Below are 54,964 nucleotides of genomic sequence, written 5' to 3' on the forward strand. Positions count from 1 at the left end.
GACGGGGTGAGTGCGGTGGGCAACGCCGTCCGGGTGGTACGGGCCGCGGTGGTCGCCTCTGCGTGCAACTCCAAGGCGGTGTCACGGCGGCCGGCGATGGCGGCGGTGTACGCGCCGGTCTCCAGCAGCATCGCGTAGGCCGCGCCGTACCCAGAGCTGGCCAGGCCGGCATCGGAATGCAGTTTGCCTGCGGTGTCCACGACCAGATGCTGGGCCTTGTCAGGCTGCTCGAACCGGCGCAGCACGACCGCACCCATCTGAGCGGCTTCGGCCTCCACCAGCAGGTTCCCGGACGCGCGGGCAGCCGAGAGTGCCTGGTCAGACAGACCAGTGGCCAGTCCGTCCTCGCCCAGCCGCAGCGCCAGCCAGGTGGCGTGCCGGTAGGCGGTGGCCATCAGCGCGTCCACTTCGCCACGTTGTTCGGCGTCCACGGCGGCGCGCGTAGCCTGCGCGTGGCGGATTACCTGCGGCAGGCCAGCGGCCAACTGGGAGTACCGGCAGGCCAGGTAGTCGGCTTGTATGCGGTCGACCAGGCGACGCAGCTCGTCGACGGTCACGGGTCCGGTTGTCGTGGACTGGGCGTGGGCGTCGGGCAGGCCGAGCAACGCGGCCCCGGCGACACCGAGCACCCCGGCCAGCAGTTCTCGACGCAGCACGTCATCACCGCCATTCAGAGGGTCTGCTGGCCCTACGGTAGCGAGTCCCAGTCGCTGAGGGTGGATGCCGTAGCGGTCGGCCAGCCGCCGCAACGTGTCGGTGTCCACCGGACGGCCGCGTTCGATGCGGGACAGCGCCGAGCCGGAGTAGCCCAGCAGCTTGCCAGCTTGCGCCAAGGTGAGGCGGCGCCTCTGGCGCTCGGCGCGCAGGACGTCCCCAGGGGATGGATCCGACATCTCCGTGATCCTCACGTGTCCCGCCTGTACTCCACCAGACCCAATTGGGTCAAGAGGCTGCCCGGAATCGGCACACCGTGCGCACGCAGCGCACACAAGCTCCCGATTCGACCTGAACGGTCGTTAGCTGGCTCCAGCGGACATGGCGTCCAGCGGACCAGGTGGAACGGAGCATCCCGCATGAGCCTCCGGGCGAAGCGAGCAGCGCGGTTGCCGCTGGTGCTGGCGCACGACGACCAGGTCGTCGGCCGTCTCCCTGCAACCGGACGCCGGACGTGTCTTCGAACGTCTGCCGTGCTGGCCGTGCGGACACCGGTCAGCACGGCAGGACCCCACCGATCACGACTGCGAGGACGTCATGTGGGTCGCCACCGCGCTCACGCTGCTGGGCCTGTTGCTGCTGGCGCTGGCCGCCGGGGCCAGCTTGATCTACGGGTTGCGTGCCTGGCGGAACCACCGGCGGCTGACCCGGCGCCGCACCGCGGATGTTCAAACGCATGTGGCGGAGCTGCGCTGCCGCACCGGCTCTGGGAAGCAGGACCACGACTCGCTGCCGTCACCCTGCCAGCCTGAAGAAGGAGGTGATCAGCGCGAGCGATCTCCACGCGGCGACCGGACCGACGACGAAGTCCAAGGCGGCCGACATCGAGCGGTGAGGCCACCGTTCGAAGGTCGTGTCCGTATCGCCGGTCATGTCCTGCACAACGCCGACACCCGACGTCTCCCCCGCATTCCACCTTCCGCCGGCGAGGGCTGATCTACCCGAAACCTCGACATCGCTCATGGCGACACCAATCACCACCAGGTTGCTGCACCACCGTGCCGCCTTCCCGAATGGCCTCTGCTGCCAACCGCAAGATCACGCTTGCGATGCGCGTGTAACGAACTAAGGAGACCAACGTGACAACTGCTCTTCAGGACGCCCCGGTGGGCGCCTTCGACCTGGACGTGCGGATCGAGACCGAACAGGTGGGGGTCGAAGACGCGGCGTGCGCGACCGACGACGGCTGCGGGCACACCTGCGAGCTTTCCGCCTGCCACTCACAGCGGTGATCTGACGACGACGAGCGACGTGGGGCCGGGTGCGAAGCCTGGCCCCATGCCGGGAGGAGGACGTAGACATGTGCGCTGACAAGGGTTTCGTCCACTACCAACACCACGGGACCGGGTTGCTCCGGGCAACGGCTGAAGTCATCGACATCCGCCGTTGGCCGGATCCTGACGACGAGCAGGACTGTCGTTCGTGGTTGGTCGAAGCCTGGCCCCTTCCCGGAATCGCCCCGGCGATCCGGCACGCCAGCCCCGTCCTTGCCACCCGCGTGGAGACGATCCTGTCGGGCGACGCGGTGGCAGCACGGGACGTCCGACGCGCCACCCTGTCCGTCGTCCGGTACGTGTTGCGCGCTCGTGGCCGACCGACCCCGTTCGGCACCTTCGCCGGCGTGAGCACGCTGGCCGTGGGAACCTCGACAGACGCTCGCTGGGGTACGGGTCATCGTCCTGTCGTGCGTGCGGAGACGCGCTGGCTCCACCGGGTCGTGCAACGCCTGGAGGACTGTGCTGAGCTGGTGGCGCGGCTGGATGTCACCCTCAACGACGCGGCGGAACTGCGCGCCGGACGGTGGGAACTGCCCGGCCCGCGCAAGGTCAGCGTCCGAGCGACATCCGCGGTGGCGATGGTTCGGGACGAGGCCGCCGTGCCAATCGGTTTCGGTGTCCTCTCGGACAAGCTGGCCCACGCCTTCCCGGAGGCCGGGGACGCCTCGGCGATGCTGATGTCCCTCCTGCGAAACGGTCTCCTGTTGACCTCGCTGCGCGCCACGGGCACGGTCACCAACCCGCTGGCGTTCCTGGTCGAACGTCTGCGGGACGCGGGTGCCGACTCGTTGCCCATCGCCCCCTTGGCGGAGGAACTGAACCGGATTCACCGCGCGATCACCGAGCACAACCACACTCCAAGCGAGCAGGCCCGCGTTGACCTGGCTTCGCGGATGCGTGAGGTCGCGGACTCGGTGCGCGTGCCGCTATCGGTCGATCTCCGGCTCGACGCTCACGTGCAGCTCCCGCAACAGGTGGTCCGGGAGATGCAGCGCGCCGCCGGCGTGCTGGCACGGCTGACCCGTGAAACCACCGGCAGCCGCGAGTGGCGAGAGTGGTTCGCCGCGTTCTGCGAGCGCTACGGCACCGGCACGCTCGTACCACTGCGGATGGTCATGGATCGAGACGGCGGAATCGGCCTGCCCCGCGGCTATCCGGGCAGCCCGCGGCTGGCCCACCGGCATGTGGTCTCGGCACGTGACGAGCTGCTGCTGGCTTTGGCTGCCGAGGCGACCGCCCTCGGACAGCGAGAGGTCGAGCTGGACGAAGCGCTGGCGGAGAAGCTGGCTGCCGCCAGCGGTGAGCGGGGGACACCTCCGCCGCACGTCGACCTCGGTGCGCGCATCCACGCCGCCAATGCCGCCGCTCTGGACCGTGGCGAGTTCACGCTGACGGTGTCGCCCGGACGGGCCGCCGGGACGCTCACCTCACGGTTCACCACTCTGGTGCCGGAGGCGGGGCTGGCAGCGATCTTCGCCGCGTTGCCGACCACGACCGCCGGCGCGGCGCCGGTGCAACTGTCGTTCTCCCCGATCTACCCGGCTGCGGAGAACGTGTGCCGGGTGCCCGCGTACCTGCCGGACGTCGTGTCGATCGGCGAGCACGTCCCTGATGGGGCGATCCGCGTTGACGACCTCGCGGTCACCGCAACGCACCGACGCCTGCACTTGGTGGACCTTTCTCGTCGCCGCGTCGTCGAACCGCAGGTGCTGCACGCCCTGGCACCCAAGCAGCAACCGGCGATGGCACGGCTGGTCGGCGAGCTGACCCGCGCACTGGACGTTGGCTGGATCGGGTTCGACTGGGGCGCGGCCGACGCGCTGCCCTTCCGGCCGCGAGTGCGCTACGGGCGGGCCATCCTGTCGGCGGCCCGGTGGCGGCTTGTGCAGACCGATCTGCCGATGAATCCGGCTGAGTGGGATCAAGCCCTGCACTCCTGGCGGACGACGTGGCGCTGCCCGGCACGGGTCGAGCTGCGCGACTTCGACCAGTTGCTGCCGCTGGATTTCGACGTGTCCGCACATCGAAAGATCCTCTACCGGCACCTGCGCAAGCACTCCGAGGCCGTGCTGCTGGAAGCAGCCGACCCGGATGCGGACGGGTGGCTTTCCGGTCATCCGCACACCGTGGTGCTGCCGCTGACCTCCTTGCGGGTGCCTGAGCCCGCTCCGGCCGTCGAGGTGCTGCCGATCCTGACCCGCGAACACGGCCACCTGCCCGGCTCGTCCTGGCTGTACGCCAAGCTCTACCTCTCCGCGAGCCGGATGGATCACCTGCTCGTCCACGAGTTGCCCGCGCTGCTGGCCGCGCTCGGCGACCGCGCGTGCTGGTTCGTCCGCTACCCGCAGGCCCGGGAAGGGGAGGAACCCGATCAACTGCGGCTGCGGGTCCGCGCGCACGGCGACAAGCCAGGTGACACCGACCGGATACTGATCGCGGTCACCTCATGGGGTGACCGACTTCGCGCCGAAGGGCTGATCGGACGACTGGCGTTCGACACCTACTTCCCCGAGGTCGGCCGCTACATCGCCATAAAAGAGGCGGAGGACGTCTTCACCGCAGACTCCCACCTGGTGCTCGCCCAACTCGCTCACCTGACTGCCGACGCCGTCGCCCCCGCCGTGCTCACCGGGTTGTCAATGTTCGACGTGGCCGCTGCGTTCCTCGGCGGCCCTGCCGCCGCCGCGGACTGGTTGAGCACCCAGGCCACTCCCGCTGCTCCCGACCGCGCTGAGGTCAACGAGGTCACGCGGTTGGTCCGCGACGGATGGCAGCCCGGCATTCCCGGATGGTCCGCCGTCTCCGAGGCTCACCGACAACGCGCCGACGCACTCGCCCGGTACCGCCGAGCACTGCCCGACGGCGTGGACATCGACCGCGTGCTGCACTCACTGCTGCACATGCACCACAACCGCGCGCTGGGCGTGAACCGTGACCGCGAGGCGATCTGTCTGCGGTTGGCGCGGCAGGCCGCCGCAGCCTGGCGAACCACCCAAGACATCGCATGACAGTACAAAGACGCGGACAGGTCCACGACGTCAAGAGCGCCCGATGGGCGCAGTCACTGGCCGACGGTGCGGCGGGCACGGCACTGCTGCACTTGGAGCTGGGCGAGGACGCTGAGGAGTGGCTGACGGCGATGGTCGCCGAACCGGTGCTGGCGCACCCGCACCAGGCCACGCTGTTCGACGGCGCACCGGCTGTGGCGTTCACCCTCGCCGCAACCACCCACCACCGTGCGCTGGCCGCAGTGAACGAGCATGTCGAGGCGGTCATCCGCGCCCGCTTGGACGCCGCTCACCGCCGGATCGACTCCGGCGAGCTGCCCGCCAAGCGGGAGTTCGACCTCGTCTCCGGGCTGACCGGCCTCGGCGCGTACCTCCTGCGTCGCCACGGCAGCACGGAGCGGCATGGTGCGCAGTTGGCGGACGTGCTCGTCTACCTGGTGCGTCTGACCGAACCACGCCCCGATGGCCTGCCGGGCTGGTGGGCCACCAGCGGGCCAACCGGTCCCGGCCCCGACTGGGCGGGCGGACACGGCAACCTCGGCGTCGCGCACGGCATCGCCGGACCGTTGACGCTCCTGGCGCTGGCGATGCGGCGCGGGGTTGTCGTACCCGGTCACGCCGAGGCGGTGGACCGCATCTGCCGCTGGCTGGACCACTGGCGTCGCGGGAGCGGGCACCGGTTGTGGTGGCCCGGAGCGATCACTCGAACCGAACACCTCACCGGTGCCCTACGATCGGCTGGCCCGCACCGCCCGTCTTGGTGTTACGGCACCCCCGGCATCACCCGCGCACAACAACTGGCCGCACTCGCCCTCGGCGACATCCGCCGGCAGCGCTTCGCCCAGCGGGCACTGGCCTGGTGCCTGACTGACGAAGCCCAATTAGCCCAGCTCAGCGATGTGTCGCTGTGCCACGGGTGGGCCGGGGTGCTGCACACTGCCTGGCGGGTGGGAGAGCACGATGAACAGGTGCGCGCCCACGTTCCGCGGCTCGCCGAGCGGCTGACAGAGCACCTGCTCCACCACCCGCCGCCTCCGCACGGGCTGCTGAACGGGGAAGCCGGTGTCCGGCTGGCACAGCGTGCCGCGACCACCGACACGACGCCCATCACGCGATGGGACGCCTGCCTGCTGCTGGACGGTTGACCATGACCGCTGAACGACGAAAGGAACCGATGGACTCCGACACCGCCACCGACCCGACGGCCGAGACCGCCGCCTCACCCGAGGCGTTGCGCGCTGAGATGGTCGAGAAGGTCCGCAAGGCCGGGTATGCCCAGCGCGAGGAGGTGGAGCGGGTCCTGCGGGACACGCCCCGCCACGAGTTCGTGCCCGAGGCCGGCCTGAAGTCCGCCTACAACCCGTGGCAGGCGGTGATCACCCACCGCTTCGAGGACGGCCGCTCGCTGTCCTGCGCATCGGCGCCGTTCGTGGTCGCCATGATGCTCGACCAGCTCGACGTCCAGCCGGGCAATCGAGTCCTGGAGATCGGCGCCGGAACCGGCTACAACGCAAGCCTGCTCGCCCGGTTGACCGGCCGCGCCGACCTGGTGACCACCATCGATATCGACCCGGATGTCACCGCGCAAGCCTCACGCAACCTGACCACCGCAGGTCACGCCGACGTCCACGTGATCACCGGTGATGGCGGGCTCGGCTACGCCGACCACGCGCCTTATGATCGCCTCATCGCCACCGTCTCGCCTTGGGACATCCCCGCCGCCTGGTGGCAGCAGCTCGCCCCCGGCGCACGGCTGGTCGCGCCGCTGCGCTGGCGCGGCCAGGCACGCAGCGTCGGCTTCACCTACACCGACGGTCGGCTGGTCTCCGACTCGATCTACCTGTGCGGCTTCGTGTACCTGGTCAACGCCGACGAGGGCGAACTCAGCGGCCCGATCACCGCCGACGAGACGGTCAAGCTCCACTGGGACCGGGACCAAGCCATTGACCTGGACGCACTGCGCGGAGTGCTCGACCAGCCGCGCACCACCGCCTGGTCGGGCGTCACCATCGCCGGCGACGAGTCGCACGACGGGATCTGGCTCCGCCTTACTGTTACCGACCAGCGCGTCTGCCGGATCGACGCCCACTCCGACGTCGCGCCCGAGGTGTGCGACCCGATCCAGGCGTTCCGGTCCCCGGCGCTGGTCGACGGCGACTCCCTGGCCTACCTCACGTCCCGCCGCCAGACCAACGGCGACGAGGTGCGGTGGGAGCTGGGCGCGATCGGCCACGGCCCGGCCGCCGCCGAGTTGACCGAGCACCTGTGCGACGAGATCCGAGCCTGGACGCCCGAGCGCGATCGACGGAAGCCCACCCTGATCGTCTACCCCGTCGACATGCCGGACAGCGAGCTGGCTGGCCCTGCCATCGACAAAACCCACAGCAGGTTCGTGCTCACCTACGACGACGTGTCCGGCTGACCTCAAGACCGCGCTGTGCGGACTGAGGGGCGGAGGTCCATACCCCAGCCAGGTCTGCACAGCCCGCGTTGAGGCTGGTCCGTTGACTGGAGACGTCGGTTCGGGTCGGCACAGGACTCCACACCCTGTGCCGACCCGCTCGACGTCCGACAAAGGTTCAGGGCTGGGCAGCGCGGAGCACCGGTTCTGGTCCGGCGCTCCGCGCGGTTCAGCGTGTGCGTCTGATAGTCGGGTCTGGTTGCGGGTGCTGTGGTCGTCGCGCCAAGGGCGGGGATAGTGATGATGGTTTGTGCACCGGCTCTGGTTGAAATGACAGCGGCTCCGGGCGGCCGGTTGGTGGGTGTCGTTTGGCCAGGTAGGCGCTGTAGTTGTTCATCCTGGCCGCTGCGCGGGTGGCGGCGGTGGCTTGTGCTTGCTGGCGGCTCAGCTGTCGCCACGCGGCGATCTGGACCAGCAGTGCGATAAGCGCGAGGACGAGGGCCGCGGCGAGCAGGCCGGTACTGTTGCGTTTGGAGAGGATGCCCGCCCTGAACAGGTCGCGTGCGGTGGTGCGTAGCGCTGCCGCGACCTCGGTCTGCCAGACAGGCTGGCCCCTGCGCGGTGCTGTGGCGGCCCGCTCGTAGACGACGACCACCTCGGCCAGGGCACCCGGTTCAGGGCCACCGAGTGCCCTGGCGACCGCGACGAGCATATCCGCCGTGGCGTGGGCGACGTCGTCACCGCCGCTGCCGTCGGAGACATCGCCCGCGATGACGCGGCCGGTGAGGTGGCGCCGGGCATTGTCGACGGCCTGCGTCGCTCTGGTGAGCAACTCCTCGGGAGCGCGGCGCACTTCCGCCTGCTCCTGGGCTGGTTGTCGTGTGCTGGTCCACCTGGCGGTCAGCTTCGGAGCGGACAGGTCATGGGCGAGACTGCTGCCGCTGAACCAGATCCGGCCGTCGGCAGATGCTTTCTCCCACTCCGCGCGCAACGCCACGCGGTAAGCGGTCAGTTGCCTGTCCGAGCCCCAGCGTGGCTGCACCGCCACCTGAAGGTCACGCTCCAGCAGCGCGATGAACTCCCGCGCCGAGGATGCCTCGACGGCTGCGGTACGGACCTTCGTGCGCAGCAGGTCCCGGTTGGTGTCCGCTCGCCGGTAGCGGGTGGCCTTCTCGACTTCGGCACGTGTCGACCGTATCGGCGCCGTCTGGTTCGCCGGCGAGGTCCGGGTCAGGTCGAGGCGCTGCTCCACCTCCAGGCACCACTGCCGCCAGCGCGGCCAGTTGCGGTAGGTGTCGGCGATGGTGCCGTCACCGCGGACGAGGTTGATGGCGACGTGGACGTGGTCGTTGCCGTCCTTGCTCGGGCCGTGGTGCACCGCGACCCACCGGCACCCGGCCCTGCCGTCGTCGGTCGGGCCGAAGCCCATCCGGTCGACGGCCTCCTCCACCAGCTCGCGCCAACGGGCATCACCGAGCGCGCCGTCCTGGCTGGGGATGGACAGCACCAGGTGGTAGACGTGACCGCCTTCCAGGTCCACCTCGTGCCCGGTCCTCGGCGCGTCGATTTCCCGAGCGAGGCGGGCCAGCCAGCCGCGGTGGTGCTCGGCGAACGCGCCGCCCTCCAGCCACTCCGGATCCCAGGCCGCGACCAGGTGCGGGTCGGTGTGCTCGTTGCTCTTGCCGGGACCGAACAGGTAGCGCAGCAGACCGTAGGTGTCCTTGCCGTACTTGCCCTTCGCCGGAGCCTTGGCGATCACAGCTCGCGCTCACGTGAGGAGTCGGCCGGGTCGATCGCCGCGAGCACGGCCCGGTGCTGCTCCAGGGTCGCGGTGAAGTAGGCCAGCGCGGCGGGTAGCTCCGGTGGTAGATCGCCGGTGCTGTTGGCGACGGTGGCCATCTGGTTGAGGTTGGTGCCGATGCGAATGAGCCGGGTCTCGACGGTGTCGAGTCGTTCAGCCCACCAGCGCTGCTCGCGCAGGCTCCAGCCGGTGGTCGAGTCGCGCAGCGCGGACTCCACCAGGTAGCGCGGGATCGACAGGCCCGCGACCGCCGCACGTGCGACGAGAGCTGCGTAGGTCGTGACCGTGGTGCGGACGTGGATGCTGACGGGCGAGCCGCCCGTCACGCGACGCTGCCGCCGCGTCTTCCGTTGCGTCATCAGTTCCCCCGATGAGTAGCCGGGCGTGCCCCCTGCACGCCCGGGACGTCAACCGCAGCGCTCGGCTGCGGCATCGGGATCCGGTAACCGGATCCCTAACTTGCTGACCGCTGGTGGGGGTGGCTCCCCAAACCGCCCCCACCAGCGGTCAGGGCTTCCGCGGCGACGAAGAAACGAAGCAATTCGTCGCTCAACCGGCCGCTAGGACTCGGCACGCCGGTACCGCATCGATGGCCGTCCGCGCTCCCCGGAGTGCCGGAATTCGGTGTACTCGCCGGTGGCCATCACCTCGTGGAGCAGCTCGTCGAGCACCTGTTTGGTGAGGTTGCGCCCGAACAACGCGGACACTTCGCCGCGCCCAAGTCCGGCCTCGCCCACACCGTCCAGAGCCCGGCGCAAGGTGTCGACTCTCGGGTTGCGCAGCGTCCGGTCGAGGACGAACTTGGCCGTTCCGATCGAGTAGCGCACCAGCGCGGCAGCCGCCTTGAGGTCCTTCACGTCGACCTGGTCGCGGTCGTCCAGGACCGCGTACAGGGCGGCGATGCGGCGGCAGTACGGCAATGCTCGACGGGCGAACTCGGTCCAGGCGCCCTCCTCGTCGTCAGCACAGCCCAGCTCGTCGTACAGCTCCTCGTTCCACAACCGGCGGGCTTCCTCGTCCAGGCCGACTTCCCCGTGACGCGCTGCTCGCTCGACTGCTTCGCGCAGCCGGGCACCCAGCTCCGACAGGACCTCGGGTGCAATCCCCTCCGGCAACGGGAGCCGCTTGGAGCGCTCGACGTAGACGGGGAGGAAGCGGTTGAAGGTGCCGCCGGCCATCTCAGTCTGGGCCAGCCTGAGGCGGAACTCACGGGGCGTGACGTGGCCGATGATGACCACGTGCGAGGACGAGGCACGCAGCGCGAGGCGGTTCATCACGGCCAGAGCCTTGCCCGACCAGCCTTCGCGCAGCACCGCTCCGACGGTGTTGCCCTCTCGCTTGGCGCGGGCCATGACGGAGCCGAATTCGGCTTCGAGGATCCTCAGCCGCTTGTCCTCGGTGCCGCCCGGGTCGTTCTCGTCGCGCGGGTCGCGGATGCGTTCGATCAGCCCTTCACCGGAGGACAGGCCACTCACGAATAGGTGGCCGACCTCGGGCACGGCGGCCCAGGTGAGCCGGTCCGCGGTCTCCGTGGCATCACCCTTGCGTCCCGCACCGGTGCGGCCGAACAGCAGCGGCCAGACGATCAGTGGATGCCGGGTGTTGCCGATCTGGACGTGTGGACCGGTGCCTATGACGGCACTGACGTTGGCCATCAGCGACACCAACACGCCGATCGGGTCCGCCTCGGTCGTCGGGTCGGCGGCCATCACCAGCTCACCGAGCACCCCGCGGAAGACCGTCGGGTCCACTGCGGGAGGAGCGGGTGGCAATTCGTTCGTTTTATTCGTCTCTTCGTAGGACTCCCCAGAGTGCGTCACGTACGACCGTCCTCGTGGTCGATCGATGGCCGGTTCGCGCGTTCAGCAGCGGGTGCGCTCCCGTTGAGGATCGCCGCGATCCGAGCACGCTGGCTGGCGGTGAACGGCGGCGCAGCGCGAACGATGCGCTCGACGTACGCTTCCAAGCCCGCCTCGGTGGCTGCCTGGGATTCCGTTAGCGCACGCCGTGTCCGGCACTGCCTGCCGCCCGGGTTGGTGAGCTTGCGGCGATCTGTCATCGCGCCTCACCGCCCTCACGCCGCGCAGTGGCGTAGGCGTCGAGGTCGGCGACGGCGATCCGCACAGCCCGTCCGATCCGGACGTGCGCGAGCGCGCCGGACCTGATGGCGCGGCGAATCGTCACCTCGGACACGGACAGGCGCCCTGCCGCGTCCCCCACGGACAGGTAGGCGGGTTCTATGTTCTTGTCTGCCACGGTGTGGCCCTTCCGATGCGGGAAGGCCACGACGGGCTACGTGGTCAAAGCGCTCCCCCAAGCGTGCACAGCCCGACGTGGCCCTCGCTGCACGACAGCGGCGAGGGACCAACGGCGGCCCGGCGCGCGAGCTACACGGGGCTCAGCGAGAACAAGGCGGCCTGGTGGATGCTGCGTTCGAGGCGGCGGTGCGTTCGAGGCCGGCCACGTCAGAAGGTGCGGCACGAGCCGCGGGCCGAAGATCAAGAGCAGGAGGGCGCGGAGTGCTGTCGGGTACTTCCGGGCGCCCAACGCAGCCCAGAAGAGTAGCAGTCTGATCAGCTGGATGACCGCTTCGGCGTCACTGATCACCTTCTCCTGCTGGGCTCGTGAGGAGCCCGGGTAGTACGAGACGGTGATGCCGAGATCCTGTGGCGTGGCCGTGGTCAACGCCTTGCCGGTCAATACGAACAGGTCTTCCTGCACCGTGTACGGCAGATCGTCCGCTCGTCGCAGCAACCTCAGTCGCTTCGCATGTCCCGCCGTGATCCGCGCCCGGATCCGGTCGTCGCGCTCGACGAATGCCTCGAACCCGGCCGCCAGTCCCTGCGGCCATCCCTCGTCGGGAGGCTCGGCCTGCGTGAGGCGAAGCGCGCGAAGACTATTGACCGCGCGCCTGATCTCACCGACCGAATAGGAATCCGGTACAGCGGACGACGGCACGGCCAACCGTTGCGGCGGTCGTTCCTCTACGATCCTGGTGTTGTCACCAGCCCCCATGAGACCACGTTAGACCACGTTAGACCACACAGGGCAGACAGTCGAACGACTCACAGTCGGTACTGAGACAACTACATTGCGATGTCACAAAAACGTCAGGTAAGTTTTAACAAAAAAGCGGTCTTCCTCGCGGTTAGAAATCAAACGAAGGATCAATAAAACCTTCGCAAGAATTGACACACCTATAACAACGTAAAATTCCCTCGCTTGAATCGAGATCAAGCACTGCCCCTAGCGCCTCTACATCCAGCGAGATGCGCGTGGGTCGCGCTAGCGGGTCGCGCGGGCGGGACACCATGCTTACTTCCTCGAGGTCAATATCGCCATGGATCGCCACCGGATTGACCTCGACAGACTGTCCCGGAACATGCGAACAATCAGTCCAGCCGCAACAATTACACCTCCCCTGGTCGTCCCTAGCGGCGATCATCTCATATTTCTGTCCGATCAAATGAGGACAGTCGTCAATATCCTCGAAGCAGATTGAACAAAGGCGTCGACTTGTGTAGCCAGGCGAGAATCCCCAGCGGTGATGCATCAGAGTTGCGGGGCATTCATCCCAGTAGACTCCGTCGTACATCCGAATCCAGCAGCCGAAGATACCACCGACAAATTCACCGACTGCGTGCGCATGCTGATGAGCGATATCAGCAAGAGGATGATCTTCGAGAAAATTGTACGCGGAAACAGCCGCATCGAGGGCGTTCCGCGCGGCTGACTCAGCAGCTCGATACTGCGCCTGGTAACCAGAGTTGCCGATGCCGTAGGCAGTCTCACGCCGGTGCGTGAGCAAATCTTCACTAGTACGCCACACCTGTTGCCGGCGACGCGCATCTTTTATTCCATCATCGAAAGCCTGCGTCCTCCACATGCCGTGCGATCGTGAGAAGACCCGCAGATCCCAAGCCAACGACAGTCCCGCAATGCGCAGACTAAGACCATACTGTCGGAATGATTTCCTAAGGTAGGTTATTCCTTCGTGCTCGAGGTAGGCCGCTCGGCGCGACCCAGCGGCAGGAGCGATAGGCACACCTGTCCGGGCCACCAACCCGCCAACCAACAGCCCTCCGGGCCCATACTTACTCGCTTTGGCCATCTGGCTCACCATCGAACGACTCGACCTCGGAATCCACGAGTGACTTAATCAGATCAATCACTCCACTCACCGGGCCACTACACTCCAACCCTTCAATTACGCGACGCTGGGGCGAGGATTCAAAACGTGCTACTTTGAAGGTAACAACTTCATCGATCTCCTGGCCATCAAGTACAGGACGGCCGAGCGCTGCCGCAACCCGGAACTGCACTATGCGATACATATACCTGATCACATCGGTCGTAAAATTGCCAACTACGCCGAGCGTGACAGCGGCAATGACTTCTCCCGCCCCAAACTCGCTAACGTAAGCACGCCGATCACGCGGCCAAGCGAACTCAAGCGATGCACCTTCGGCCCGGATGGTTTTAACCAAGCCTGCATTATCATCGCGATATAGAGCCCTACCTTCCTTTCCGATCTTATCTGGAAGTAGAAGCAGTGTTCCAGGGTCCACTCCAGCAAGAGTCACCGGATCGACCATCTCCATCCGAGGAGACCATGAACTAGTGGACAGCTTCCCAGCGTCGTCCATTACTTGCACCTCTCCACTATGTGATCACATCAGACTTTACCTCACGCCAAGCCTATGGCCATCATGACCGCAGCCCATGTCAACCGATCGTGAAGATTTACAGCCTCATGCATAGATCATGCAACGGATGTCAACCCGGTTAAAGCGACCCCACATCATAACCCGATGGACGCGAGATGTGAAACGTGGAAGGACTTGCCGATAGGCTTCAGTGCCAGTATTCGTATCTCGACAGCGGACACATTGCATGCGGCGCCATGCCAACGTTGCACGGGGAAGTCAACGTCGGCTGCTCATCGTCAATGCCGCTGTCATCTCATCGGCCATCGCGCTCTCTCTGTCACTCATGAACCGCACGTCAACGGACTCCGGTCTAAAACCCGCACCGCCTCGGGCAGGAAGGATCGTCACCACGACACCCATCGCCTCCAGCAACGCCCGCTTCTGGGTCACCTGCAGGTCGCGCCAACGTTCCCTGGCCTTGGGACCGATGATGTCCCCGAGGATGTGCGGTGGGATCCCTTGAACCGCGCGCATGGAGTCCTGCTCGGCCTTCTCCAACTCCGGCCGCAGCGTCGTGGTGATCCTCCGCATCTGCTCGCGGTCGATAACGCCGTCCGCGTAGTCGTCGGCCGCACCGTTCAGGCGAGCGCGGAGTGTCTCTACGCGCTCACGTGCTGCCCGCGCCTTGTCGTCGTCTCGGGTCAACAGATCACGGGCATCTGGCTCTTGCAGCCGGCGCACGACTACGCGCTCGACGAGGTCGTCCACCCAGCTCTGACGCCGACCGACGCACGATGACGGGCTGTCACACACGTACAGCGGGACCTTGCCCAACTCCTTGTGTCGCGGGTTGATCCACTTCTGGGCAACCCGAAGGCGGGTGCCACACCCAGGCTTGCCGCACCGACCGATACCGAAGGTCAGGAGATGCTGCCGCGCACCACCGCGGGTCTGCACTCGGGATGGGTCGTTCAATAGCGCCGTGACCTGGTCGTGTCGGTCACTTTCGATGATCGGCGGCCAGGCGGCCGGGCCGAAGTCCTGGCGCCCGCGGGCTCGCCTCGCGATGTTCGCGAGACGCAGCGCCAGCTTGCGCACTGAGCTGGTGCGCCACGTCTTGCCGCCGCCCTGTGGCGTGGGAACGCCTCTCGCGTTGAGGTCTGAGGTGATCGCATTGAGCGACTCCCGAGCCAACAGGCGGTCCACGATCTCGCGGACTATGGCCGCTTCCTCTGGCTCGATCTCGTCGTACCAGTCGATCACCTCGCCGCTGCTATTGCGGACCTTCACCCTCCGCCAGCCGTAGGCGACCGCACCGTTGGCCTTGCCCTCCTCTGCGCGCTGCCGGGCCGCAGCCTCCACCCGCTCGGCCTTGACCTCGGACTCCATCGTGTCGAACTCGCCCAGCAGTCCGGCCAGCGCGCGGCCGTAGGCGGAGGTCAAGTCGATGTCGGAGCCCTTCACCAGGACCACCGAGACGCCTGCCTTGGACAGCTTCTCGATCGCCTCGGCACGCTCTCGACGGTTGCGCCACAACCTGGACATCTGGAATGCCACGATCCGCGTGATCTTGCCCGCGACTGCCGCTTCGATCAGCCTGTCGTACTCGGGCCGCGGGCCGCCCCTGAGCGCGGATAGGTCGTTGTCGACGAACGTGTCGTAGATCGTCCAGCCACGCTGTCCGCAGAGGGCCACACCATCGGTGACCTGCCGCTTGACGCCCTTCTCCAGCCCCAGCGGGTCCTCGCTGATACGGGCGTAGACCCCCACCGCCTCGTCCATGCGGTAAGGCTAGCGCGTGTTCACCGCTAATGACACTTGCTAGCCTCTGAAGCACCTGGTTACAAGATTGCTACAGGCACTCGTCGCGCTGGTCAGGACATGAAGACCCGACTTTCGACGTACTGCCGGGGCGACAAGTGCTCCACCGCAGCCATGGATACGACTCCACCTCGATGCGAGTAGTCGAACTTATGGGGTGACGTTCGCGCGGTTGGTGATCGCGTCACGCTGAGATCGGTCAACCTTCGGGCGGGGGCCTAACGCGAGTGACCGGCCCAATTGGTTTAATGACGCCATGACGCAGGCCATCACGAACGGTGCCACTATCCGCTTGTTCCTCGTCGACGGCACACCGCAGGGGATACGAGTCGTCAACCGCAGTCAGTGGACCGGCGTGTGCCTCGCTTTCTCGAGGGCTGACTACGCGAGCGCACGCCTCCGCGAAGAGTTCCGGCGAACCGGCGTCTATCTACTGACTGGTCCCGATCCCGATGCCACGGGACCCGACGTTCTCTACATCGGGGAAGGAGACTCGGTTGCCGTACGCCTTGATTCCCACCAACGAAATAAGGATTTCTGGACGAATGCCTACGTACTGACAACCACCGACGATTCGCTCAACAAAGTACATGTCAGATACCTCGAAGCTCGATTCATCAAGATCGCAATGAAAGCAGGTGTCGTTCATCTTGACAACGGAACTGCTCCTGACTTGCCGTGGCTGAGCGAGCCCGAGATAGCCGATATGGAGGCTTACCTCGCGAATATGCTCATAATCCTCCCGATTGTTGGCGTCCACGCGTTCGAAGCACCAATCACAGCAGCCGAAGTTGCAAAGGTCATGACGACCGACGGGATCGAGTCGCGAACGACATACTTCCTCAATGCCAAGTCCACCACCGCAGAAGGCACCGAAGATTCGCGCGGATTTACGGTTTTCGAAGGAGCACTCGGTCGATCTCGACACAATGACCATGTCCTCCAGTTACCGTGCGATACGCGAAAAGCTAATGGAGGAAGGCGTGCTGGTCAAACATGGATCAGACCAGATCCGCCTGACCAGGACATACGTCTTCGACAGTCCATCGAGCGCCGCAAGCGTGCTGTCCGGTGGCAGCAAGAACGGGCGCACTGAATGGAGAGACGCACAAGGACGGTCTCTCCGTGCAAATCAAGAAGCCATGACCGTCGCTCCGGCGACCGAAGCTCTCAACAGCAGTTCCGAGGAACAGAATGAGAAGTATATCGGATACCACTCAGAGTAAGATCTTCGAAATTCACTCTTCCTGACAGGTCTAACATAGCGCCACCCCCATCCTCCTCTAATCAACGATACAACGAGCCACAAATTACTGGCCTACGGAGCACTTGTGGTTGACAGCCCACCGCCGGACATGAATGTCAGATTCCATGCTGAGGCATTTCCGCCGAATACGGTTCTAAACTCCGGTCAATTATCATTTAACGCGGATGACCTAGCTCACGCACTATTCGTGACCGGCCGAGCTCCTGGCGATAGGGCGAAATATGGAGTGGTGTCGGCGTACGAGTGGCTACACCGCTCGTCCCTGATTCCGGCATATGTGAGGCGTACCTACCGAGGCGCGAGACTGACTCGCTCAAACCTGGCCCTGGAACTGGACAGGTCAGAAAAGACGGCCTTGTCGTATGCGCTAGGACAGGCAATGACTGCAATATTCTGCGAGTGGGAGCTCGCGACAGCCTACCTGATGCACATAGACCGGTACTCCAATCATTTCGGAATAAGCTTCGGTGCAACTCAACAACGCGCCGACCTTTTTGGCCTGGCACCAAAGGGCTGGGTGGTGGCCGAGGCGAAAGGTAGATCCAGTGGAGTAGGTTCCGATCTCCGAGACAAGATGGTTGCACAAAAGCGTTCAGTGAGCGATATCAACGGCTCGCGACCGTGGGTAGCCCTTGGCTGTGTTGCCTACTTCCCTCCGCAGTCCGGATACATGCAATTGAGCGCGTTCGATCCCGACGAGGACGACATCGAAACAATCTCTCTCCAGGTATCGATGGATCGACTCATGCTTGCACACTATTTACCATTCGTTCGGGCCATTGAGATTGGGGACGCCGAGGAAGACTCGTCCATGGACATGGCGTCATTCGGCCCCCTCGGCTTGCGAGTCGGCCTTCCATCTCGCCTCAGAGAACGTATCCGTAGTGCGGAACTTGGAGAAATACAAGGACTTTATGAAGATGTGCTAGAAATACTCGACCGATCGTCGGAAGACACTCCACGAAGGCCCGCAGACGGCACTACAGTAACCACAAACTGGGACGAAGCGATGAGCTTCGACGACTGGAAAGATTTCTTCGAAATGGGTTGATGACAGCTGCGTCTGATCACCCAAAGATTCAGCGCAAAAAGTTGGAATACAGTGGGCCTGTAACACACGGAAAATTCGGGCTGTCGCCAAACCATTGTCATGCCAGCTCTTCGATCATGAACCGCACGTGAGCCCAACGACCAGCCAAAGTCCTCCTGCGCGATGACAGAATGAGCGTTTTCATCGTGACAGTCCATGTCACGGCAGAAGCTGAACGGCTGGAGGCAGTATGGGCGAGGCTCCTGGTAAGACACCAGTCGACCAGATCCGATACCCCCGACCGGGAGCCTCGCCGTGCTGTCTAACCTGACGCGATTCCGCTGCCCAACCGGACCCTCGTCCCGCTCGGCCATCTGATCCGTGGGCACCGCTCCCGACGTCGGTCCCGATGGCAGCGTCTGGAGCCTGGGCCGCCAGGCGCTACTCGTACTCGCCCCACCTGCGCAACGGCGACGCCTACACCCGCCTCGCCAGCGGGTTCGGCATCTCCTCCAGCACGGTATGGAGGCGCGTCCGTGAAGCGGTGGACCTGTTGGGCGCCTTGGCCGTCGACGTCCACGCCGCAGGCGGGCGGGCCGCCCGCCTGGCCTACGCGATCCTCGGCGGCAGCTTGGTCCCCATCGACCCGATCGCAGACCGAAGGCCCTACTACTCCGGGAAACACCGACGCCACGGAGTCAATGGCCAAGTCTTGGCCGACCCCGCCGGGCGGCTGGTGTCGGCGTCGCCAGCACTGCCCGGTGCCGTCCATGAGCGGGCTGCAGCCCGCACCCACCACCTAATTGAGGTGTTGGCCGACAGCGACGTTACCACCTTCGCCGACAAGTCCTACCAGGGTGCCTGATGAACGGTCCGCATTCCGTTCAAACGTCACCGCGGGCGGCCACGACTTTCCTGCGGGCAGAAGACGGTCAACCGGGCCCACGCCCTCAGCGAACGCGCGGTGTCCACCCTTCAGGAGCTGGAAGGTTCTGGCCAAGCTGCGCTGCTGCCCTCGCCAGCCACCGCGATCATCGCGGCCGTCCTGGTGTTGCACCACTTCGAGGCCAGCCACCACTGACGATGGCTCGCGGTCGCAGAGCCAATCTAGACCACACAGGACATGTTCACCGCTAGTGTGATTTACTCTTCCCGGGGGGAGTCGGCAAGACCACGTCGCCCGACACCTTCGGTTCGCTGATCGACGACGTGTCGTCGCGGATCTTCGACGAACTGCCGGACGACACCTGGGTGTACCCGGGTCATGGGGATGACACCACTCTGGGGCGTGAGCGACCTCACCTGTCCGAGTGGCGCACGCGCGGCTGGTGACGTACGGAGTGTGGTCCGTCGACGAGTGTCGGACGGACCACACCCGGAACGGCTGATCGTGGACAGTGCTGTCGAAGGCATCTGCCGTATCGCACCTGCTGCCGCCTTCACGAGCAGAAGTGCGCATGCCTGTAACAAGCAGCACCCTTGCGGACGATGGCAGTACACATCTGTTTCGAGCGAGGAGTGCGATGGCAGACGAGCTGCGCCCGGATATCCAGGCGGCGAAAGACAAGATGCAGGCGAGAATCGGCGCAGGTCGTGAAATCAAGCGCCTCTTGGAGTACCTGTGGGAGGGTGAGCAGGTCGAGCTGATGGCCGCCGGGGCGTATGGACCGGGCCAGGGTTTGGTCGTCCTGACCGACCGCCGGTTGTTGTTCGTCAAGGATGGCATCGGCAGGCAGGTGACCGAGGACTTCCCCATCGAGAAGATCTCCTCGATCCAGTGGTCGTCCGGCATGGCACTGGGCAACCTCATCGTCTTCGCCTCGGGCAACAAGGCGGAGATCAAGAACATGAACAAGAAGGACGGCAAGCAGATCGCCGACACCGTCCGCAACCGGCTGTCCTCGTCGCCGGCACCCGTCGCCACCCGGTCCAAGCCCGCCGTCGCCGAGCCGGACGTGTTCGACCAGTTGCGCAAGCTCGGCGAACTACGCGACGCGGGAATCGTGACGACGGACGAGTTCGAAGCGAAGAAGCGAGAACTCCTCGCACGGTTGTAGGGGACACGCGCACAACCGCTCTGCTTCACACATCACGGCGCATAAGACTCACCCCTTTCGCGGAGGCGGCACCACCGGCGCCTTTCCTCGCCGACCCGCCGTCATGCGCATCAGCCGTGACGGAAGGGAGCCTCCATCGGCCGACCGGTGTCACCCGTCCGGCAGGCTTTCACGGAACCAATCCGTCTTCCATGATCGAAGGTTCGGGACGAACACCGAGCACTCGGCCCCCGGACGGGAGACGCATCATGCCCTTCAGACCACTGGTCGTCGTGAAGAGCAAGATGGGCGAACTCGAAGCGCTCCGTCAGGTCCCCCCTCGCGACGACGGACGCATGACGATCGTGGTCGAGTTGTCGGATTCGGTCACGGCCGAAGGCGGTCGACTTCTGCCCGCGCTCATCAGGGCCGCGGAGCACATGGCCGAACTGAGGCAGCCTCTGTGGATCGACGCGCACCTGCTGAGCGGTGCGAGCCCGCTGTCACGACAGCCCGGTGGCCCCTTGGAGTTCCTCGACAACCGGATCGAGGCAGCGCTGCACGGCAGGCTGGGCTTGCCGGCTCCCGGCGTGCCCGCGCTGGTGCCGGTCGTGCCGGCTTCCGCCTCCGACGAGCAATTGGCGGTGATCCCCCCTCCTGCAGGAGCATCGGCAACGTGACGTCGCGGTGAGGATCAGGAACCTCGACATCCGGCCGAGCGACCTCGCGGACCGCCTGCGGCGCATCGCCGGCCGGACCCGGGTCGAGGCAGGGCACCTCCACGCCGTGATCGACCTGGGCTTCGTCGGAGCAGTGCGAGCCGCGACGGTGGCGCAGGCGTCCGGTCTGGCCGAGGTCCTCGTCGACCTCCTCGGGCCGATGTCGACGACACTGCTCTCCGGGTCGATCCCGGCGGTGCGGACCGGGTTCGCCACCACGACGCGTGATCGACCCGAAGTACCGATGTGGCGCGCGGTCAACGACACGACACCGGGGGATCGGTCCACTACGGCGATTACGGCGTCGTCCACCCGGCGCCGACGACAACCGGTGCTCCCGGTCCCAGGACGATCAACCCCTTCCTCTACTACACGGTTCCAGGACGGGTCATCACTCTGCGCAGGCAACTGCCCCGAGAGGACGGGAAACCGATCGAGGGGGCAGCCGGCAAGGCCTTCGCCCAACTGGTGGCAGAACTCACCGCACGACCGGAGTTCGCCGGACCCGATTACTCGTGGGGCGACACGCAGCTGATCAGGTGTCGGCGCGACGCCGGGACGGGCGCAGGCGCCATCGCCCGCTGGGTCGCCATCGGTACGTCGCACCACCTCGAACACCTGTCACGACGGACTATGGCGGAGCCGTGACACGCCCGGCCCGGTCCGGCCTGCGGGTGGTGCGGGTCGGTTCGATGCCTGTGGGGATGAATGGGGATGGTGTGGGCGTGCGGTTCGGTGGGCGCGCGCTCAGTGCTTCGGTCGGCGGGCGAAGACGTCATCAGGGAGGAAGCACCCGTAGTCCTGCAGCGGGTGGGGTTCGTCCAGCACCAGTTCGCTCATCCACCCGGCGGGTGACAGGCCGTCCGGGCGGTCCGTGACGCGGACGCCCGGCAGCGGGGGGCGGTCGGGTGGTTCGTGGTCGGCGGCCAGGTCGCCGTAACGGTCGATGAGCGCGTACGCGGCGTCGGTGACGTCGGCGATCGCCTCGGCGACCTCGGCCTCGGTGAGGTCCGGGTGCAGGTCGTGGTGTGCCGCGCGGGCGGCGGCCAGGAAGCGGTCCGGGTCGACGATCACCACGTCACGGCGGGTGCGCAGGCTGATCGTCATCCCGGCGACGGGGGTCGTCGGCTCGTCCTCGGGGGTCGTGGGCTCGTCCACCTGGCGAATCGTAGGAGAGGGACGTGCCCCGGCGTCACCGCCGACCGGTCAGCACCGTCACGTGGACGTGTTCGGTGAACGGCGCGTGCGGTTCCAGCGCGGCGCGCACCAGGTCGGTGAACGCCTGCCGGTCCGCGGGCAGCCGGTCGACGGGCAGCGCGGAGAGCACACCGCCCACAATGGACTCCAGGTCCAGCTCGGCGGTGTAGTCGACGCCGCGCACGTCGACCCGGAACCCGGCCGCGACCAGGCTGTCCCGGTACCGGGCCTGGCTCTCCTCGTCGGTGCCGCACGCGTTCCCGGCGGGTGTGCCCAGCCACTGCTCCAGGCACCCGCGCAACGCCCGCGACCAGTCTTCGTCCTGCAACCACAACGGGGCGCCGTTGGTCAGCACCGCCACCCCGCCGCCCGGCCTCACCAGCGGGTGCAGCGCCCGGAACAGCTCGTCGTGCCGCATCCAGTGCAGCGCCTGGCCGATCGTGACCACGCCGACCGACCCGTCGCCGAGCACGGCGCGCCACGCGGGCACGTCGGCGTCCGTCCCGACCACCCACGCCAGGTTCGCCGCGCCCCGCTCCTCCCCCGCGCGGCGGCCGTGCGCCAGCATGTCCGGCTCCGGGTCGACACCGATCACGGCCCGGACCCGCTCCGCGAGGGGCACGGTCACCTGGCCGGTGCCGCACCCGAGGTCCACCGCGACGTCGTCCGGTGTCAGCCCGAACGCCTCGACCACGGCGTCGAGCACCGCCGGCGGGTACCCGCGCCGGTAGCGGTGGTAGAAGTCGGCCACGTCACCCCGGAAACCCTGTGCCATGCCCGACAGCGTGCCCACGGCCGTCGTGCGGGCGGAAGCGATTGCGCTCACGGCGCAACGACCGCCACGGGCGGTTCGAGCCGGTCGGTATGTTCCCCCGCATGGAGCAGGTGGTGGAGATCTACACCGACGGCGCGTGCAGCGGCAACCCCGGACCGGGCGGGTGGGGCGCGGTGCTGCGGTACGGGACGCACGAGCGCGACCTGTTCGGCGGGGAGTCGACGGCCACCACCAACAACCGGATGGAGCTGATGGCGCCGATCCGCGCCTTGGAGACGCTCAAGCGGCCGTCGGTGGTGCGGATCTACACCGACAGCACCTACGTCCGCAACGGTGTGCTGTCCTGGATGGCGAAGTGGAAGGCCAACGGCTGGCTGACCTCGGCCAGGCAGCCGGTCAAGAACGTCGACCTGTGGCAACGCCTCGACGCCGCCGCCGCGCCCCACGACGTCGAGTGGCACTGGGTGAAGGGGCACGCCGGGCACCCGGAGAACGAACGCGCGGACCGGCTGGCGGTCCGCGGCGTCCGGGCGGCGGTGGAGTCAGATCTGCGGGCAGACGTCGTACATGACGCGGAACAGGCGTGAGGACTCCGGCGTCTGCTCCGGCGGCAGGTCGAAGTAGCCCTTGGCGGCTTCCACGCACCGGGTGAGCAGGTCGTGCTCGCCGGACAGGGTCGACTCCCGGGACCGGTTGGACTCCAGCGTCGCGTCGACCTCCTCCTGCTTCCCGGTCACGTCGGCGAGGCTGCGCTCCTGGTCGGACCTGGTGGCCGCGAGGGCGTCGCGGTCGGCGCGCTCGCCCAGGTAGAGGACGGTGAACAGGCCCGTCGCGACGGCGAGCACGGCGGCCAGCGCGGTCAGCACGACGATCGGCTTCCGGCTCGGGCGCGCGGGTGGCGGAGGCGTCGGCCCGTGGTGCAGCGGCACGCCGTTCGGCGGTGTCGGCGCGGGTGACGACGGCACGCCGGCCGGCGGTGTCGGCGCGGGCGGGGTCGACGCGAATGGCGTCGGCACGGGCGTCGAAGGAGGTGTCGGCGAGGGCGTCGCCGAAGGGGTCGGCGTGAACGCCCGGTCGGGTTCTGGCGTGGTCATGTCGGCTCCCCGGCTCAGCAGTTGTCGGAGGCGCGGCCGACGGCGGGCCCGAGGGCCGCGTCGTCGTCGTCCCGCGCCGCGATGATCGAGTCCTTGGCCGGGTCGGCGCACTTGTGCAGCTCGGCGTTCTGCGCCTCCAACGTGGAGATCCGGCCGATGACGGCGTCGTTGGCCGACTCGGTGTCCGCCAACCGCCCCTCGGCCTCGGTGAGCGACCGGTTCGCCTGGTCCAGGCGCTGGACCTCCAGGGCGTGCTCGTCCTTCGCGCCGACGAACAGCACGATCGCCAGCACGGACGCGCCGACCAGGACGACGACGAGCAGGCCGAGCAGCACGACGGCGGCGCGTGCCCGGGGCCGCGGCGGTGGTGGCGGTGACGGGATCGACAGCGCGTGGTCGGTCATGTGGCCCCCTTCTTCCGTGAGATGACACGAAAGTAGGGAGCCGGACGACCACCGGCCAAGGCTCGGGCGGGCGGAAACTTCCGCTACCTGCCGGGGACCGGGCCGAACCCCTCCCCGGACCGGGCCGGTCCGGGGACGGGGGCGGGGACGGGCGGCGGGGAGTCGGCGCCGGATCCGGGGGCGGTCGTCGTCGTGCGCGGCGGCTCAGGCCCGCCGGGGCCCGGCTCCACCACCACCGCCAGACGACGCCGCCGGAACCGACACGGTGCACCGCACCCCGGCCGGGGTCAACACCGCGCCGCGCCTAACCCCGCAGCACGGTCGCCAGCCGCCGCATCCCCTCCACGGTCTCCTCGACCGTGTTGGTGGTGAACGACAGCCGCAGGGTCGACCGGTCCGGGGTCGTCGCGTAGAACGGCGCGCCCGGCACGAACGCCACGTCCCGCGCCAACGCCGCCGTGATCAGCGAGGACGTGTCCACCTCGCCCGGCAGGGCCACCCACACGAACATCCCGCCGTCCGGGTCGCTCCACCGCGTGCCGGCGGGCGTGGTCGACGGCAGCGCGCCGATCATCGCGTCCCGCCGCCCCCGGTAGGCCGCGCACAGCCCGCGGATGTGCTCGTCCAGGTCGTTCGCCTTCAGGTACGCCGCCGCAGCGGCCTGGTCGATGGCGGACGTGTGCAGGTCCGCCGCCTGCTTCACGATCACCAGCGTGCGCATGATCGACGCGGGCGCGCGCAGCCAGCCCAGCCGCATGCCCGGCGCGCCGACCTTGGAGAAGCTGCCCAGGTACAGCACGCGGTCGCTCATCGACGCCAGCGACGGGGCCGGCTCGCCGCGGTAGCGCAGCTCGCCGTACGGGTCGTCCTCGACGACCCACAGGCCGTGCCGGTCGGCCAGCGCGGCGACCTCGGCCCTCCGCCCGGCGCTCAACGTCCGGCCGGTCGGGTTGGCGAACGTCGGCACCAGGTACAGCAGCTCCGGCCGTTCCCGCTCGATCACGTCGGCCAGCGCGGCCGGGACCATGCCGTGCTCGTCACTCGCGACGGGCACGATCCGCGCGTCGGCGAGCTGGAAGCACTGCAGCGCGGCCAGGTAGGTCGGCTCCTCCACCGCGACGACCGCGCCCGGTTCCAGCAGCGCGGTCACGACCAGCGTCAACGCCTGTTGCGAGCCGGAGGTGACGAGCAGGTCCTCGACCGCGGTGGGCAGGCCGCGGGTGCCCAGCCGGTCGGCGATCAGGCCGCGCAGGTCCGGGTCGCCCTCGGTGGGCGCGTACTGGAGGGTCCGGCGGGACAGCGCCTGGTCGAAGGCCGTGCGCAGGCCTTCGACGTCGAACAGCTCGGGCGCGGGCAGGCCGCCGGCGAACGAGATGACCTCGGGACGGGAGGTGAGGGCGAGCAGGTCGCGGACAGGCGAGCCGGCGAACGTGCGCGGCATGGGAGGGCTCCTCGAAAGGGTCGAGCGGAAGGGTTCACGCGGTTGTGCCACGCATGAGGGAGGCCGCACTGGGGTCGAGGCGCCGGTTCCCATCCTAACCGCCCGGTTGACAGGTTATAATGCCGTGCGAGCTATATTCCTGTCATGGCATCTACCTTCGCGGTGCTCGCCGACCCGCAGCGACGCCGCATCCTCGACGTGCTGCGCGACGGCGAGCGGCCGGTCAACGACCTGGTCGACGGCCTGTCGGTGAGCCAGCCGACGGTGTCCAAGCACCTGAAGGTGCTGCGCGAGGCCGGGCTGGTCGAGGTCAGGCGGGACGCCCAGCGGCGGCTCTACCGGCTGCGGCCGGGACCGCTGGCCGAGGTCGACGCCTGGCTCGCGCCGTACCGGCGGATGTGGGAGGACAGCCTGGACGCGCTGGCACGCCGACTGGACGGGATGGACTCGTGAGCACCGAACTGCGACGGATCGACGGCAAGCCCGTGCTGAGGTTCGAACGGGTGCTCGCCCACCCGCCGGCCCTGGTGTGGCGGGCGGTCACCGAGCCGGCCGAGCTGGCGCACTGGTTCCCGGCGGCGGTGGCGATCGACGGGCGGGAGATGACGTTCTCCTTCCCCGACCAGGTCACCACCGGCGAGGTGCTGGAGTCCGACCCGCCGAAGGTGTTCGCCTTCCGCTGGCACACCGACGTGCTGCGGTTCGAGCTGCTGCCGCACGAGCGCGGCTGCCTGCTGGTGTTCACGCACGTCCTCGGCGACGAGCACGGCGCGGGGCGCAACGCCGCCGGTTGGGACACCTGCCTCGCCGGTCTGCGGGCGCGGCTCGCCGACCGCCCGTTCGAGCCGCCGACGGACCTGCGCGGGCCGATGGAGCACTACGTCCGCGAGTTCGGGCTGGACCAGGGCCGGCTGGACGACGGCGTGGTGCGGTTCGTCCGCGACCTCGTCTGGCGTCCGCTGGACGAGGTGTGGGCGCTGCTCACCGAGGGCGAGGACGGCGTGCCCGCCCGCGCGACCAACCCGCACGTGCCGGCCGGCCCGCTGGTCGAGCGGACGCCGCCGCGCGTGCTGGTGTTCGACTCGCCGACCGGCCGGGTGCGCTGGGAGTTCCGGCACGACCCCGACCGGGGCACGACGGTCGAGCTGACGCACGCGCTCGCGGACCCGGCGTTCGCGCCGACGGCGCTCGCGGCCTGGCACGTGCGCCTGGAGCTGTTCTTCGCCGCCACGTTCGGCGACGTCCGCCCGTGGCCGGCGGACCGGGTCGCCGCGCTGCTCGGCCGCTACCGCAGCAGCTGAGCGTCCACCCGGGCCAGGTGGTCGCGGCCGTACGGCCCGTTCTCCAGCCCGTCCACCAGCACCGGGGGCAGGTCGGCGCGGATCTCGGCGGACCGCGACGCGGCGGCCAGCGCGACCGTCGCGACCGTGTCCACGTCACCGGTGAAGGCGACGCACGCCCGCAGCACCGAGCTCAGCGAGCCGCCCTCGGCCAACGCGGTCACCGCGGCGCGCACGCTCATCACGCCCTTCGACCCGACCTCGCCCCGCCACGGCCGCGCCCACGCGTCGGAGCCGAGCTGCCCGGCGATCCACGAGCCGACCTCCGCCACCGGCCCCAGCCCGTGGTGGCAGTAGTGCACCGCCAACGCCGCCGCCCGCGCCGACGCGACACCGCCCGGCGTGTCGTGGGTGACCTTGGCCTGCACGTCGGTGTGGTGCAGCACGTCGGCCACGGTCGGCAGCAGCCCGGCGGGGGCGGCGCGCATCGCCGCGCCGCTCTTGTCGCTGTCGGGCCGGATGCGGGCCAGGAACTCCGCGCCGGTGCGCACGCCCTCCAGGAAAGCCTGGAAACCCCGCGCATAACCCTCGCGCGGGTCGCGGTGGAACGCGGTCACGAACGCCGACGCCACCGACTCGGGTGTCCACGGCGCGCCGGAGACCCGCAGTTCCGCCAACGCCAGCGTCATCTGCGTGTCGTCCGTGTACGAGCCGGGGCGGATACCGGTGCGCCTGGGGTGCCGGACGTACCCGGCGAGGGTGTTGTGGCTGGTCACGAGCGTGGGGTCGGCGTACTCGAAGCCCGCGCCGTAGGCGTCCCCGATGGCCAGTTCGACGAGCATGTCGTCCACCGTATAGCGCGCGTTTATGACTGATTCGATATATCCCTTTTCACCCGGTCGGGTGGTACGAATCTCGTGACCCAAGACATCCCTGTGCGCGAGCGATCGCGTGTCTTCGGAATCGAGGAACACCTTGCGAATCACCAGGTTGATCCCTGCGCTCGCAGCCGCGTTGCTCTCCCTGCTGTCCCTCGCCCCGTCGGCGTCGGCCGCGCCGGCGACGGCGGGGGGCGGCGTGACGCCGTACATCATCGGCGGCGGCTACGCGAGCAACGCCCCGTGGGCGGCCCGGCTGTTCTCCAACGGCAGGCAGACGTGCAGCGCGACCATCATCGCGCCCACGTGGATCCTGACCGCGAAGCACTGCGTCAGCGGCGGCGGGCTGTCGTTCCGCATCGGCAGCCTCGACCAGACGTCCGGCGGCACGGTGGCCAACGGCGTGCAGACCCACACCCACTCGTCGGACCTCGCGCTGGTCCGGCTCGACCGCTCCGTGTCCGCGACCTACGCCCGGCTCGGCCAGCCGGGTTCGGTCACCGTGGGCCAGACCGTGCAGGTCTACGGCTGGGGCGCGACGTCCCAGTGCGGGTCGGAGATCAACTGCCAGTCGCAGTACCTGAAGGTCGCCAACGTGATCGTCACCAGCGGCTGCACCGACGCCTACGGCGGCAACGCGATCTGCGCCCGGCGCGGTGACGGCATCACCGCCGGCGGCGACTCGGGCGGCCCGATGATGGCGGGCGGCGCGCAGGTCGGCGTCGCGTCCACCAGCGACCGGCAGACCACCACCGCCTACACCAACGTGACGCGCTACCGGTCCTGGATCCAGTCCATCGCCGGCGTCTGACGGTTCGCGGGAGTGGGGCGTGCCGGGACGTCACAGCACGCCCCACTCCCGCGACCGGGCCATCAGGTGGCCGTGCACCAGCGCCACCGACGGGTTCGCCAGCCCGCCGACCCGGGTGGCCAGGTACAACGTGTTCAACGGCGGCACGGCCGCCTGGTGCGCCGCCTCCACCGACCCCGCCGCGAGCGCCGGGTCGGCCAGGTACCGCGGCAGCGCCGACACCCCGGCGCCCGCGACCACCGCCGCCAGCACCGCCCGCAGATCCGGCACGACCACCGCGACCGGGTTGGGCGGGCGGCGGCCGAACTCGCTGCGCCAGTACCGCCGCACGATCGGCAGCTCCTCCGCGTACGCGACCAGCGGCAGGTGCGCCAACGCCCGCACCGGGTCGGCCGCCAGCAGCGCGCGGTCGATCGTGCGGACCAACGTCGGCGCGCCCACCAGCACGAACTCCTCGTCCACGAACGGCGTCGCGACCACCGCGCGGTCCACCGGCCGCACCGCGGACACCACCAGGTCCAGCCTGGCGTTGACCAGCGCCGCGAGCAGGTCGTCGGCCAGGCCGAGGGTGACCCGCAGCCGCAGCCCGCGCGTGGTCAGCGGCGCCAGCGCGGGCAGCACCCGGGCCGCCATCACCTCCACCGCGCCCGCCACGTGCACGACGCCCGCGTACGCCTCCCGGTCGTCCACCTCGGACAGCGCCGACCGCAGCTCGTCCACGTGCGCGCCGACCCGGCGGGCCAGCGCGTCGGCCCGCGCGGTCGGCGTGACGCCGCGGCTGGAGCGCGTGAACAGCGGCTCGCCCAGCTCCCGCTCCAGCCGGGCCAGGTGCCCGCTCACCGCGGGCTGGGTGAGGCCGCGCCGCTGGGCGGCGGCGGTCAGCGAGCCGGACCGGTAGATCTCCACGAACGTGGACAGCAGGTCGAGGTCGGCCACCGCGCAACTCCAGAGCTATAAGAACGCTTATGACCAGACGACCGGTAACGGATGAAACGTGATGAGGTGGTCGTTGTCGCGAGCAGTGCCGGACTTCACGGGAGGAATGAACGATGAGCAGGGTTCTGGTGGTCGTCTCGGCGGCCGACGAGTTGGTGCTGGCCGACGGGTCGAGCCACCCCACCGGCTTCTGGGCGGAGGAGGTGGTCGAGTCGGTGCGCGTGCTGCGGGACGCGGGCGTGCGGGTGGACATCGCCACGCCGGGCGGGGTGCGGCCGACGGTGGACCCGGTCAGCCTGACCGACGGGTTCGGCGAGTTCCTGGCGTCGATCGACGACGAGCTGGCGGCGCCGCTGCGGCTGGCGGACGTCGACGTGGCCGACTACGACGGCGTGCTGCTGCCCGGCGGGCACGGCCCGATGGCGGACCTGGCGTTCGACGCGGACCTCGGCCGGCTGCTGGTGGCGTTCGACGACGCGGGCAAGGTCGTCGGCGCGCTGTGCCACGGACCGGCCGGGCTGCTGGCGGCGGTGCGCGAGGACGGCTCGTTCGCGTTCGCCGGGCGGCGGCTGGCGGTGTTCACCGACGAGGAGGAGCGCCAGGGCGGCCTGGCCGTGCCGTACTCCCTGGAGACGCGGTTGCGCGAGCTGGGCGCGGCGCCGCAACCGGGTGCGGCGTGGTCCAGCACGGTCGTCGTGGACGGCAACCTGGTCACCGGCCAGAACCCTCAGTCCAGTGCGGACACCGCGCGCCGGGTGCTGGCGGCGTTGTCGTAGGCCGATCGCGCGGCCTCGATCTCGTCCTCGTGCCGCAGCACCCACTGTCCCAAGGGGACGACGAGGTCCAGCATGGAACGGCCGAGCGCGGTCGCCGCGTACGTCACGCCGGCGGCCTTGCCCGGTCGCTCCTCCCGGCTGACGAGGCCGTCGCGCTCCAGGGCGCGCAGGGTGCGGGTGAGGATGCGGCGGCTCAGCCCGTGCACCGCGCGGTCCAGCTCGTTGAAGCCGTAGGACCGTTCGGCGAGCAGGGCCAGCACCAGCAGGCTCCACTTGTCGCCGACCCTGCTCAGCAGGTCGGACACCGGGCAGGCGGCGCGGTCGGCGGTCGTGACCGGCACCGGGACCAGGGACATGGATGTGCCTTCTTTCGGGTCGTCGCGCCGCGTTGCAAGCTCCAGGTTATGGCGAACGCGGTGATCACGGGCGGCACGAACGGCATCGGCCGGAGCTTGGCGGCACGACTGGCGCGCGAGGGGCACCGCGTCGCGGTGGTGGGCCGGTCGGCCGCCGCGCCGGAGGGGGTCGAGCTGGTCCGGGGCGACCTGAGCACGATCGCCGGCACCGCCGCGGTGGCCGAGGAGGTGGCGTCGCGGTTCGACGTGGTCGACCACCTCGTGCTGGGCGCGGGCCGGTACACCCGCCGCCGCGAGGTCACCGCCGACGGCTTGGAGCACTCGTTCGCGCTCTACGCGGTGAGCCGGTTCGCCTTGGTGGAACGGCTGCTGCCGGTCCTGGAGCGGTCGGCCGCGCCGGTGGTGGTGAGCCTGTGCGGCGTGGCCGGGCTGAAGGGGCCGGGCATCCAGTGGGACGACCTCGCGCTGAGCCGCGGGTTCCGGGCGTTCCGGGCGGTCAGCCAGGGCGCGCGGGCGGCGGACCTGCTCGGGGCCGGTTTCGCCGACCGGCACCCGGGCAGCGCGGTCCGGTACGTGCTGCACAACCCGATGTTCGTGGACAGCGGGCTGGGCGCGCAGGTCGGGGGGCTGCGCGGCCGGGCGCTGGACGTGGTGGCCGGGTGGTTCGCCCGGTCGACGGCCGACGCGGCGGACCAGGTCCACCGGTTCCTGGCCGACCCGCCCGCCGTGCCGTTCACCGCGTCCCGCGCGGGCACGCCGATCGACCCCGGCAGGCCGGAGTTCGACCCGGCCACCGCCGCCCGGCTCTACACCGTGCTGGAGGGCGTCACCGCTTCGGCGCGGTGACGCGGCGCGCGCACGACGGCGGCCGGCACCCGGGCCCCGCCCTGGGGATCACCGCAGGACGCGGAACCGCAGGTGCACCACGTCGTCCGCCTCGGTCGTCCCGACGCGCTCCAGCTCGGTGGGCCGGAGCCCGTCCAGCAGCCGCGAGCCCCCGCCGAGCAGCACGGGCACCAGCTGGAGCCGGATCTCGTCGACCAGCCCGGCGCGCAGCACGTGCCCCGCCGACTCCGCGGCGGCCATGACCAGCACGTCCCGCTCCCCCGCCGCGGCACGGGCCTGCTCGACCGCGCTCCGCGGACCGTCGGTGACGAACGTGAACGCCGCCGACTTCATCGCCAACGGCGGGCGCGGCTCGTGGGTCAGCACGAAGCTCGGCACCGGGAACGGCGTGTCACCCCAGTGCGGCAGCCCCAGGTCGAACGTCCGCCTGCCCAGCACGACCGCGCCGACCGTCGCCGCGAACGGCGCGTCGCCGTCCGAGCCCTCGGCGAACATCCACTCGTGCAGCCGTTCGCCGCCTTCGCCCATCGGGTGCTCCTCGCCCACGTTGGGCCCGGCGCTGTAGCCGTCGAGCGACACGGAACCGTTCAACACCACTTTCGTCACGGTGGTCCTCCGGCGAACTCGGCCCGCACCCCCAGCAGGCGCACGGCGCGTGTGCCGTCGAATCCTGCCAGTGCCGCCACGGCCGCGTCCTCGATCCGGTCGACCTCCATCGTCGGCTCCGCCAACGACACACCCCGCGTGCGGGTGGAGAACGGCACGAACCGCACCTTCACCACCACGCGCGTCGCGGGCCGCCCTTCCGCCCGCACGTCCTCGACCACCCGCCGCGCGAGCAGCCGGACCTCCTGCCGGATCTCCTCCGGGTCGGTCAGGTCCCGCTGGAACGTCGTCTCCCGGCTGCGGGACTTGGCGACCCACGGCGTCGCGGTCACGTCGGTGTCGCCCGCGCCCAGCGCCAACCGCCGCAGGTGCGGCCCCGTCGCCGGGCCGAACCGCGCCGCCAGCGCCGCCGGCTCGGCCCGCGCCAGCCCGGCCACCGTGCCGATGCCCAGCTCCGCGAGCTTGGCCGCGGTCCGCGACCCGATGCCCCACAACGCGGTCACCGGCCGCCCGGCCATCACCTCCACCCAGTTGTCCCTGGTCAGCCGGTACACGCCGGCGGGCTTGGCGAACCCGGTGGCGAGCTTGGCGCGCAGCTTGTTGTCGCCGATGCCGACCGAGCACTCCAGCCCCGTCGCCGCCTTGACCGCACGGCGCGCCGCGTCGGCCAACGCCTCCGGGTCGTCGGTGCGCGCGCCCAGGAACGCCTCGTCCCAGCCGAGCACCTCGACCACCGCGGGCAGCTCCCGCAGCACGTCCATCACGTGCGCGGACACCTCTTCGTAGGCGGGCGGGTCGGACGGCAGGAACACCGCGTCCGGGCAGCGCTTCTTCGCCAGCCGCAACGGCATGCCCGAGTGGACGCCGAACTCCCTCGCCTCGTAGGACGCGGTCGCCACCACGGCGCGCAGCGTCGGGTCGCCCGCGCCGCCGACGACCACGGGCCTGCCGCGCAACTCGGGCCGCCGCGCCACCTCGACCGCCGCGATGAACTGGTCGAGGTCGACGTGCAGGACCCAGTCCGATCCGGGCACCACGCCAGTATCGCCGCGGGAGGCGGTGATCGTGCGACCGGAAGAACCGGCCCACCTGCGCCGGGCCCGGACTCTCGGCGTCACGGAGGTGCGCGTGGAGGTCGGCTGCACAAGGGCTCGCTGGGCGCGGTCACCTCCCGGGTGGACGACTGCGGCGCCACGGTTCTCCGGGCCGCTCAGGAGTCGAGCCGCGCCGTTTCGCGGCAGCGTGGTTCGTGACACGATTTCGTGACACGATCAAGACGTGCCGACCAGCCCACGCGACCGCGACGACCAGGGCCGAGCCCGCAACGCGCGCCCCCGCGACGGACTCGGCCGCCCGCTGCCCTACGGGCTGCCCGGCGTCGAGCGCCAGCCCGAAGGCGTGCCGCGCACGCCCGAGGAGTCGCTCGTCGAAGCCCAACGCCTGCTCGACCTCGGCCGGCCCTTCCACGCGCACGAGGTGCTGGAGGACGCGTGGAAGGCCGCGCCCGAGCCCGAGCGGGAGCTGTGGCGCGGCCTGGCGCAGCTGGCCGTGGGCGCGACCCACGCCGCGCGCGGCAACGCGTCCGGCGCTTCGGCGCTGCTCAGCCGGGGCGCGCGCAACATCGCGCCGTACCGCGACGACCCGCCGCACGGGGTCGACGTGGCGGGCCTGGTGGCCTGGGCGGAGTCGGGCGTGGGCGTGCCGCGGCTGACCGGCGGTCCGTGACTCATCGGGAAGCGGACCGGGACGCGGTCGGCGACCTCTGCGTGCGCACGGCGGACGGGGGCGGCGACTCCCGGCGGACGCGTGGTCGGCTACGTCGCCGGCGCCGCGGACACGCCGTCGTTCGTGTCGCGCTTCGAGTCGGAGTGGGCGCCGGACCGGGACCCGCCGGTCGACGAACCGGCCACCCCGACGACTACCCGGCGCACCTGCACGTCGACCTGCTGCCGGCGCACCGGCGCTCCGGGCACGGCCGGGCGTTGACGACGGCGGCCCGCGCGTTCTACGACCGGCTCGGCTTCCACCGGATCGACGTGCCGGGCACGGGCCCGTTGCCCTACTCGGGCCTCGAAGTTGGGCCGAACGCGCGCTTGGCGGATTCCCCCCTGGGGTAACTCGTGATCACCCACCTCACCTTGGAGGTTTCCCGTGTTCGCGATCATCGCCGCGGTCATCTTCGGCCTCGCCCTCCTGCTCGACCTGGCGAACGCCTCGCTCGGCTCCGTGCTGGACGGCGGGACGCTGCTCATGGCCGGCCTGCTGTGCGTGGCTCTGCACCTGGCCGGCGTCGGCGCCGGCGCGCGGGCGTTGAGCTTCCGCCGCCGTCGCTGAGGATCACGGCCCCCGCCGGGTGCGGGGGCCGTCCCGGGTGGACGATCGGCGCGGCGCGCGACGGACCGGCGGCGCCGGGTTCAGCCGCGGGCCGGTGGCACCGAGAGCAGGCACGCCACGCAGGGCATGCCCTCGGGTTCGGGCAGCAGCTCCGCCGCGTGCATGTCGAGCCGCTCACCGCACAGCGTCAGCAGCGTCGACCGCGTGCCGTCGTCGGGCAGCGGCGCCAGGTGGCAGCTCCGCTCCCACTCGCCGACGAGATCGCCGCGCTTGCGCACGAGCAGGACGGGCTCGGTGTGGTCCAGTGCCATGGCGGAACGTCCTCTCCCCAGAGACCAGCAGTCTGGCACCGCTCCCAGGACCGCGCGAGCACCGTTTCGCGACTTCGCGGCCCGCACCGCGGATATGCTCCGCCGGTGATCAGGGTGCTGAGGGACTTCTCGACCGGTGTCGGACTGCTCGGCCAGGGTTTCTCGCTGGTGTTCCGCTCGCCGAAACTGCTGCTCATCGGGGCCGTGCCGGCGTTGCTCACGACCGTGCTGCTGATCGGCGGCGTGATCGGGCTCGCGGTGTGGATCGACGAGATCGCCACCTGGGTCACGCCGTTCGCCGACGACTGGAACGACGGCCTGCGCGCGGCCACCCGCTTCGCCGCCGGGTTCTCGATCATCGGCGCGTTCGTCGCGATCGGACTGCTGCTGTTCACCGCGATCACGCTGATCATCGGCGGACCGTTCTACGAGCACATCGCGGAGACCGTCGAGGACACCCACCTCGGCGGCGTGCCCGAGGCCGAGCAGGTGAGCTGGCTCAGGTCGGCGGCGGTCGGCGCGCGCGACGCGGTCCTGCTCGTCGGCATCGCGATCCTGTTCGCCATCCCGCTGTTCGCCGCCGGGTTCATCCCGGTCGTCGGCCAGACCGCGGTGCCGGTGGTCGCGGTGCTCGTCAACGCGTCGCTGCTGGCGATCGAGCTGACCGCCATCCCGTTCACCCGGCGCGGCCTCAAGCTCGACGTGCGCCGGCGCACGCTGCGCAAGCGGCGCGCGGTCACGCTCGGCTTCGCCGTGCCGACCTACCTGCTGTGCCTGATCCCGCTGGCGGCGCTGGTGGTGCTGCCGGCGGCGATGGCGGGCGGCACGGTCCTCGCGCACCGCCTGCTCCACGACCAGATCAGGTGAACGGCACCCACGCCTGCCGCGCCAACCCGTCGATCCGGTCGACCCCGACGCCCGCGGCCGACACCGTCCACAGGTCGTCGCCGATCACCAGCGCCCGGCGGATGCCCGGGTCGTAGGCCGACTGCTCGTGCCGGACCGTGCCCAGCGCGGAGAACGCGGCGTCGCCCAGCCGCAGCACCAGCAGCCCGCTCGACGTGGCCGCCGGCTCGCCCGCGCCCGACCCGGTCACCGGCAGCACCACCAGGTCGCGGGCGGGCCAGTACAGGAACGCGTGCGGGTCGAACTCGACCTCCGAGCTCGCGCCGGGCAGGTGGTGGCCCGCGACCTTGGCAGGCTTCGCCGGGTCCGACACGTCGAACAGCGACACCTGCGTGCCGGTGGTCCGGCCCCGCTCCGTGGCCTCCTGGCCGACGCCGATCAGCTTCCCGTCGCCGGCGGGGTGCAGGTACGCCGAGTAGCCGGTGATCTTCAGCTCGCCCACCCGGCGCGGGTTCGCCGGGTCGGACAGGTCCAGCGTGTAGAGCGGGTCGACCTGCCGGAACGTCACCACGTACCCGACCGGCCCGGCGAACCGGACGCTGTAGATCCGCTCGCCGACGCCGAGCCCGTCGACCTTGCCGACCTGGGCGAGCGTCGCGCCGTCCCGCTTGAGCACGGTCACCGCGCTCTGCGTCACGGGCGCCTGCTCGGGGATGCCCGGCGCGTCACCGGTCGTCGTCGCGACCCGCAGGTGCCCTTGGTGCTCCGACAGCGAGTACTGGTTGAGCAGCGTGCCCATGACCCGCCCGGACGCCACGTGCTTCGGCGGACCCGGCTGCGACACGTCGAACTGGTGGATCGCCGTGAACGCGGACGTGGTCGGCGCGAACCTCGTCATCGGCCGCAGGTGGTGGTCGTCGGCCACGTACAGCGACGTGCCGGTGCCGTACACCGCGTCACCGTCGGCCATGATCGTCACCGCGTCGCCGCTGCCGAGCTCGCCCGGGAAGTCGAACGTCAGCACGGACAGCATGGACGTGGCCGAGTGCTCCTCCGGGTGGCTGACCCGGTCGCACGCCACCAGCGTGCCCTCCGAGCGCGCGCCGCCGGCGTCGGACAGCTCGTAGCGCGGCAGCCACGCCTCGATCGGCGCGGTGGCGACGAGCTCCCGGTTCGCGATCAGCGACTCCGCCTCGCCGCGGGTGTCCGTCGGGTACACCCAGGGCAGCCGCGGCCCCGAGTGCACGACCACCCGCACCACACCGCCGACCTGCCGCGCGTCGACGTACCGGCCGTCCACGGTCAGCGTGCCCAGGATCCGCGGCGCGCCGGACAGGTCGACCAACGTCACCGACGAGTCCTCCGCGTACACCTCCGCCGGGCCGTCGGCCACGATCCCCCGGCCCGCCAGGCCCTGCCCGGCGCCGATGAGCAGCGCGCGGTCCTCGTGCAGCAGCAGTTGGGTGGAGTGGCCCGCGGGCACGTCCAGCGTGCCGGTGAGCCGCCGGGTGGCGACGTCCAGCACGCGGAGCTTGCCGTCGGCCACCGTCACGACCCGCCTGCCGTCGGTCTTGACCAGGTCCGGCTCGTCCACGCCCGCTTCGTGCGCGTTGGTCTTCGAGTGCTCGGGCACGGCGGCGGAGTCGCGCTGCGCGCTGCCCGCCCGCGCGTCGACCTGGCTCTCCATCGCGACGTCGCCGTCGGCCTTGGTCAGGTAGCGGTGACCGCCCAGCCCGTACACGCCGACGTGCGGCGCGATCGCCTCCCGCAGCCCGGCCAGCGCGGTCTCGCACGTGTCGAACGCCACCAGCTCCACCGGCACGGCCTCGATCGGCGGCACGACCCGCCAGTCCTCCGCCTCGGTGGGCACGGCGGAGGCCGCGCTCACCCCCACCACCAGCGCCGCGCCGCCGAACAGCGCCGCACGCGTACCCCAGGACCATCGCCTCATGCACCCAGGACGGGACGGGTCGGGCAAAAGGTTGCGCGGCCCCGGTTCCGCCCCGGTCACGGTTCCGACCCAGGCCACGGTCCGGGTCGCGGTCCGGGTCGCGGTCCGGGTCGCGGTCCGGGCCCGGTCGCGGCTCGGGCGTAGGCCGATCGGACGCACCGGGGTCGACATGATTGAGTAGGTCCGGACCGATTGCCCAACACCCCCGCGTCCGGGGGTGGAGCGACCACAGGAGAGTCAAATGGCCCCGAGCAAGCCCGAGGTCGAGCCGTACGAGGGCGCCGCGCCCGCCGACCTGGTGATCGAGGACATCACCGTCGGCGACGGGCCCGAGGCGGCCCCCGGTCAGCTCGTGCACGTGCACTACGTCGGTGTGTCGCACTCGACCGGCGAGCAGTTCGACGCCTCCTGGGACCGCGGCGAGGCGTTCAGCTTCCCGCTGGGCGGCGGCCGCGTCATCGCCGGCTGGGACCGCGGCGTCGCGGGCATGAAGGTCGGCGGCCGGCGCAAGCTGGTCATCCCGGCGCACCTGGGCTACGGCGACCGCGGCGCGGGCGGCGTGATCAAGCCCGGCGAGACGCTGATCTTCGTGGTGGACCTGCTCGGCGTGAACTAGTGCCGGCACGGCCCGGTTTCGCCCCCTGCTCCGTTCGGAGCATTCGACCCGGGAGCGAAACCGGGCCGTTCACCTTTGCGTCATCCTGAACGCACCAACCGCGCGTCATCTTCTAGGGGGAGAGCCGCCGTGCCCGAGGACATCGGCGCGTCCGAGCGGATGCTCGGCCAGTGGCAGCAGAGCATCGAGCAGAAGGCCGAGCGCTACCAGCAGATGGCCGCCCGCGTGCAGGGCATGACCATCTCCGAGTCCTCTCGCGACGGCTCGGTGAAGCTCACCATCGGCTCGAACGGCATCCTGACCAACCTGGAGATCGCCGAGTCCGCGCGGGACAAGCGGATGGCCGAGGTGTCGGCCGAGGTGATGAGGACCCTGCAACGCGCGCAGGCACGCATCCCGGAGCTGCTCCAGCAGGCCATGGCCGAGACCATCGGCACGCAGGACGAGACGGCCAACGTGCTGTTCAACGAGGCCAAGCGCAACTTCCCCACCCCGCCGCACGAAGAGCCCACGCCGCCGCCGGCAGGCCGTGAGATGCGCTTCGGCATCGAGGACGACGACTCGCCCGCGCGACCCGCCCAGCGTCCGGGGCCGCCGTCCGCCCCACCGCCGTCCACGCCGCCCCCGTCGCGCAGGCCACCGCGCCGGTCGGACGAGGACGACGACTTCGGCGGACAGTCCTTCCTTTCGTAGCACGCTTTCCAGGGGGATCGCATGGCCGGTTTCGAGATCGTCGCGGACACGCTCGAGGCGCACAGCAAGCAGCTGGGCGACCTGGGCGCGCGGTTGCAGGGCGCGGTGGACGCGGCCAAGACCGTGAGCATGCCCACCGACGCTTACGGCATCCTCTGCCAGCCGTTCCGGATGATGCTCGACCCGGTCGAGCAGTACGGGCTGGACGCGTTGCAGGGCGCGGTGGAGGCGATGGACGCCGCCGGGAAAGCGGTGAAGGACACCGTCGACCAGTACCGCGAGATGGAAGAGGCGATCCGCGACAGCTTCAAGGCCGGTGACTGATGGCGGGCGAGAACCCCCTCGTCGAGGCGCCGCCCGCGGAGTCGGGCTCGTTCTTCACCGCGGGCACCGGCGACAACGGGTGGGCGACCGGCATCTCCATCGCGGAGTCGGCGATGGACACGTTCAACGGGATCAAGGACGGCAACTGGGTCGAGGCCGGCCTGGGCATGGTCGGGCTGGCCGCGGACGCCGCCGCGATGGCCATCGACCCGTTCGGCACGCTGCTGTCCTCGGCCGCGGCGTTCCTGATGGAACACATGCAGCCGTTGAAGGAGATGCTGGACTGGCTGGCCGGGAACCCGCCGGTGATCGAGTCGTACTCGACGACGTGGAACAACGTCGCCGAGGAGCTGGGCAAGATCGCCGAGGAGTACGGCGCGGGCGTGCGGCGGGGCACCGAGGGGTGGACCGGGTCGGCGGCGGAGACCTACCGGACCAACTCCGAGGTGCACGGTGACGCGCTGACGGGCGCGGCGTCGGCGGCGGGGACCGTCGGCACGGTCGTGGGCCTGATGGGCATGGTCGTGGGGTTCGTGCGCGAGATGGTGCGCGACCTGATCGCCGACCTGGTGGGCAAGCTCATCGCGTGGGTGCTGGAAGCGGTGTTCTCGCTGGGGTTCGGGACGCCGGTGATCGTGGCGCAGGCCGTGACCGCGATCTCGAAGTGGGCCGCGAAGATCGCCAAGATCGTCCAGGACCTGCTGAACACCATCAAGAAGGTCTCGCCGATGCTCAAGCGTCTGGTCGAGGTCTTCGAGAAGATCATGAAGGTGGTCGGCAAGCTGGCCGGCAAGGTCACCGGCCTGGACGTGCTGGACCCGGGCAACATCAAGAAGGGCGGCTTCCTGCAGACCGGGCGCGCCGACATCGACGCGCCGTCCGGCAGCCCGGACACCAGCCCCTCCGGCACCGGCACCAGCGGCACGGGCACCAGCGGCAACGGCACTTCGTCCACATCGGACAGCGCACCGCCGTCGAACCGGCCGGGTGACACCACTTCCACCTCCGGCAGCACCACCGCCGACGCACCCCCCACCTCCCGGCCCGGCCGCGGCGACCCGGCCGACCTGCCCCCGTCGTCCCCGCGCCCCGGCCGCGACCCGGGCGGACCGGAGCACGACCTCCCGCGCGGAGCCACGCCCGGACCGGGCAGCCCGGCCCCGGGGAACACCACCCCGGGCAACACCACCCCGGGCAACACCGCGCCACGCGGCACCTCGCCGGTCGGCGAGCACCGAGGCGGACCGGGCGGCAACGCCCCCATCGGCGAACATCGGGGCGGACCGGGCGGCCAGCCCGCGCCGGGGAGCTACAGCGGTGGCGGCGGCCCCAGCCCGAACGGCGGCGGCAGCCCGAGTGGTGGCAGCCCTGTTGGCGGTGGCGGTCCCAGCGGCGGCGGATCGCCCGGTGGCGGTTCGCCGAATCCGACGACCCCACCGCACCGCTTCGACCAGACGTCCGCGGCCACCGCCGCGGCCACCGAGGCGCCGGCACGCCCGGACCAGCCCCACTCCGGTGGCCCCTCCACCGGCAACCCGAACACCACTGCCCCGCAGTCCAACCAGCCCGGCCCCGGCAGCGCGGGCGGCGCTCCGCCCGCCGGCTCGCCGGGTGGCGGATCTCCGGGCGGCGCACCCGGTGGCGGCGCACGTCCGGGCAGCGGCGGCGGCTGGACCGGCACGCCCGGCAGCCGAGGCGACGCCCACTCCGGCATCCCGGCCGCACGCGGCCCCGAGAACCTCTCGCCCTCGTCACGCGGGCCCTCGGGCACCAACCCGTCGCACACCGGACCGACCCACGCGGGTCCGACCCACGCGGGTCCGACCCACGCGGGCCCGACCCACACCAACCCCGCGCAGGCCGGTCCACCGCACCAGGGCCCTCCGCACCAGAGTCCACCGCACCAGGGCCCACCGCGCACCGGGCCCGCGAACCCCTCCGCGCCGCACTCGCCGAGCGGACCGGCGCACACCAACCCGCCGCACACCACGCCGTCCCAGCACAACCCGAACAACGGGCCGCCCAACCGGGGTCCGGCGGGCGCGCCGCACCAGCGCGACGGCAGCCCGGACTTCGCCCGTCCCCGAGGCGGCGACGGCCCGGCGCCGCACGCCCCGAAACGGCCCGACGGCCCACCGCTCCAGCGGCACCCCGACTCGTCCACGCCCGCGCCCCGCCGCGACCCGGACGCGCAGCCACCGCGCCGCGACCAGGACGGCATCCCCTCCCAGCGCCGCGACCCGGACGCGTGGACCCCGCCCCACCGCGACCCCGACCCGCACGCGGACTCGCCCACCCCGGACAGCGCCAAACCGGACGGCGCCAAACCGGACGGCGACGGCCCGCACGGCGACGGCCCCGACCCCACCCGGCCCGACGGCGACCAGCCGAGCATCGACGAGGCGCACGCCCGGCACGGTGAGACCACCCCCGCCGGCATCTCGCACCACCGGGGCGACGGCGACATGGGCGACCTGCCGCACCGCGTCCCACCCGACCCGCGCTACTTCACCGCCGACGTCCACGTCACCCCCGACGGCCGGGCGAGGATCGGCAACCACACCTACACCCCCGAGCAGTACGGCGACCTGTTGCGCCGCAACGGCTGGGACGGCAAGACCCCCATCCGCCTCATCGGCTGCGACGCCGGCCGCAACGACTTCGCCGACCGCCTGTCCCGCCACACCGGCGCGGACGTCCTCGCACCCACCAAACCCGCCTGGACCGACACCAACGGCCGCGTCTACACCAGCGACGCCGAGATCGGCCCCGACGGCAACCGCCGACCCCGCGTCCCGCCCAACGGCGAGTGGAACACCCACCGCCCCGACGGCACCACCGCCAGAACCGGCGACGACGGCTACGCGCCCGGCACCGACGACGCCGACAAGGCCGACCACACCGGACCCGACGACGCCCGCGTCCGGGGCGCCCCGGACGAGGAGCACAAGCCGCCGACGGCCACGACTCCGCGCGACCCCACGGAGTTCCCGCCGGCCGAGCCGCCGTCACCGACGCCGGACGCGCCGGAGTCGGGCCACCTGCCCGACCGGTCGCGCGGCGCGGTGCTGGAGCGGATCGACGTCACCGACACCACCCGGGTGACGACGAGGGACGGGCGGATCGAGACGGTCGACGGGAAGCCCGTCAAGCAGTACGTCGGCGAGCTGGCCGAGTCCCGGGCCGCCAACCACGGCGGGCGCGCGGGACGGGCGAACGGCCCGTACGTGGCGGTCGCGGTCGACCTGCGGACCGGGTTGGTCACCGAGGGCGTCAACGGCAAGACCACCGACCTCATCGCGCCCAAGAACCTGCACCCCTTGCTGCGGGAGAACTACCGCGACATGGACGTGTGGGAGCACCCGATCATGGACGGCCCCGACCAGGTGAAGCAGGCGCCGGTCAAGAACCCGGACGGGCCGGGGCACCTCAAGGACGAGAACGGCGACGACCTGCTGCAGGACTGGGTCCTCCAAGGACAGGTGCACCCGGACCAGCCGTTGCGCCACGCCGAGGTGAAGGCGGTCAACGAGCTGCTGTGGGCGCGGCAGCAGCAGCACGAGCGGGACTGGTTCGAGCAGCACGGGCCGGGTTCGACGCCGCCGCCGCTGCCCCGCGAGGCGTTGCAGGACATGCGCTTCGACCCGCGCAACCTCCAGGAGCAGCTGCGCAAGGACGCCGACGGCGTGAAGGTGAAGACCGGCGACATCGGCGACCCCGGCCCGGCGTGCGGCAACTGCAGCGTCATCCTGAGGGACGTCGGCAGCTACAGCGGTAGGCTCCAGTACGCGCCGTTCGACTACCGCTCGAAGGCGAACCTGATACCTCCAGTGGCGGAATGACGATGCGCATCGACGAGTCCGAGACCTACGTGGACGACACCCAGCGGGTCATGCACGACGACGGGCCGTTCACCGGTGAGGCGGAGTACCGGGGCGAGGACGGCGAGCTGCTGGAACTCACCACGTACTACGACGGCATCCCGAACGGCCCGCAGGAGGAGTACTACCCCGGCGGCCAGGTGAAGTCGCGGGGCGAGAACCACATGGGCATGGCCGTCGGCGAGTGGCACGAGTGGCACCCCGACGGCAAGCTCGCCGCGCACCGCACGTTCTCCGCCAACGGCTGGCCGCTGCACGTCAAGGAGTGGGACGCGGACGGCGTCCTGGTCCGGGACGAGAAGCTGGGCTGAGCCCGCCGGACCGGGAGGCCGGGCCGCAGCGCACGACCGGGTGACGGGGGGCCTGGCCCGACCGCGCCCTGGGTCCGGTCGATCGGCCCGGTCCGCGGCGGCGGCGGGCGTCGGGGCCGACTCCCGGTCTCACCCGACCGGACCACGGGGCTGTGTCGTGGCCGTTAAGATCAGCCCGCCGTGTCCGGGGGGAGCCGAAGGGGTGTTCGACGCATGAGCCAGCCAGCCACACCGCTGACCGAGCAGGAGCAGAACCGGCTCGTCAAGCAGATCGGCCGCGCCATGCTCCCCGCCCTGCCGCCGGGGTGGCAGCGCGTGCGGGCGGAGTACCGGGCGGCCGGGCGGCACATCGAGGTGGACCTGGCGTTCGCGGGCCCCGACGGGCAGTGGCGGCCGGTGCGCCCGCCGATGGACGTGGTGCAGCTGTTCGGGCAGTTGCGGACCGGGATGTACGAGCCCGTGCGCGGCACGTGGCTGAGCGCGGTGTACGAGATCGAGGCGCCGGCCGCGTTCTCGGTCGACTTCGACGCCGAGGACGAGCCGCGCTGGCGCAACGCGCCGCCGGTGATCGGCTTCCAGGACGAGCTGCGCACGTTCCCCCGGCAGGACGAGCGGATCCCGCCGTGGCTGCGGCAGCGCGTCGGCCTGCCGCCGCTGCCCGAGCCGGAGCCGGAGCGGCCGGACGGGGAGCTGCGCACCGCGCACGTCTACGACGGCCGGGACGAGGCGGGCCGCCCGGTGGTCAACCGGCAGCTGCTCGACCCGCAGCTGGTCGACGCGCTGCTGACCTACCTGGAGGGGGCGCCGGTCGTGCTGGCCGCGCGCAACCTGGACGTGGACGAGTTCATCCCCGGCGACCAGGACGTGCCGCTGAACTTCCGCACCGACGGCGCCTGGATCTGGGCCGGCGCGGTGCCGCACTACCTGCGCAAGCACGGCCTGCCGCCCGAGCCGGAGCTGGTGGCACACATCGTGGGCCGCGGCTTCCGGCTCGACGAGGTGGACGAGGCGACCCGGGAACGCGCGGTCACGATGATCACCGGCGAAGCCTGACCGCACCGCGCACCCGCGGACCGGTCGGCTCCCGCCGGCCGCACCCACGATCCGCACACACAACCCCGCCCTTCGCGGGCGCCCACTCGGACGTGCCGGACAGCGGCCACGGGTGAGGCAGAGGTCACCATGCCCGACCTCGGTTGTTTACGTAGAGTCGCTAGATGTGCGCACTCTGTCGATGCAGTCCGACGATCGGGTTACCTATGCGCACAAAAGCGCACGCTCGGGATACCCTGTGCGCATGAGTCCCGCGCTGGAGGCGGTGTTGGCCAAAGCAGGTCTGCAGGTCACCCCCGACGAGTTCCTGTCGCTGGTGGCCGACGCGGCGAAGAAGCTGGCGCCGCCGCACCCGGACCCCGCGAGCTACTTCCCACCCGACCAGCGCGACGCGCTGGAGGACGTCGGCCTCGACCTGAGCCCGCACCGCGTCCTCGACGACCAGGGACGCGCGCGGACCGTCGTGGCGCACGCCGTGCTGCGCGACTCGGCGCTGACCGTCGGCGAAGCCGCCCGGCAGCTGGGCGTGGACACCAGCCGCATCCGGCACCGGCTCGGCGTCGGCCGCCTGGTCGGCTGGAAGGACCGGGGCAGCTGGCGGCTGCCCGCCTGGCAGTTCGCGGGCGGCGGCGTGCTGCCGGGGCTGGAGGCCGTGCTCGCGGCCGTGCCACCGGACCAGCCCGCGCTCGTGGTCGCCGGGTTCATGACGACCGACCAGGAGGACCTGGTGGTGGACGGCACGCCGACGACGCCGCGCGAGTGGCTGCTGGCCGGCGGTGAACCCCGCCGCGTCGCGGCACTGGCCGAGCAGCTGGGCACGCCCGCCTGACCGGTCGCACTCCCCTGTCGCCGAGAACCTTGGACACGCATGTCACGGCTTCCCCAGCCGCCCGCTCCCGCTGTGCTCCAGGCGACGCTGCGCCGCACCGAGGACGTCGTGGCGGTGCACCGGGCCACCCGGTTGGTGCGCATCTTCGCCGCGAAGGGGCTGCACCCGCAGCGCTGGAACAGCTTCCGCTACACCGGCCCCCTGCCGCACGCGCGGTTCGACACCCAGCCGACCGCCCCGGACGGCTCGCCCACGCACGCCCACGACCAGGGGGTGCTGTACTTCGGCCTGACCGTGCGCACGTCGGTGGCCGAGGTGTTCCAGGCGACGTCGGTGGTGGACCGGCGCACGCGCAGCCCGTTCCTGGTGGTGATGCGGCCACGCCGGACGCTGCGGCTGCTCGACCTGACCGGCCTGTGGCCGACCCGGGCGGGCGCGTCGCAGGAGATCAGCGCCGGGCCCAAGGCGATCACGCAGCAGTGGGCGCGGGCGATCCGCGCGGCCTACCCCGAGCTGGACGGGCTGTGGTACCGCTCGTCGATGGACTCCGGTGTCCCGGCCGTGTGCCTGTGGGACCCGCCGGCCGGCACGGGCCTGCCCGCCTCGCCGGACGTGCTGCTGCCGTTGGAGCACCCCGGCCTCGACCTGCCGCTGGCGCGGGTGTGCGAGGAGCTGAACTACACCCTGCTGGGCTGACCGCGCCGGCGCGGCGCCGGGAGGAACCGGGCGTACCTGACCTCGGGCAGCTCCTGACCGGCCAGCTCGTAGCGGTTGACCAGCCCGTCGTGCCGCCAGCCGTGCGACTCGTAGAACCCGCGGCTGCGGGCGTTGTCCTGGAACACCCACAGGACCGCGTACCGGAACCCCTGCTCCATGAGGTGGCGCAGCCCGGCCTCGTGCACCTCGTGCCCCGCGCCCTGCCCGTGGTAGCGCGGGTCGGCGTAGATCGCCACCAGCTCGCCGGTGTGCAGGTCGGGGTGCGCGTCCTGGGACTCGCGGACCGAGTCGACGGCGCAGTAGGCGCCGATGCGGCCGGTGCCCTCGTCGACCGCGACGAACACCCGGCTGGGTTCGGGCAGCCGCAGCACGCGCGTCCACGCCGGGAGCCTGCTCTCGGGCAGCATCCGGTCCAGCACCGGGTCGTCCACTATCCCGCGGTACGAGTGCTGCCACGCGTCCACGTTGATCCTGGCGATCTCGGGCGCGTCGTCGGGCCGTCCGGCCCGCACGGTCCACTGCATCCGGTGAGAGTGCCGCAACGACGCCGCCGTCCGCTAGCCATTGGCCCAACCCCGGCGGGGCGCGCCGGTGCACACGTACCCGGAGTACGTCTGGTTCTTCACCCGGAACCGGGTGAACCGGAAGCGGGTGGGGTCGAGCTCGTGGAACCGGGTGCGCACGACGTCGTCGTGCAGCTGCTGCGAGATCACCAGCACCAGGTCGTCGTCGGCGGTGGCCGCCAGCGCGTCGCGGACCACCTTGGCGTCCAGCAGCCGGCAGGTCACGATGGGTGCGTCGCCGACCAGCCCGAACGCGCCCGCGGTGAGCGGCCCGCAGTGCATGGCCACGCGCATCCGCAAGGGCGTGCCGGCGCGGCGGAGGTCGGCCAACGCCTCGGCGAGCTGCTCGGTGAAGTGGGCGACCACCCACGCGGCGTCGACGTCGGTGGGCAGCACGGCCAGTTCGCCGTCGCCGCGCACCTGCCGGTACCACAGGTCGCGGTCCAGCCCGGCCTTGCGGGCGGCCACGTCCAGCACGTCGCTCAGCCGCGCCTGGACCAGCGACTGGTCCAGCGCGTCGAGCTTGCTGTAGCCCTCGACGTCCACGGCCACCACGAGGCGGTAGACCAGGCCGCGGAGGGGCATCACCATTTCCAGCGTCACACGACGAGCATCGTCCCGGGCCGCGTCCGGAAGTAGGGCGATCACCGGGTTTCCCGTTTCACAGTTCCGCGATCTTCCGCAGCACGTCGCGATCCACGATCGTGGTAGTGCGGTATCCCATGGTGATCACCCCGCGGTCGCGCAGCGTGCGGAACTCCCGGCGAGCGGTGTCCTCCTCCACCCCGACGAGCGAACCGATCTCGCCCTGGGTCAGGTTGAGCTTCAACGCGATGCCCTCGCCGCCCTGGTGACCGTAGGCATCGGTCAGGTACGCCAGCACCCGGGCCAGCCGCACGGACGCCGGGTAGCCGTTGAAGTCCATGCGCCGCTGCTCGCCCCACTCCAGCGTGCGCAGGATCATCTTGTCCAGGTCGAAGTGCGCGGCCGGGAACCGGGTGAGGAAGTCGGTGAACTGCGCCGCGCTGACCACCCGCGTGCGGGTGTCGACGCACGCCGTCACGGTCGCCGAGCGCGGCTTGCCGGTCAGGAACGCCATCTCGCCGACCAGGTCGCCGCCGACCTTGACGTTGAGCAGCGCGACCCGGCCGTTCTCCAGCGTCACCGTGGCCTTGACCAGGCCCTGCAGGAGCAGGATCACGTGGTCGGACCGCTCGGCCTCGCGCACGAGCGCGTCGCCGCGCCGGAACACCTTGGGCACGCCGAGCCGCAGCAGCGCCTCCCGGCCGGCGTCGGACACCGTCTCCAGGTACGTGCCGGTGGGCCAGCCCGATGGGATCACCATCTCGTCAGACCTCCTCCGCGAGGGACCAGTGTGCCGCTCGCGGAGGAGGTGGACCCGGGATTACGCCCGGTTCAGGCCAAGTGTCGCGCCCACCAGTCCAGCACGGCGTCGAACCGCTGCGCCCGGTGGCGCGGCTTGCCCGAGCGGGTCAGCTCGTGGCCCTCGCCGGGGAACACCAGCATCTCGGCCTCGACGCCGTTGCGGCGCAGCGCGACGAACAGCCGCTGCGCCTGCTCCAGCGGGCAGCGCCAGTCGTGCTCGGAGTGCACGACCATGAACGGCATGGAGATCTTCTCGGCGTAGGTCAGCGGGCTCATCGCGCGCTGGGTCTCCAGGCTCGGCCCGCAGTAGGCGTCGGCGAAGAACCAGCCGATGTCCGAGGAGCCGGCGAAGGAGTCCCACGCGTTGACGGCGCGCTCGCTCCACGCGGCGCGGAACCGCTCGCCGTGGTGCGCGGCCAGCCAGGAGGTCATGAAGCCGCCGTAGGAGCCGCCCATCACGCCCACGCGGCCGGCGTCGAGGTCCGGGCGCTCCAGCGCGACGTCCAGCACGGCGAGGACGTCGTCCACGTCGACCGTGCCGAACCCGCCGACTACGGCCTGGCCGTGCGCCTGGCCGTACCCGGCGGAGCCGCGCGGGTTGGGCAGCACGACCGCGTAGCCGGCCGCGGCGTACACCTGGGCCTCGTCGAAGAAGCCCCAGCCGTGGTACATGAACGGGCCGCCGTGCACGGCCAGCACCACCGGGTGCGGGCCTTCGCCCTCGGGCAGCACCAGCCAGCCGTGCACCGGGTAGCCGTCCGGCGCGGCGCCGGTCAGCTCGACCGCCGGCCGCAGGGGCACGGTCGAGCCGAAGTCGGTGAGCGTGCCGCCGCCGACGAGCTGGACCTCGCCGGTGTTGTCGGAGGTGGACACCACGGCGACGACCCGGTCGCCGTCGGCGGCGAAGGACTTCACCTCGGCCCGCTCGCCCGCCAGCAGCTCCAGGTCGGCCAGCGCGGCGGCGTCGGCGTCCAGCGGCACGCGGCGCAGCTCGACCGCGCCCCGGTTGCGGACCGCCACGAGCACGCCCGCGTCGGTCACGACCGGCGCGCCGGCGGCCTTCTCGCAGTCGACGGTCTCCAGGTCGGTGAGCCGGGTGAGGTGCTCGCCGTCGAACCGCCACAGGCTGGTGTTCCGCGCGATGGCGGCCGTGCCGGGCGCGTGCTCGGGCGAGTAGAACAGCACGCCGCCGTCGGGCAGCGCGACCGGCAGCATGGCCGCGCCGGGCGTGCGCACCACCAGCTCGGGCTCGCCGCCGGCCGCGGGCACGCGGTAGACGTCGTTGTGGAAGGACTCGGCCGCGCCGAAGTCGCGTTCGGCCAGGAACAGCACGGCCTCGCCGTCGGCCGTCCAGGCCGGGTCGGCGACGGAGCACGTGCCGTCGGTCAGCTCGACCGGCTCGGCGTCGGCGTCCAGCGCGTCCACGGTGAACAGCCGCGCGTGCCGGTCGGCGGTGAAGCCGACGTCGTCGAGCCGGTAGTCCAGCCGGGTGATGTGCCGGGGCGCCTCGGCGTCCGGTGTCGGCGCGTCACCGCCCTCGACGAGCGGCGCGCCGTAGCGACCCGCCTCGGGCACCCGCGAGGTGAACGCGAGCCGCCGCGAGTCCGGCGCCCACACCGGCGCGCCGGCGCCCAGGCGCAGGTCGGTGAGCGCACGCGCCTCGCCGCCGTCGGCGGGCATCACGTGCAGCTGCGGCGCCTTGCCCTTGGCCGTGACGCGCAGGAACGCGACCCAGCGGCCGTCCGGGGAGATCCGGGGTGCCAGGTCGCGTTCCGCCCACGTCCAGCTCGTCGTCCCGCCGCCGTCCAGGGCGACGCGGTGCAGCCCGCCCCGGTAGGCGTTCGCGGCGACGTCCGGGGTGGCGACGTTCACCAGGACGAGGTCCCCACGCACCGACACGGAGCCGGGCTGGGTCAACGACTGCAAGTCATCGGGGCGCACGCTTCAGCACGTTACCCCAACGATCCTTAGCAAGGCTCACGAGATTTTGACGCTCACAGATGGTCACTGGGAGTGGGCACCGGCTTGACCGCCTCGGGGTGGCGACGCACCTTGACCAGGCTGGCGATCGTGGTGATGGCCAGCACGCCCACGATCACCGACAGCGACACCTCGATGCCGATCGTCGGCACGTGCAGCGGCTCACCGCCGTTGAGGAACGGCAGCGAGTTGGTGTGCAGCGCCTCCAGGATCAGCTTCACGCCGATGAAGCCGAGGATCACCGACAGGCCGATCGACAGGTACACCAGCTTGTTCAGCAGGCCGCCGAGCAGGAAGTACAGCTGCCGCAGACCCATCAGCGCGAACGCGTTCGCGGTGAAGACCAGGAACGGCTCCTTGGTCAGGCCGAAGATCGCCGGGATGGAGTCGAGGGCGAACAGCAGGTCCGTGGTGCCGATGGCGACGATGACGATGAACATCGGGGTGACGAACCGCTTGCCGTCGATCCGGACGAACGACTTGCCGCCCTGGTAGCCGTCGGTCACCGGGTACACCTTGCGCACGAGCCGCAGCGCGACGTTCTCCTTGAACTCCTCTTCCTCCTCGTTGTGGTCCGTCCGCGCCAGCTTGTAGCCGGTGTAGATGAGGAACACGCCGAAGAGGTAGAAGACCCAGCTGAACTGCGCGATGACCGCCGCGCCCACGGCGATGAAGATGCCGCGCATGACCAGCGCCATCAGGATGCCGATCAGCAGCACCTTGTGCTGGTGGATCGCGGGCACCTTGAAGGTGGTCATGATGATCAAGAAGATGAACAGGTTGTCGACGCTCAGCGAGTACTCGGTGATGTACCCGGCGAAGAACTCGCCCGCGTAGACACCGCCCGAGAAGAACCAGATGCCGAGGCCGAACAGGATCGCCACACCCACGTAGAAGGTGACCCACCGGGCGGCTTCGCCGATGGTGACCTCGTGCGGTTTGCGGTCGACGATGAAGAGGTCGATGGCCAACAGGACCATCAGACCGGCGATCGTGGCGAACCACAGCCACACGGGAACAGACACGACTCAACCTCCGGTGCATCGCGCGCACGCCAATGACCGGAGGTCTCCTCCGCCGATCTCAACGACCGACCGGCGGCACCGGGAACCTCACGCCAGGCTCCGTGCTGACGACACCGCCGCGAGGGAGTACTCCCCTCCACGCCTGCACAGTGTCACGCATGAATGCGGTCCCGCGCCAGCGGAGGTGATCAGAGGCACCCGTCCGGGCCCCTAACCGGCGGGTACGGCTGAGAGCGCGAGGCCGTGCTGACAGCCCGTTCTCAGCTAATCACGCCTATGGTCAACTCCGTGGCCTCCCTCAACCGCCTCCGCGGCAGGTGGTCGCTCCCCGCGCTGGTCGTGCTGGTCGCCCTGGTGGGCGCCATCGTGGTCTTCACGCGCCAGGGGGACGACCCAGCCCCGGTGAGCACCCGCGACGCGGTGATCGACGTGCCGGAAAGTCCGGACAGCGACCGCACCGTGCAGATCGACACCACCCTGTACCTGCCCGAACGCACACCCGCGCCCGCCGTCCTGCTGCCGCACGGCTTCGGCGGCAGCAAGGCCAGTGTCGCCGGCCAGGCCACCGAACTGGCCCAGCGCGGGTTCGTCGTGCTGACCTACTCGGCGCGCGGCTTCGGCCGCAGCACCGGCCAGATCGCCCTGAACTCCGTCGACCACGAGGTCCGCGACGCCCAGAAGCTGCTCGACTGGCTGGCCACCCGCGAAGAGGTCGTGACCGACCGCGCCGGAGACCCGAAGGTGGGGGTGACCGGCGGCTCCTACGGTGGCGCGCTCGCCCTGTCGCTGGCCGGCGTCGACCCCCGGGTCGACACCATCGCGCCCGTCATCACCTACAACGACCTGGCCCAGGCGCTGCTGCCGAACTCGGCGCGCGCCGAGGACGTGTCGACCGCCACCCCGGCGGCGGGCGCGTTCGCCGACGAGGGCGTGTTCAAGCGGTCGTGGGCAGGCATCTTCTTCTCCGCCGGCCTGTCCGGCGCGGACGCCGCGAACCCCGGCCAGGAGGCCGCCGAGCCCGGTCAGGACGACGACGCCCAGGGCGCCGACAACGCCGCCGCCGCGGTCACCACCCCCCAGCCGCAGGGTGACAACGCCCGACCGGCCGGGCCGCTGAACGGCGCGTGCGGCCGCTTCCAGGCCGACGTGTGCGCCGCGTACACCGAGGTCGCGACCACCGGCAAGGCCGGGCCGCAGACCCTGGAGGTGCTGCGGCGCGCGTCGCCGTCGGCGGTGGCGAGCCGGATCACCCAGCCGACGATGCTGGTCCAGGGCGAGCAGGACACCCTGTTCGGCCTCGACCAGGCCGACGCCAACGCCCGCCAGATCGCCGCGAACGGCGCGAAGGTCAAGGTCGTCTGGTACTCGGGCGGCCACGACGGCGGCTCGCCCGGCCCGGAGCTGCGCGGCCAGATCGCCGACTGGATGTCGTTCCACCTGGAGGGCAAGGGCAGCGACCCCGGCACCGGCTTCGAGTACACCGTGGTCGGCGCGTTCCGCAGCAGCGGGACGCCGTCGTTGCGCAACGTCGTCGCCCCCGCCTACCCGGGCCTCGGCGGCTCCGCGGGCGTCGAGCGCCGGGACGTGCCGTTGACCGGCCGCGAGCAGGTCGTGGTCAACCCGGCGGGCGGCAACCCGGCGGCCGTGTCCAGCCTGCCCGGCCTCGGGTCGGTGGTGTCGCGGTCCAGCTCGCTGTCGTCGCGGCTGTCGATCGACCTGCCCGGCCAGGCGGCGGTGTTCCAGAGCGAGCCGCAGACCGCGCAGACGCTGCTGACCGGCGCGTCCACCGTGCGGCTGCGCGTGGCCGCCGTGCCCGGCCAGCCGGTGCCCGCCGAGGGCGCGGTGCTGTTCGTGAAGCTGTACGACGCCGACGCGAGCGGCGTGCGGACGCTGCCCGGCTCGGCGGTCGCGCCGGTGCGGGTGGCCGACCTGCCCGCCGACGGCACGCCGGTCGAGGTCACCGTGACCCTGCCCGGCGCGGTGCGCCCCGTCGAGGCCGACCACCGGTTCCAGCTGGTCGTGTCGACCACCGACATGGCGTACTCGAACGCCGCCGAGCCCGCCGCGTACCGGATCTCGCTGGCCTCGCCCGCGCTGTCGGTGCCGGTGGTGGCGGGTGTGAACGCGACCAGCGAGGTGCCGACCGGCGCGCTGTGGGGCATCGCGATCGTGCTGATCATCTGCGTGATCGCGGGCGTGGTCGCGTGGTTCCGCCGCAGGCTGACCGCGGACGTCGACCCGGAGCTCGAGTCGGTGCCGCTGGTGATCGAGAACCTGAGCAAGTCCTACCCCGGCGGGTTCGTCGCGGTGAAGGACCTGTCGTTCCGGGTGGAGCACGGCCAGGTGCTGGGCCTGCTCGGGCCCAACGGCGCGGGCAAGACGACCACGCTGCGCATGCTGATGGGCCTGATCCGGCCCACCGAGGGCGGCATCAGGGTGTTCGGCCACCGGATCGTGCCGGGCGCGCCGGTGCTGTCGCGGATCGGGTCGTTCGTGGAGGGCTCCGGTTTCCTGCCGCACCTGTCCGGCGCGGAGAACCTGCGGCTGTACTGGGCGGCCACCGGCCGTCCGCTGGAGCAGGCGCACGTCGAGGAAGCCCTGGAGATCGCGGGCCTGGGCAACGCCGTGCGGCGGCGCGTGCGGACCTACAGCCAGGGCATGCGGCAGCGGCTGGCGATCGCGCAGGCCATGCTCGGCCTGCCGGACCTGCTGGTGCTCGACGAGCCGACCAACGGGCTCGACCCGCCCCAGATCCACCAGATGCGCGAGGTGCTGCGCCGCTACGCGGCGGCCGGGCGCACCGTGCTGGTGTCGTCCCACCTGCTCGCCGAGGTCGAGCAGACGTGCACGCACGTGGTCGTGATGCACAAGGGTTCGCTGGTCGCGGCCGGTCCGGTCGACGAGATCGCGACGGGCGGCGGCGAGGCGAGCTTCAAGGTCGACCGGCCCGACGAGGCGGCCACCGTGCTGCGGAGCCTGTCGGGCGTGCACGACGTGCACGTCGACGGCGAGCAGGTCCACGCGAGCCTCAACGGCACTCCCCGCGCGACGGCGTTGCAGGCGCTGGTCGCCGCGGGCGTGGCGGTGGACCAAGCCGGTCCGCGCCGCCGGTTGGAAGACGCGTTCCTCGAGTTGGTGGGCGAATGAGCGAGAACGGTGTGCACACCGATCCGGCCGCGATCTCCGATCTGACGGACGCCGCGGAGGCCGAGCACTCGTCGGTCGCGCCGGACGGGTCGAAGGTCGGGTACCGGGCCGGGCGGACGTTGCCCGTGCGGGTCGAGCTGGTGCGGCAGCTGCGCCGCAGGCGGACGCAGCTGGTGCTGGGTTTCCTGGTGCTGCTGCCGTTCATCCTGGTGGTGGCGTTCGAGCTGGGCCAGTCGTCGCCGAACCGGCGGGCGGGTGGGTTCGTCGACCTGGCCACGGCCAGCGGCGTGAACTTCGTGATCCTGACGCTGTTCGTCAGCGGCAGCTTCCTGCTGCCGATGATCGTGGCGCTGTTCTTCGGCGACACGATCGCGAGCGAGGCGTCGTGGTCGTCGTTGAAGTACCTGCTGGCCGCGCCGATCCCCCGGCACCGGCTGCTGCGGCGCAAGGCCATGGCGTCCGGGCTGATGTCGGTGTTCGCGCTGGCGCTGCTGCCCGCGGTGGCCCTGGTCGTCGGCGTGATCTGGTACGGGGCCGGCGAGGCCGTGTCGCCCACCGGTGAGGCCGCCTCGTTCGGCGCCGGCGTCTACGGGGTGGCGCTGGCCGTGGTCTACATCTCGATCCACCTGTTCTGGGTGGCCGGGCTGGCGCTGTACCTGTCGGTGTCCACGGACGCGCCGCTCGGCGCGGTGGGCGGCGCGGTGCTGGCGTCGATCGTGTCGCAGATCCTCGACCAGATCACCGCGCTGGAAGGGCTGCGGGACTACCTGCCGACGCACTACGCGTTGGCGTGGGCGGACCTGCTGTCGTCGGACGTCGACTGGGCGCAGATGGCGAAGGGCACGTTCTCCGCCCTGGCGTACGGGGCGTTCTT

The 54,964-nt window shown here is 70.6% G+C and carries 58 protein-coding genes and 2 pseudogenes (2 of these 60 cut by a window edge); 32 read left to right on the forward strand and 28 right to left on the reverse strand.

Annotated features, from left to right (window positions below; genetic code table 11):
* Together IOD16_RS27230 and IOD16_RS27235 are read right to left on the reverse strand one after the other, a co-directional pair.
* Positions 1–893, reverse strand: the 5' portion of a protein-coding gene (locus IOD16_RS27230) for a helix-turn-helix domain-containing protein (protein WP_201436644.1). 334 nt of this gene lie to the left of the window's left edge; only the first 893 of its 1,227 coding nucleotides appear in the window; the start codon lies at positions 891–893; its stop codon lies off the left edge, out of view.
* 556 nt (positions 894–1,449) lie between these two features.
* Positions 1,450–1,677, reverse strand: coding sequence for a hypothetical protein (locus IOD16_RS27235; protein WP_201436645.1), 228 nt, complete (start codon positions 1,675–1,677; stop codon positions 1,450–1,452).
* Positions 1,678–1,793: 116 nt separating this feature from the next.
* Here IOD16_RS27235 and IOD16_RS27240 point away from each other — a divergent pair, with 116 nt between their 5' ends.
* The 4 genes from IOD16_RS27240 (at position 1,794) to fxlM (ending at position 7,421) form a co-directional block, all read left to right on the forward strand.
* Positions 1,794–1,946 carry an FxLD family lanthipeptide gene (locus IOD16_RS27240; RefSeq protein WP_201436646.1) on the forward strand — a complete coding sequence of 51 codons (153 nt, stop codon included), beginning with the start codon at positions 1,794–1,796 and terminating at the stop codon, positions 1,944–1,946.
* Positions 1,947–2,014: 68 nt separating this feature from the next.
* Positions 2,015–4,999: a lantibiotic dehydratase gene (locus IOD16_RS27245; protein ID WP_201436647.1), complete on the forward strand. Its 2,985-nt coding sequence runs from the start codon at positions 2,015–2,017 to the stop codon at positions 4,997–4,999.
* Positions 4,996–6,144 carry a lanthionine synthetase C family protein gene (locus IOD16_RS27250; protein WP_201436648.1) on the forward strand — a complete coding sequence of 383 codons (1,149 nt, stop codon included), beginning with the start codon at positions 4,996–4,998 and terminating at the stop codon, positions 6,142–6,144. Before IOD16_RS27245 ends, IOD16_RS27250 begins: the two co-directional genes overlap by 4 nt.
* Positions 6,145–6,173: 29 nt before the next feature.
* Positions 6,174–7,421, forward strand: coding sequence for a methyltransferase, FxLD system (fxlM, locus tag IOD16_RS27255; RefSeq protein WP_201436649.1), 1,248 nt, complete (start codon positions 6,174–6,176; stop codon positions 7,419–7,421).
* A gap of 208 nt (positions 7,422–7,629) precedes the next feature.
* On the opposite strand, the gene IOD16_RS27260 is transcribed toward fxlM, so the two are convergent.
* The 9 genes from IOD16_RS27260 to IOD16_RS27300 all read right to left on the reverse strand — a co-directional run bounded on the left by IOD16_RS27260 (position 7,630) and on the right by IOD16_RS27300 (position 15,632).
* Positions 7,630–9,159, reverse strand: a complete 1,530-nt coding sequence (locus IOD16_RS27260; protein ID WP_201436650.1) for a relaxase/mobilization nuclease domain-containing protein — start codon at positions 9,157–9,159, stop codon at positions 7,630–7,632.
* Positions 9,156–9,560, reverse strand: coding sequence for a plasmid mobilization protein (locus tag IOD16_RS27265; RefSeq protein ID WP_201436651.1), 405 nt, complete (start codon positions 9,558–9,560; stop codon positions 9,156–9,158). Before IOD16_RS27265 ends, IOD16_RS27260 begins: the two co-directional genes overlap by 4 nt.
* 201 nt (positions 9,561–9,761) lie before the next feature.
* Positions 9,762–11,021: a DUF3987 domain-containing protein gene (locus tag IOD16_RS27270; protein ID WP_201436652.1), complete on the reverse strand. Its 1,260-nt coding sequence runs from the start codon at positions 11,019–11,021 to the stop codon at positions 9,762–9,764.
* Positions 11,018–11,260 carry a hypothetical protein gene (locus tag IOD16_RS27275; protein WP_201436653.1) on the reverse strand — a complete coding sequence of 81 codons (243 nt, stop codon included), beginning with the start codon at positions 11,258–11,260 and terminating at the stop codon, positions 11,018–11,020. The genes IOD16_RS27270 and IOD16_RS27275 overlap by 4 nt, the downstream gene beginning before the upstream one ends.
* On the reverse strand, positions 11,257–11,457 hold the full coding sequence (locus tag IOD16_RS27280; RefSeq protein WP_201436654.1) for a helix-turn-helix domain-containing protein: 201 nt from the start codon (positions 11,455–11,457) through the stop codon (positions 11,257–11,259). The genes IOD16_RS27275 and IOD16_RS27280 overlap by 4 nt, the downstream gene beginning before the upstream one ends.
* 36 nt (positions 11,458–11,493) lie before the next feature.
* Complete coding sequence (locus IOD16_RS27285; RefSeq protein ID WP_201436655.1) at positions 11,494–12,216, reverse strand: hypothetical protein; 723 nt, start codon at positions 12,214–12,216, stop codon at positions 11,494–11,496.
* A 133-nt stretch (positions 12,217–12,349) separates the two neighbouring features.
* Positions 12,350–13,087 carry a hypothetical protein gene (locus tag IOD16_RS27290; RefSeq protein WP_201436656.1) on the reverse strand — a complete coding sequence of 246 codons (738 nt, stop codon included), beginning with the start codon at positions 13,085–13,087 and terminating at the stop codon, positions 12,350–12,352.
* 208 nt (positions 13,088–13,295) lie between these two features.
* On the reverse strand, positions 13,296–13,802 hold the full coding sequence (locus tag IOD16_RS27295; protein WP_201436657.1) for a hypothetical protein: 507 nt from the start codon (positions 13,800–13,802) through the stop codon (positions 13,296–13,298).
* Between the two features lie 324 nt (positions 13,803–14,126).
* On the reverse strand, positions 14,127–15,632 hold the full coding sequence (locus tag IOD16_RS27300; RefSeq protein WP_201436658.1) for a recombinase family protein: 1,506 nt from the start codon (positions 15,630–15,632) through the stop codon (positions 14,127–14,129).
* A gap of 295 nt (positions 15,633–15,927) precedes the next feature.
* On the opposite strand from IOD16_RS27300, the gene IOD16_RS40660 reads away from it, so the two are divergent.
* The 8 genes and pseudogenes from IOD16_RS40660 (at position 15,928) to IOD16_RS41570 (ending at position 21,371) form a co-directional block, all read left to right on the forward strand.
* Positions 15,928–16,767, forward strand: coding sequence for a GIY-YIG nuclease family protein (locus IOD16_RS40660; RefSeq protein WP_236594417.1), 840 nt, complete (start codon positions 15,928–15,930; stop codon positions 16,765–16,767).
* Positions 16,655–16,897, forward strand: a complete 243-nt coding sequence (locus IOD16_RS41565) for a DUF4357 domain-containing protein (RefSeq protein WP_442978133.1) — start codon at positions 16,655–16,657, stop codon at positions 16,895–16,897. The genes IOD16_RS40660 and IOD16_RS41565 overlap by 113 nt, the downstream gene beginning before the upstream one ends.
* Positions 16,898–17,317: 420 nt before the next feature.
* On the forward strand, positions 17,318–17,989 hold the full coding sequence (locus IOD16_RS27315; RefSeq protein WP_201436661.1) for a hypothetical protein: 672 nt from the start codon (positions 17,318–17,320) through the stop codon (positions 17,987–17,989).
* Between the two features lie 314 nt (positions 17,990–18,303).
* Positions 18,304–19,049, forward strand: a pseudogene (locus tag IOD16_RS27320) (transposase family protein).
* Between the two features lie 59 nt (positions 19,050–19,108).
* Positions 19,109–19,300: pseudogene (locus IOD16_RS40665) on the forward strand (MBL fold metallo-hydrolase); the annotation flags it as partial.
* A 191-nt stretch (positions 19,301–19,491) separates the two neighbouring features.
* Positions 19,492–20,025, forward strand: coding sequence for a PH domain-containing protein (locus IOD16_RS27325; RefSeq protein ID WP_201436662.1), 534 nt, complete (start codon positions 19,492–19,494; stop codon positions 20,023–20,025).
* 272 nt (positions 20,026–20,297) lie between these two features.
* A complete protein-coding gene (locus IOD16_RS27330; protein ID WP_201436663.1) occupies positions 20,298–20,684 on the forward strand; it encodes a hypothetical protein in 387 nt (128 codons plus the stop codon).
* 285 nt (positions 20,685–20,969) lie between these two features.
* Positions 20,970–21,371: a beta family protein gene (locus IOD16_RS41570; RefSeq protein ID WP_201436664.1), complete on the forward strand. Its 402-nt coding sequence runs from the start codon at positions 20,970–20,972 to the stop codon at positions 21,369–21,371.
* A gap of 99 nt (positions 21,372–21,470) precedes the next feature.
* Here the strand turns inward: IOD16_RS41570 and IOD16_RS27345 are convergent, their stop codons facing one another.
* The gene (locus IOD16_RS27345; protein WP_201436665.1) at positions 21,471–21,881 is read right to left on the reverse strand and encodes a hypothetical protein; all 411 of its coding nucleotides are present in this window, start codon (positions 21,879–21,881) and stop codon (positions 21,471–21,473) included.
* A 34-nt stretch (positions 21,882–21,915) separates the two neighbouring features.
* Positions 21,916–22,746 carry a class I SAM-dependent methyltransferase gene (locus tag IOD16_RS27350; RefSeq protein ID WP_236594418.1) on the reverse strand — a complete coding sequence of 277 codons (831 nt, stop codon included), beginning with the start codon at positions 22,744–22,746 and terminating at the stop codon, positions 21,916–21,918.
* Between the two features lie 50 nt (positions 22,747–22,796).
* Here IOD16_RS27350 and rnhA point away from each other — a divergent pair, with 50 nt between their 5' ends.
* Complete coding sequence (rnhA, locus tag IOD16_RS27355; protein ID WP_123748444.1) at positions 22,797–23,282, forward strand: ribonuclease HI; 486 nt, start codon at positions 22,797–22,799, stop codon at positions 23,280–23,282.
* Here rnhA and IOD16_RS27360 read toward each other — a convergent pair.
* The 3 genes from IOD16_RS27360 to IOD16_RS27370 form a co-directional block, all read right to left on the reverse strand.
* A complete protein-coding gene (locus tag IOD16_RS27360; RefSeq protein WP_201436666.1) occupies positions 23,238–23,789 on the reverse strand; it encodes a hypothetical protein in 552 nt (183 codons plus the stop codon). The two genes, rnhA and IOD16_RS27360, sit on opposite strands and share 45 nt — an antisense overlap.
* Positions 23,790–23,803: 14 nt before the next feature.
* The gene (locus IOD16_RS27365) at positions 23,804–24,193 is read right to left on the reverse strand and encodes a hypothetical protein (RefSeq protein WP_201436667.1); all 390 of its coding nucleotides are present in this window, start codon (positions 24,191–24,193) and stop codon (positions 23,804–23,806) included.
* Positions 24,194–24,497: 304 nt separating this feature from the next.
* Positions 24,498–25,634 (reverse strand): aminotransferase-like domain-containing protein, encoded by a 1,137-nt coding sequence (locus tag IOD16_RS27370; protein ID WP_201436668.1) that lies wholly within the window; start codon positions 25,632–25,634, stop codon positions 24,498–24,500.
* A 144-nt stretch (positions 25,635–25,778) separates the two neighbouring features.
* Here IOD16_RS27370 and IOD16_RS27375 point away from each other — a divergent pair, with 144 nt between their 5' ends.
* Together IOD16_RS27375 and IOD16_RS27380 are read left to right on the forward strand one after the other, a co-directional pair.
* Entirely contained in the window at positions 25,779–26,087 is a 309-nt protein-coding gene (locus tag IOD16_RS27375) for an ArsR/SmtB family transcription factor (protein WP_123746306.1), read from the forward strand.
* Positions 26,084–26,935, forward strand: coding sequence for an SRPBCC family protein (locus IOD16_RS27380; protein ID WP_201436669.1), 852 nt, complete (start codon positions 26,084–26,086; stop codon positions 26,933–26,935). Before IOD16_RS27375 ends, IOD16_RS27380 begins: the two co-directional genes overlap by 4 nt.
* Here the strand turns inward: IOD16_RS27380 and IOD16_RS27385 are convergent.
* On the reverse strand, positions 26,920–27,756 hold the full coding sequence (locus IOD16_RS27385) for an ADP-ribosylglycohydrolase family protein (protein WP_201436670.1): 837 nt from the start codon (positions 27,754–27,756) through the stop codon (positions 26,920–26,922). The genes IOD16_RS27380 and IOD16_RS27385 overlap by 16 nt on opposite strands.
* 133 nt (positions 27,757–27,889) lie before the next feature.
* Here IOD16_RS27385 and IOD16_RS27390 point away from each other — a divergent pair, with 133 nt between their 5' ends.
* Positions 27,890–28,603, forward strand: coding sequence for a S1 family peptidase (locus IOD16_RS27390; RefSeq protein ID WP_123746304.1), 714 nt, complete (start codon positions 27,890–27,892; stop codon positions 28,601–28,603).
* Between the two features lie 30 nt (positions 28,604–28,633).
* On the opposite strand, the gene IOD16_RS27395 is transcribed toward IOD16_RS27390, so the two are convergent.
* The gene (locus IOD16_RS27395) at positions 28,634–29,539 is read right to left on the reverse strand and encodes a LysR family transcriptional regulator (protein WP_201436671.1); all 906 of its coding nucleotides are present in this window, start codon (positions 29,537–29,539) and stop codon (positions 28,634–28,636) included.
* Positions 29,540–29,652: 113 nt separating this feature from the next.
* Here IOD16_RS27395 and IOD16_RS27400 point away from each other — a divergent pair, with 113 nt between their 5' ends.
* Entirely contained in the window at positions 29,653–30,315 is a 663-nt protein-coding gene (locus IOD16_RS27400; protein WP_201436672.1) for a type 1 glutamine amidotransferase domain-containing protein, read from the forward strand.
* On the opposite strand, the gene IOD16_RS27405 is transcribed toward IOD16_RS27400, so the two are convergent.
* Entirely contained in the window at positions 30,267–30,671 is a 405-nt protein-coding gene (locus IOD16_RS27405) for a winged helix-turn-helix transcriptional regulator (RefSeq protein WP_201436673.1), read from the reverse strand. The genes IOD16_RS27400 and IOD16_RS27405 overlap by 49 nt on opposite strands.
* 48 nt (positions 30,672–30,719) lie before the next feature.
* Here IOD16_RS27405 and IOD16_RS27410 point away from each other — a divergent pair, with 48 nt between their 5' ends.
* Positions 30,720–31,517 carry an SDR family NAD(P)-dependent oxidoreductase gene (locus IOD16_RS27410; RefSeq protein ID WP_201436674.1) on the forward strand — a complete coding sequence of 266 codons (798 nt, stop codon included), beginning with the start codon at positions 30,720–30,722 and terminating at the stop codon, positions 31,515–31,517.
* A gap of 48 nt (positions 31,518–31,565) precedes the next feature.
* On the opposite strand, the gene IOD16_RS27415 is transcribed toward IOD16_RS27410, so the two are convergent.
* Entirely contained in the window at positions 31,566–32,123 is a 558-nt protein-coding gene (locus tag IOD16_RS27415; protein WP_201436675.1) for a dihydrofolate reductase family protein, read from the reverse strand.
* Positions 32,120–33,157: a DNA polymerase IV gene (locus IOD16_RS27420; protein ID WP_201436676.1), complete on the reverse strand. Its 1,038-nt coding sequence runs from the start codon at positions 33,155–33,157 to the stop codon at positions 32,120–32,122. Before IOD16_RS27420 ends, IOD16_RS27415 begins: the two co-directional genes overlap by 4 nt.
* Positions 33,158–33,401: 244 nt before the next feature.
* Between IOD16_RS27420 and IOD16_RS27425 the strand changes: the two genes are divergently transcribed.
* The 3 genes from IOD16_RS27425 (at position 33,402) to IOD16_RS27435 (ending at position 34,457) form a co-directional block, all read left to right on the forward strand.
* Positions 33,402–33,848 carry a DUF309 domain-containing protein gene (locus IOD16_RS27425; protein ID WP_201436677.1) on the forward strand — a complete coding sequence of 149 codons (447 nt, stop codon included), beginning with the start codon at positions 33,402–33,404 and terminating at the stop codon, positions 33,846–33,848.
* A 143-nt stretch (positions 33,849–33,991) separates the two neighbouring features.
* Positions 33,992–34,240, forward strand: coding sequence for a hypothetical protein (locus IOD16_RS27430; protein WP_201436678.1), 249 nt, complete (start codon positions 33,992–33,994; stop codon positions 34,238–34,240).
* A 34-nt stretch (positions 34,241–34,274) separates the two neighbouring features.
* Positions 34,275–34,457 (forward strand): hypothetical protein, encoded by a 183-nt coding sequence (locus tag IOD16_RS27435; RefSeq protein ID WP_201436679.1) that lies wholly within the window; start codon positions 34,275–34,277, stop codon positions 34,455–34,457.
* An 80-nt stretch (positions 34,458–34,537) separates the two neighbouring features.
* Here the strand turns inward: IOD16_RS27435 and IOD16_RS27440 are convergent, their stop codons facing one another.
* Positions 34,538–34,768, reverse strand: a complete 231-nt coding sequence (locus tag IOD16_RS27440) for a hypothetical protein (RefSeq protein WP_201436680.1) — start codon at positions 34,766–34,768, stop codon at positions 34,538–34,540.
* A 114-nt stretch (positions 34,769–34,882) separates the two neighbouring features.
* On the opposite strand from IOD16_RS27440, the gene IOD16_RS27445 reads away from it, so the two are divergent.
* The gene (locus IOD16_RS27445) at positions 34,883–35,635 is read left to right on the forward strand and encodes an EI24 domain-containing protein (RefSeq protein ID WP_123748441.1); all 753 of its coding nucleotides are present in this window, start codon (positions 34,883–34,885) and stop codon (positions 35,633–35,635) included.
* Here the strand turns inward: IOD16_RS27445 and IOD16_RS27450 are convergent.
* Positions 35,628–37,565 carry a beta-propeller domain-containing protein gene (locus IOD16_RS27450; protein WP_201436681.1) on the reverse strand — a complete coding sequence of 646 codons (1,938 nt, stop codon included), beginning with the start codon at positions 37,563–37,565 and terminating at the stop codon, positions 35,628–35,630. The genes IOD16_RS27445 and IOD16_RS27450 overlap by 8 nt on opposite strands.
* A gap of 241 nt (positions 37,566–37,806) precedes the next feature.
* On the opposite strand from IOD16_RS27450, the gene IOD16_RS27455 reads away from it, so the two are divergent.
* The 8 genes from IOD16_RS27455 to IOD16_RS27490 all read left to right on the forward strand — a co-directional run bounded on the left by IOD16_RS27455 (position 37,807) and on the right by IOD16_RS27490 (position 45,968).
* Complete coding sequence (locus tag IOD16_RS27455) at positions 37,807–38,181, forward strand: FKBP-type peptidyl-prolyl cis-trans isomerase (RefSeq protein WP_123746294.1); 375 nt, start codon at positions 37,807–37,809, stop codon at positions 38,179–38,181.
* Between the two features lie 129 nt (positions 38,182–38,310).
* Positions 38,311–38,874, forward strand: a complete 564-nt coding sequence (locus IOD16_RS27460; protein ID WP_201436682.1) for a YbaB/EbfC family nucleoid-associated protein — start codon at positions 38,311–38,313, stop codon at positions 38,872–38,874.
* A 21-nt stretch (positions 38,875–38,895) separates the two neighbouring features.
* Positions 38,896–39,198 carry a type VII secretion target gene (locus tag IOD16_RS27465; RefSeq protein WP_201436683.1) on the forward strand — a complete coding sequence of 101 codons (303 nt, stop codon included), beginning with the start codon at positions 38,896–38,898 and terminating at the stop codon, positions 39,196–39,198.
* Entirely contained in the window at positions 39,198–43,040 is a 3,843-nt protein-coding gene (locus IOD16_RS27470; protein WP_201436684.1) for a hypothetical protein, read from the forward strand. Before IOD16_RS27465 ends, IOD16_RS27470 begins: the two co-directional genes overlap by 1 nt.
* Positions 43,037–43,390: a toxin-antitoxin system YwqK family antitoxin gene (locus tag IOD16_RS27475; RefSeq protein WP_123746291.1), complete on the forward strand. Its 354-nt coding sequence runs from the start codon at positions 43,037–43,039 to the stop codon at positions 43,388–43,390. Before IOD16_RS27470 ends, IOD16_RS27475 begins: the two co-directional genes overlap by 4 nt.
* A gap of 213 nt (positions 43,391–43,603) precedes the next feature.
* Complete coding sequence (locus IOD16_RS27480; RefSeq protein ID WP_201436685.1) at positions 43,604–44,443, forward strand: hypothetical protein; 840 nt, start codon at positions 43,604–43,606, stop codon at positions 44,441–44,443.
* A 244-nt stretch (positions 44,444–44,687) separates the two neighbouring features.
* Positions 44,688–45,272, forward strand: a complete 585-nt coding sequence (locus IOD16_RS27485) for a DNA-binding protein (protein WP_123746289.1) — start codon at positions 44,688–44,690, stop codon at positions 45,270–45,272.
* A gap of 39 nt (positions 45,273–45,311) precedes the next feature.
* Positions 45,312–45,968 (forward strand): RES family NAD+ phosphorylase, encoded by a 657-nt coding sequence (locus tag IOD16_RS27490; RefSeq protein WP_123746288.1) that lies wholly within the window; start codon positions 45,312–45,314, stop codon positions 45,966–45,968.
* Here IOD16_RS27490 and IOD16_RS27495 read toward each other — a convergent pair.
* The 5 genes from IOD16_RS27495 to IOD16_RS27515 all read right to left on the reverse strand — a co-directional run bounded on the left by IOD16_RS27495 (position 45,950) and on the right by IOD16_RS27515 (position 50,943).
* The gene (locus IOD16_RS27495; RefSeq protein WP_123746287.1) at positions 45,950–46,513 is read right to left on the reverse strand and encodes a GNAT family N-acetyltransferase; all 564 of its coding nucleotides are present in this window, start codon (positions 46,511–46,513) and stop codon (positions 45,950–45,952) included. The genes IOD16_RS27490 and IOD16_RS27495 overlap by 19 nt on opposite strands.
* Positions 46,514–46,546: 33 nt before the next feature.
* Positions 46,547–47,155 carry a hypothetical protein gene (locus IOD16_RS27500; RefSeq protein WP_236594419.1) on the reverse strand — a complete coding sequence of 203 codons (609 nt, stop codon included), beginning with the start codon at positions 47,153–47,155 and terminating at the stop codon, positions 46,547–46,549.
* A 58-nt stretch (positions 47,156–47,213) separates the two neighbouring features.
* Complete coding sequence (locus tag IOD16_RS27505; protein WP_201436686.1) at positions 47,214–47,897, reverse strand: Crp/Fnr family transcriptional regulator; 684 nt, start codon at positions 47,895–47,897, stop codon at positions 47,214–47,216.
* A 71-nt stretch (positions 47,898–47,968) separates the two neighbouring features.
* Positions 47,969–49,879: a S9 family peptidase gene (locus IOD16_RS27510; RefSeq protein WP_201436687.1), complete on the reverse strand. Its 1,911-nt coding sequence runs from the start codon at positions 49,877–49,879 to the stop codon at positions 47,969–47,971.
* Positions 49,880–49,932: 53 nt separating this feature from the next.
* The gene (locus IOD16_RS27515) at positions 49,933–50,943 is read right to left on the reverse strand and encodes a TerC family protein (RefSeq protein WP_123746283.1); all 1,011 of its coding nucleotides are present in this window, start codon (positions 50,941–50,943) and stop codon (positions 49,933–49,935) included.
* A gap of 276 nt (positions 50,944–51,219) precedes the next feature.
* Here IOD16_RS27515 and IOD16_RS27520 point away from each other — a divergent pair, with 276 nt between their 5' ends.
* Positions 51,220–54,090 carry an alpha/beta fold hydrolase gene (locus tag IOD16_RS27520; RefSeq protein WP_201436688.1) on the forward strand — a complete coding sequence of 957 codons (2,871 nt, stop codon included), beginning with the start codon at positions 51,220–51,222 and terminating at the stop codon, positions 54,088–54,090.
* Positions 54,087–54,964 carry the 5' portion of an ABC transporter permease gene (locus IOD16_RS27525; protein WP_123746281.1) on the forward strand. The gene runs 49 nt beyond the window's last position, so only the first 878 of its 927 coding nucleotides appear in the window; the start codon lies at positions 54,087–54,089; the stop codon falls past the right edge of the window. The genes IOD16_RS27520 and IOD16_RS27525 overlap by 4 nt, the downstream gene beginning before the upstream one ends.

The organism is Saccharothrix sp. 6-C, from assembly GCF_016695385.1.
Classification (GTDB): Bacteria; Actinomycetota; Actinomycetes; order Mycobacteriales; family Pseudonocardiaceae; genus Actinosynnema; species Actinosynnema texasense.

Excerpts from the sequence above, each read along its gene's own strand:
- IOD16_RS27235 (WP_201436645.1), bottom strand. The coding sequence starts at position 1,677 with ATGAGCGATGTCGAGGTTTCGGGTAGATCAGCCCTCGCCGGCGGAAGG.
- IOD16_RS27245 (WP_201436647.1), top strand. The coding sequence starts at position 2,015 with ATGTGCGCTGACAAGGGTTTCGTCCACTACCAACACCACGGGACCGGG.
- IOD16_RS27250 (WP_201436648.1), top strand. The coding sequence starts at position 4,996 with ATGACAGTACAAAGACGCGGACAGGTCCACGACGTCAAGAGCGCCCGA.
- fxlM (WP_201436649.1), top strand. The coding sequence starts at position 6,174 with ATGGACTCCGACACCGCCACCGACCCGACGGCCGAGACCGCCGCCTCA.
- IOD16_RS27265 (WP_201436651.1), bottom strand. The coding sequence starts at position 9,560 with ATGACGCAACGGAAGACGCGGCGGCAGCGTCGCGTGACGGGCGGCTCG.
- IOD16_RS27275 (WP_201436653.1), bottom strand. The coding sequence starts at position 11,260 with ATGACAGATCGCCGCAAGCTCACCAACCCGGGCGGCAGGCAGTGCCGG.
- IOD16_RS27285 (WP_201436655.1), bottom strand. The coding sequence starts at position 12,216 with ATGGGGGCTGGTGACAACACCAGGATCGTAGAGGAACGACCGCCGCAA.
- IOD16_RS27290 (WP_201436656.1), bottom strand. The coding sequence starts at position 13,087 with ATGTGGAGGACGCAGGCTTTCGATGATGGAATAAAAGATGCGCGTCGC.
- IOD16_RS27295 (WP_201436657.1), bottom strand. The coding sequence starts at position 13,802 with ATGGAGATGGTCGATCCGGTGACTCTTGCTGGAGTGGACCCTGGAACA.
- IOD16_RS27300 (WP_201436658.1), bottom strand. The coding sequence starts at position 15,632 with ATGGACGAGGCGGTGGGGGTCTACGCCCGTATCAGCGAGGACCCGCTG.
- IOD16_RS40660 (WP_236594417.1), top strand. The coding sequence starts at position 15,928 with ATGACGCAGGCCATCACGAACGGTGCCACTATCCGCTTGTTCCTCGTC.
- IOD16_RS27315 (WP_201436661.1), top strand. The coding sequence starts at position 17,318 with ATGACTGCAATATTCTGCGAGTGGGAGCTCGCGACAGCCTACCTGATG.
- IOD16_RS27325 (WP_201436662.1), top strand. The coding sequence starts at position 19,492 with ATGGCAGACGAGCTGCGCCCGGATATCCAGGCGGCGAAAGACAAGATG.
- rnhA (WP_123748444.1), top strand. The coding sequence starts at position 22,797 with ATGGAGCAGGTGGTGGAGATCTACACCGACGGCGCGTGCAGCGGCAAC.
- IOD16_RS27360 (WP_201436666.1), bottom strand. The coding sequence starts at position 23,789 with ATGACCACGCCAGAACCCGACCGGGCGTTCACGCCGACCCCTTCGGCG.
- IOD16_RS27365 (WP_201436667.1), bottom strand. The coding sequence starts at position 24,193 with ATGACCGACCACGCGCTGTCGATCCCGTCACCGCCACCACCGCCGCGG.
- IOD16_RS27370 (WP_201436668.1), bottom strand. The coding sequence starts at position 25,634 with ATGCCGCGCACGTTCGCCGGCTCGCCTGTCCGCGACCTGCTCGCCCTC.
- IOD16_RS27375 (WP_123746306.1), top strand. The coding sequence starts at position 25,779 with ATGGCATCTACCTTCGCGGTGCTCGCCGACCCGCAGCGACGCCGCATC.
- IOD16_RS27385 (WP_201436670.1), bottom strand. The coding sequence starts at position 27,756 with ATGCTCGTCGAACTGGCCATCGGGGACGCCTACGGCGCGGGCTTCGAG.
- IOD16_RS27400 (WP_201436672.1), top strand. The coding sequence starts at position 29,653 with ATGAGCAGGGTTCTGGTGGTCGTCTCGGCGGCCGACGAGTTGGTGCTG.
- IOD16_RS27405 (WP_201436673.1), bottom strand. The coding sequence starts at position 30,671 with ATGTCCCTGGTCCCGGTGCCGGTCACGACCGCCGACCGCGCCGCCTGC.
- IOD16_RS27410 (WP_201436674.1), top strand. The coding sequence starts at position 30,720 with ATGGCGAACGCGGTGATCACGGGCGGCACGAACGGCATCGGCCGGAGC.
- IOD16_RS27440 (WP_201436680.1), bottom strand. The coding sequence starts at position 34,768 with ATGGCACTGGACCACACCGAGCCCGTCCTGCTCGTGCGCAAGCGCGGC.
- IOD16_RS27450 (WP_201436681.1), bottom strand. The coding sequence starts at position 37,565 with ATGAGGCGATGGTCCTGGGGTACGCGTGCGGCGCTGTTCGGCGGCGCG.
- IOD16_RS27455 (WP_123746294.1), top strand. The coding sequence starts at position 37,807 with ATGGCCCCGAGCAAGCCCGAGGTCGAGCCGTACGAGGGCGCCGCGCCC.
- IOD16_RS27465 (WP_201436683.1), top strand. The coding sequence starts at position 38,896 with ATGGCCGGTTTCGAGATCGTCGCGGACACGCTCGAGGCGCACAGCAAG.
- IOD16_RS27470 (WP_201436684.1), top strand. The coding sequence starts at position 39,198 with ATGGCGGGCGAGAACCCCCTCGTCGAGGCGCCGCCCGCGGAGTCGGGC.
- IOD16_RS27475 (WP_123746291.1), top strand. The coding sequence starts at position 43,037 with ATGACGATGCGCATCGACGAGTCCGAGACCTACGTGGACGACACCCAG.
- IOD16_RS27480 (WP_201436685.1), top strand. The coding sequence starts at position 43,604 with ATGAGCCAGCCAGCCACACCGCTGACCGAGCAGGAGCAGAACCGGCTC.
- IOD16_RS27485 (WP_123746289.1), top strand. The coding sequence starts at position 44,688 with ATGAGTCCCGCGCTGGAGGCGGTGTTGGCCAAAGCAGGTCTGCAGGTC.
- IOD16_RS27490 (WP_123746288.1), top strand. The coding sequence starts at position 45,312 with ATGTCACGGCTTCCCCAGCCGCCCGCTCCCGCTGTGCTCCAGGCGACG.
- IOD16_RS27495 (WP_123746287.1), bottom strand. The coding sequence starts at position 46,513 with ATGCAGTGGACCGTGCGGGCCGGACGGCCCGACGACGCGCCCGAGATC.
- IOD16_RS27505 (WP_201436686.1), bottom strand. The coding sequence starts at position 47,897 with ATGGTGATCCCATCGGGCTGGCCCACCGGCACGTACCTGGAGACGGTG.
- IOD16_RS27520 (WP_201436688.1), top strand. The coding sequence starts at position 51,220 with ATGGTCAACTCCGTGGCCTCCCTCAACCGCCTCCGCGGCAGGTGGTCG.